This window comes from Cellulomonas hominis (genome assembly GCF_901521055.1).
Lineage (GTDB): Bacteria > Actinomycetota > Actinomycetes > Actinomycetales > Cellulomonadaceae > Cellulomonas > Cellulomonas endometrii.
Genome location: NZ_CABEGA010000023.1, coordinates 1 through 57671, shown reverse-complemented (window position 1 = coordinate 57671; position 57671 = coordinate 1). Strand labels below are relative to the sequence as shown.

Genomic DNA, 57671 nt, shown 5'->3' with positions numbered 1-57671 from the left:
CGTCGGCGCTGGACGTCCCCGGCGGCGCCTGGCTCGCCGTCGGGCTGGTCGCCCCCGTGACGGACCTGCGGCTCACCGAGCTGCGGTACCAGCCGCTGGACGGCGGGTTCCTGCTGGAGCTCGACCACGACGCCCACACCACGGTCGCGGGGGCGTGGCGCAGCCCCACGGTGGTGCTGCGTCCCGCCGCCGACCCGTGGCGGGCGCTCGCGGACCACCGGGCCGACCTGGTCGCCGCGGGCGCGCCGGAGGGCCCGGTGGAGCCCCGGGCCGCCTGGTGGTCGGAGCCGGTCTTCTGCGGGTGGGGCGCCCAGTGCGCCCGCGCGCCGCTGCCCGGGGAGCCCGCCGCCCACCCCTACTACCTGCAGGACCTCGGGCCCGCCGTCGTGCCGCCCGGCCTGCCGATCGCCCCGGACCTCGCCCGGCAGGACGTGTACGACGAGCTGCTCGACCACCTCGCCGCCCACGACGTCGTGCCCGGGACGGTCGTGATCGACGACAAGTGGCAGGCGGCGTACGGCACAGGCGAGGTCGACACCGGGCGCTGGCCGGACCTGCGCGCGTGGGTCGCCGCCCGGCACGCGGCGGGGCAGCGCGTGCTGCTGTGGTGGAAGGCCTGGGACCCGGAGGGGCTGCCCGTCGACGAGTGCCTGGTCGACGCGGGTGGGCGCCCGGTGGCGGTCGACCCCGCCCGCCCGGCGTACCGGGAGCGGGTGCGCCGCACGGTCGCGCACCTGCTGGGGCCGGACGGCATCGACGCGGACGGGTTCAAGGTGGACTTCACGCAGCGGTCACCCGCCGGGCACGCCGTGCGTCGGCACGGTGCGACGGAGGTCGAGGGCCCGTGGGGCGTCGCGGCGCTGCACGCGCTGCTGCACGACCTGTACCGCGCCGCGAAGGCCGCCAAGCCGGACGCGCTGGTGGTGACGCACACCCCGCACCCGGCGTTCGCGGACGTGTGCGACATGGTCCGGCTGAACGACGTGCTGGAGCGGGACACCGACGCGGCCGTCGTCCCGCTCGCCGACCAGATGCGGGTCCGCCGGTCGATCGCCCGCGCCGCGCTGCCCGGCCACCTGGTCGACACCGACCAGTGGCCGATGCTCGACGTCGCGCAGTGGCGGGACTACGTCGCCGCGCAGGCCGAGGGCGGGGTGCCGGCGCTGTACTACGCCGAGCGCGTCGACCGGTCGGGGGAGCCGCTGACGCCCGCCGACCTCGCGCTGGTGGCGGACGGGTGGCGGGCGTACCGGGCGGCGCTCGCGTCGGGCGCCCTGCCCGGTGCCGCGGGGGCCGGGCGGTGACCGACGCCGAGGTCGTCGTCGTCGGTGCGACCTCCGCGGGCGTCTGCGCGGCCGTCGCGGCGGCGGAGGCGGGGGTGTCGGTCGTGCTGCTCGAGCCCGGGCAGCACGTCGGCGGCATGACGTCCGGCGGGCTCGGCTACACGGACGTCGGCGACGTCCGCGTCCTCGGCGGCATGGCGGCCCGGTTCCGTGCGGACGTCGCTGCGCACTACGGGGTCGCGGTCGGGACGTGGGCCGGCCCGGAGCCGCACGTCGCGGAGGCCGTCTTCCGGCGCTGGCTCGACCACCCGCGGATCCGGGTGGAGCACGGCGCGGCGGTGCGGTCCGCCGAGGTCGTGGACGGCGCGATCCGGTCCGTCACGACCGCCGACGGGCGGCGCTGGTCCGGCGGGGTCTTCGTCGACGGGACCTACGAGGGGGACCTGCTGGCGCTCGCGGGCGTCCCGTTCGCGGTCGGGCGCGAGGACCGGTCGCTGCACGGCGAGTCGCTGGCCGGCCGCCGGGAGCCCGTCCCGGGCCGGCACGCGTTCCCGGGCTGGGTGTCGCCGTTCGCGGACGACCCGACGGGGGAGGTCCCGGGCGCGGTGCTCCCGCAGGTCCGGGACCGGCCGCTCGCGCCGGTCGGCTCGGGGGACGGCGGCGTCATGTCCTACGGGTACCGCCTGTGCCTGACCACCGCGCCGGACCGGGTCCCGGTCGAGCGGCGCGCCGGGTACGACGACGCGTACTGGGAGCTGGGGCGGCGCCTGTTCCGCCACTGGGAGCGGGAGGGGCGGGTGCCGGAGGCCGGGCGGCTGCTCGGGCTCGAGCCGAACCTGCCGGGCGGCAAGGCCGACGGGAACTCCCTGGGGCCGTTCTCGCTGAGCGTGCTGGACGGCTCCGCGTGGGAGTACCCGACCGCGAGCCCGGACCGGCGCGAGGAGATCCGGCTGCACCACCTGCACCACGCGCAGGACTTCCTCTGGTTCCTCACCCACGACCCCGCGGTCCCGGCCCCGGTGCGCCGGGAGCTCGCGCGCTGGGGGCTGCCCGCCGACGAGTTCGCCGACACCGGGCACCTGCCGCACCAGCTCTACGTCCGCGAGGCCCGCCGCATGGTCGGGGAGGTCGTGCTGACCGAGCACGACCTGCGGCGCCCCGCGCGGTGGCACGACGTGGTCGCGATGGGCTCGTACCACCTGGACGTGCGGGAGGTGCAGCGGACGTGGCGCTGGGTGCACGAGCACCCGCGGCCCGTCGGCATGGTCGTGACGGAGGGGTACCTCTCGGTGCCGGTGCCGCCGTACCCGGTCCCGTACCGGGCGCTGGTCCCACGGTGGGAGGACTGCCGCAACCTGCTGGTGCCCGTGTGCGTGTCGGCGTCGCACGTGGCGTTCTCGTCCGTCCGGATGGAGCCGCAGTACCAGATGCTCGGGCACGCGGCGGGGCTCGCGGCCGCGCACGCCGTCGCGTCGGGGCGGGACGTGCAGGCGGTGGACGTCGCGGCCCTGCAGGACGCGCTCCGCGCCCAGGGGCAGGTGCTGGCCGTCTGAGCCGGGTCGCCGGCGGGGCGCGGCGGCGGCTCGGGCGGGCCGCTCAGAGCAGCCCGAGCTCCCGCGCGCGGGCGACCGCGTCCGCGCGCCGGCGCACCCCCAGCTTGCGGTAGGCGGTCCGCACCTGGGTCTTCACCGTGTTGTGCGAGACCTGGAGCCGCGCGGCGACCTCGGCGAGCTCCGTGCCGTCGGCCAGGTGCCGGAGCACCACGAGCTCCCGCTCGCTGAGGCCGACGCCGCCCGGGTCGTCGGGCACGGGGGCCGGCAGGTCCGCGAGCCCGTCGAGGAACGGGCCGAGCACCGGGTCCCCTGCGGCGAGCCGGACGAGCTCCGCACGCTCGGCCGGGCTCACCAGCGCCCACCCCGTGCGGGAGCCGCCGCCGCCGCCGATCGCCGCGGCCTCGTGCAGCGCCCGCGCGGCGACGGCGCCGCGCGGGCTCGTGAGGCTCCCGTCCCCGCTGTCGGCGGGCACCGCGGCCGGCACCGGCACCGAGGCGGCCGCGAGCAGGAACCGCCGCGCGGCCCGCAGGCGCGGCCCCTCGTCGGGCAGGTCCGGTCCCGCGAGCAGGGCCCGCGCCTCGTCGCGGCGCCCCGTCGACAGCAGGAGCCGCCCCCGCGCCACCCGGGCGGCGGGGTGCGTCACGGGCACCGACTCGACGAGCGCCAGCCCGCGTTCGGCCTGCCCGCCGCTCAGCGCGAGCACGGCGCGCGCGGCGGCGAGCCGGGCACGCCACGCGGCGGTCACCGGCGCCCGGCGGCCGCGCCGCAGCGCCTGCACCAGCACCTCCTCGCCCGGCACGGGGCGCCCGGCGAGCAGGTCCAGCGCGGCCTGGGCCTCGGCGAAGGCGGGCCAGAACTCGTTCGTCCGGAGCTCGCCGGCCAGCCCGTCCAGCACCTCCCGCGCGTCCTCGAGCCGGCCCTCCTCGATCGCCAGGTGCACGCGCGCGAGGTCGAGGGTGGAGCGCCGGTACGCCGTCTCGTGCGTCGGCGGCGGCTCCAGGCGCCCGGCCACCGCGGCGACGTCGCGGGCGGCGGCGAGGTCGCCCTGCGCCGCGAGGAACCCGGCCCGCAGGCTGTAGGTGCTGAAGACGCCCAGGGCCCCGGACTCCTCGTGCGCGAGCGCGCCCTCGACGACCTCCAGCCCGCGCTCGACGTCGCCCGCCGCGACGAGCGCCACGCCGAGCTGGCGGTGCAGCAGCCCCCGCAGGCCGTCGACGACCGGGTCGGCGCCGGGCGGCACGGCCGCGAGGTGGTCGAGGGCCGCCAGCGCGGCGGTCCGGGCCCGCGCCCCGCGCCCGAGCAGGCGCATCGCGACGCTCTCGCCCGCGCGCAGCACCACGCGCTCGGCGGTGGTGGCGCGCGGCAGGTGGTAGACGGCGGCGGCCGCCGCGACGGCGAACCACTCCAGCGCCCGCACGCGGTGCTCCGCCCGGGTGTTGTGCAGCAGCGCCAGCAGCAGCGCGAGCTGCGGGCGCCGGGCGACCGCCTGCCGGGGCAGGGACTCCAGCACGCGGATGGTCTCGACCGCGTCGCGCGCCTGACCGGAGCCCCAGATGCGCACGACCGTCGCCGTCACGAGGTCCAGGTCACCCGTCGCCGCCGCCGCGTGCAGGGCCGGGTAGAACCGCCGGGCCGCCAGCCCCCAGGCCACGACCGCGCGGAGCAGCCCGGGGACCGCCTCCGGCTCCGCCCGCTCGAGGTCCGCGCGCAGGGCCGCCCGCACCACCGGGGTGAGCGTGAGCACCGGCTCCGCGCCGTCGTCGCCGCTGCGGTCCTGCCACGTCGCGAGCCCGTCCGCCTCCAGGCGCGCGAGCAGGTCGCCCGCGGGGGCGCCGGTCAGCACGGCGGCCAGCGCGGGGGTGACGGACTCCGTGACCGCGACGCGGCGGGCGGCGGCGAGGTAGCCGCCGTCGTCGTCCGGGGCGTCGAGGCCGAGGACGACTCCCTGGGCCGCGACCGCCACCAGCCGGTCGCGCGGCGCGGTCGCCAGGTCGAGCGTCCCCCGGGTCCCCGCGATGGCCAGCGCGCGGACCGCGAGGGCCATCCCGTCGGTGGCGGCGCGGACCGGGGCCGCGGCGGCACCGTCCTGCCCGGCGCGCGCGAGCACCGCCGCGACCTCGTCGTGGTCCAGGCGCAGGTCCGCCGGCCGCACCTCGGCGACGTCGAGGCCCAGGCCCGCGGCCGCGAGCAGCCGGTCCGGGTCCCGCCGCGTGGCGACGGCGACGCGCAGCCGGTCGACGCGCGTCAGGACGTGCACCAGCTCCTCGTCCGTGGCGGTGGACGACACCGTCTCGTAGCCGTCGACGACCACGTGCACCGGCGCGCCCAGCGTGAGCAGCGCGTCCACGACGGCCGCCCGGGCCTCGTCCGCGCGGGCGCCGGTGAGCAGGCCGGCGTCGGCCAGCGCCTCCAGGACCCGCGGCCACAGCCCGTCGCCGGAGGGCGCCGTGCGGGCGTCGAGCCAGACGACCGCGCGGTCGGCCGGCAGCGCCTCGCGCGCCCACGACGCGAGCAGGAGGGTCTTGCCGGAGCCCGCGGCGCCGTGGACCACCTGGAGCGCGGCGTCCGGGTCCAGCCGCGCAGCCGCCGCCGTCCGCGGCACGTACCAGGACGGCACCCGGGGCACACCGGGACGGGCGGGCGGCGCGGCCCCCGCGCCGGCGTCGGTCACGGTCGTGGTGGGCCCGGTCACGCGGCCGGCCCCGTCACGGCTCCCGGGCGGACGAGCACCGCGGCCGAGCCCGCGGCGAGCGCGAGCGCCGCCGGCACCACGGGGTGCCAGCCGTACGAGGCGGCCGCGAGCGCCGGCCCGACGACGAAGGTCAGGGCGTTGACCGCGTTCACCAGCCCGGCGACCTCGCCCTGCTCCGCGGCGCCGACGGCCGTGGAGGCGGCGGCGGTGCACCCGGCGGCCGCCGCCCCGACGCCGACGCCGAACACGAGCGCGACGGCCAGCAGCACGGGCCGGGGGACCGGGACCGCGTACACCGCCACCGCCGCGACCACGACGGCGCCGCCCCACCGGACCAGCCGCCACGGACGCCAGCGGAGCCGCGGCACCAGCAGCCCCTGGGCGACCAGCGAGCCCAGCCCGGCGGCGAGCAGCAGCGCCCCGGTGAGCGCGGTGGCGGGTCCGGCGGCCAGGTCGTAGCGGTCCTGCGCGAGGAACCCGACGCTGCCCTGGACGAGGGCCATCGCGAGGAACACGCCGGCGGACGCCAGGACCGCCGCGCGGACGCCGGCCCGGCGCAGGGTCGCGAATGCGGGCAGGACGGGCGCGCGGTCCGCCGGCCCGTCGGGGTCCGCCGGCGCGTCGACGTCCGGGGGGCCGGCGTCCTCCGCCGGGCGTGCGTCCCGGCGCCCGGCGGTCAGCGCGACGACGCCCGCGACGGCCAGCACCGCGGCCGCGGCGAGCACCGGCAGGCCGGCCGCGACGGCACCCAGCGCCGCGGCGAGCCCGGCGCCGGCCATCGTGGCCACGCTGCGCACGGCACCGGCCCGTGCGATCCACGCCACCCGGTCGCCCTCGGAGCGGGACACCGCGACGAGCTGCACCTGGACCGCCGGGCCGACCGCGGCGACGGCCGTGCCCAAGACCACGCCGCGCGCCAGCAGCAAAGCCACCCAGGCGGGCCCGGGGTCGAGGACGTCGGCGGCCGCCAGCGTCGCCGCGACGCCCGCCGTGCCGAGCAGGGCCCCGAGCACGCCCACCAGGACGACGCGGCGGGACCCGCGCACGCCGGCGCGCCGGCCCCACGCCGGGCTGGTGAGCACGACGACCGCAGCCGACGCGGACGTCACCGCACCCGCCTGCCAGTCGGGCAGGCCGAGGGACCGGGAGGCCGCCGGGATCACCGCGGCCGTGGCCGCCTGCGCGACGACGACGGCGAGGAGCGCGAGCAGGCCGGCCCGCGCGAGCGGGGAGGCGGGGAGGAGGGGGAGGCGGTCGTCACGGGCCGGCGTGCCCGGGGCGGCGGAGCCGCCCGGAGCAGTGTCCTCCCGTGTCGCGGCGCCCGGCGTCGGGCCGTCCTGGCTCAGCGGCACGCGCACGAGGATATCCGCACCTTTCGTCGATCTGACCGGCCGGAACGGGGCATACCGCCAGGAAGGACGGCACTCCGGCGCGCCACGGTGCGGCGCCCGCGAGTGATATCGTGCCTGATATCACTCAGGAGGTGCGGAATGGCTCAGCTGCTCGTGCGGAACCTGCCGGACGGCGTCAAGGAGCGGCTGCGCGCCCTGGCGGAGCGTCACCACCGGTCGGTCGAGGCGGAGGCCCGCGCGATCCTGGCGGCCGCCGTGTACACCGACCCGGTCCTGGCGTGGCTCGACGACAGCGCGGACCTGCGCGAGGAGCACGGCGGTGTCGACCTGCCCGAGGCGGAGCGAACCGCGGCCCGCCCGGTGGATCCGCTGTGATCGTCGTCGACACCAACGTCTGGTCCGAGCCGCTCCGGCCCCAGCCGGACCCGCGGGTGCTGGCGTGGATGCGCGCGCACGCCGTCGAGCTGCACATGCCGGCGCTCGTGGTCCACGAGCTGCGGTTCGGCCTGGAGCTGCTGCCGCCCGGGCAGCGCCGCGACCGGCTCGCCGCCCAGATCGACGCCACCGTCGACGGCTTGGGGGACCGGGTGCTCGCCTACGACGGCGATGTCGCGGCCGCCCATGCGCTCCTGCGCGCGCGGGCGCGGGCCGCCGGGCGCGAACCGTCTGCGCAGGACGGGCAGATCGCCGCGCACGCCGCCCACGCAGGCGCCGCGCTCGCGACGCGCAACACCAGCGACTTCGCCGACCTCGGTGTGGTGCTCGTCGACCCGTGGCAGTACGACGCACGGTGACCGACGACTCCGTCGTGCGGTCGTGAAGCGGTCGACCGTCTGACCTGCCGGAACGGGGCATACCGCCAGAAACCGCCCGTGAGCAGCACTTCTCTTGTCGGCACGCGCCTGGAATCGTTACCATAAGGTCATGCCCCCCACCGTCAGCGAGGTCGCGTCCGGGGTGTTCCGCGTCGTCGACACCTGCCACGTCTACGTCGTGCGGGCGCCGCAGCCCGCGGCCGACGGCACGCGCACCGCCGTGGCCATCGACTTCGGCTCCGGTGCCGTGCTCGACCACCTGGACGAGATGGGCGTCGACCGGATCACGGACATCCTCATGACGCACCACCACCGCGACCAGGGCCAGGGGCTGCCCCGGGCGGTTGCGGCGGGCATCGCGATCCACGTGCCGCCGGTCGAGCGGGACCTGTTCGACCGGGTCGACGAGATGTGGCGCACCCGGCAGGTCGTCAACGACTACAACCTCCGCCAGGACCGGTTCTCCCTGCTGGAGCCGGTGCCCGTCGCCGACGTCGTGCCGGAGTACCGGACCCGCAGCTACGGCGGGGTCGACGTCCAGGTCGTGCCCACCCCCGGGCACACCACCGGCTCCGTGTCGTACGTGGTCGAGGCCGCCGGCCGGCGCGTCGCGTTCACCGGCGACCTGGTCTACGCGCCCGGGAAGGTGTGGTCGCTCGCCGCGACCCAGTGGTCGTACACCGAGAACGAGGGGCCCGCGATGACGGTCCTGTCGTGCTACCTGCTGATGGACGAGCACCTGGACCTGCTGCTGCCGTCGCACGGCGCCCCGATGGAGGACCCGCAGCACGCCCTGGGCCTGCTCGCCCAGCGCATGCGCGGCTACGTCGACTCGCGCCGCCCCCAGCCGTGGGACCTGCGCACGCGCCTCGTCGAGCCGTTCCAGCGGATCACCGAGCACTTCCTGCTCAACCTGTCGAGCAACGCCTGCTCCTACGTCCTGGTCTCCCGGGACGGCGCCGCGCTGCTCATCGACTACGGCTACGACATGACGACGGGCCTCGCGTCCGGCGGTGACCGCGCGTCCCGGCGCCCGTGGCTCGCGTCCCTGCCGGCGCTGCGCCGCGAGCACGGCGTCACGGACGTCGAGGTCGTGCTGCCCACGCACTACCACGACGACCACGTGGCCGGCATGAACCTGCTGCGCGACGTCGAGGGCACCGAGATCTGGGCGCCGGAGAACGTGGCGCCGATCCTCGCCGACCCGCTCCGCCACGACCTGCCGTGCCAGTGGTACGACCCGATCCCCGTGGACCGGGTCCTGCCGCTCGGCGAGTCGTTCACGTGGCACGAGTACGAGATCACCGTGCACCCGCTGCCCGGCCACACCCTGTACGCCGCGGCGTTCGAGGTCGAGGTCGACGGCGTGCGGGTGCTCGTCACCGGTGACCAGCAGGACGGCATGGGCATCCCCGGCAACCGGCGCGAGGTCCTCAACTACCAGTACCGGAACCTGTTCCGGATCACCGACTACCGGGACAGCGCCGCGCTGTACCGCCGGGTCGCGCCGGGCGTCATGGTGACGGGGCACTGGGAGCCGCGGTGGGTCGACGACGCCTACCTGGACCTGCTCACCCAGGAGGGCGAGGAGCTCGTCGAGATCCACCACGACCTGCTGCCGCTGGACGAGCTGGACCTGGGCGCCGACAGCCAGATGGCGCGCATCACGCCCTACCTCTCCCGGCTCCCCGCCGACGAGCCCGCACGCTTCACGGTGACGGTCCGCAACCCGACCCGCGAGGACCGCAAGGCGACGGTCCGGCCGGTGCTGCCGCTAGGCTGGCGCGCGCACCCCGACGAGGTCGTCGTCGCGCTCCCGCCCTCCGGGCAGGCCGAGCTGGACCTCGAGGTGGTGCCCACGGGCCCGGGGGCGCGTCGCAGGCGGCTGGCGGTCGACGTCAGCATCGGCGACCTGCACCTCGGGCAGCACGCCGAGGCGCTCGTGGACGTCGTCGAGGTCTAGTCAGGGAGCACGCATGGAGGCCGTCGCGCCGGGGACGCGTGCCGTGATGACCACCGCGGGGCGCCGGGCCACCATCAAGGACGTCGCCGAGGCGGCGGACGTCTCCCGGTCGACGGCGTCGCGCGCGCTGACCGGCCGCGGGTACGTCGCCCCCGCCGTCCGGGAGCGGGTCCGCCGGGCCGCCCAGACGCTCGGCTACGTGCCCGACGCGATGGCGCGGAACCTGCGCCAGCAGGTGAGCCGGTCGATCGGCGTGCTCGTGTCCGACCTGCGCAACTCCTTCTACGCGGACCTCGCGAGCGGCATCAGCCAGCAGTCGCGCCGTCGCGGCTACGCCATGATGCTCGCCGACGACAACGGCTCCGTCGAGGCCGAGCTCGAGGCCGCCGAGACGTTCGTCGCCCTGCGGGTGGCGGGCGTGATCCTCACGCCGCTGTCCACCGAGGTCACCGAGTACCTGGGCCGGCACCGGATCCCCGTGATCGAGGTCGACCGCCAGTTCGCCGAGGGCACGCACGACGCGGTGGTCGTCGACAACAAGACCGCCGCCGAGCGGGTCACGGCCTCGCTGCTCGCGGCCGGCCACCGGCGGATCTCGCTGCTCATCGACGAGATGGACTGGACGACCGGCCGGGACCGCCTGGCCGGCTACCGGGCCGCGTTCCACGCCGCCGGCGTGCCCCTCGACGACGCCCTGGTGGTCCGCGGCGGCTGGGACGTCGGCGCCGCCCTCGGCGTCGCGCGGGAGCTGCTCGGGTCGCCGGACCGGCCGACCGCGGTGTTCGCCGCGAACAACGTCCTCGCGGAGGGCGTGTGGCGCGCCGCTCAGGCGCTCGGCCTGAGCGTGCCCGAGGACCTCAGCCTCGTGTCGTTCGACGACGCGCCGTGGATGACGATGGTCCGCCCGGGCGTCACCGCCGTGGCGCAGGACGCGGTCGCGCTCGGCGAGGCCGCCGTCGCGCAGATGTTCGAGCGGATCCAGAACCCGGACTCCCCGGTGCGGACGGTCATGCTCTCCGCCGCGGTCGCCCAGCGCGGCTCGACGGCACCCCCTGCCACGCCCTGACCCCACCGGGCGCCCCGACCCCTTCGCCCTCCCGTGAAGTGGAGCGTCCGGACGGGACGCGCCGCGCGTGTCGGGCCGAACGCTCCACTCGACGCCCCGGGTCGGTGCGGCCGTCGACCTGGACTCGATCCCACGTGACCCCGGCTCGGCCCGTGCGCCCCGACGCCCGCCCTCGCCGCGGGGACGTCCCGGGTGCGCCGGGGGCCGGCTGCCGCGCTTGACGCTCGATCCGGCCGACTCGTATGCTCGTTCTGGAATCGATCCCAGGCTCCCGGACGGCACCGACGCCGCCCGCCACGCGCCCGGGATCCACGACACGCACCCCCGGCGCGCGTCGTCAGGGGTCGGGAGGACGTGCATGACGACGGACGCATCGGGCGTCGAGCGTGGCGGCGCGTCCCACGCCGCCACGGAGGTCACCGGCACCGGCGGGACCCCGGTCCTCGCCCTCGACATCGGCGGGACCAAGCTGGCCGTCGCCGTGGTCACCGCGGACGGTGCCGTGCAAGGCCTGCGCATCCGGCCGACCCGCCGCGAGGAGGGACCCGACGCGGTGATCCGCCGGCTGTTCGCCATGGGTCACGAGGCGGTCGCCGAGGCGGGGCTCGGACCGGTCGGTGCGGTGGGGATCGCCTGCGGCGGCCCGCTCGACGCCCCGTCCGGCCTGCTCCAGTCGCCGCCGCACCTGCCCGGCTGGGTCGACATCCCGATCGGCCCGCTGGCCGCCGCGGAGTTCGGCGTCCCGTTCGCCCTGGAGAACGACGCCACCGCCGCCGCGGTCGCGGAGCACCGGTACGGCGCGGGCCGCGGGCTGCAGAACCTCGTCTACCTGACCATCTCCACCGGTGTCGGGGGCGGCGTCATCCTCGACGGCCGCCTGCACCGGGGGACCGCGGGGAACGGCGGTGAGCTCGGCCACGTCACGGTCCGCCGGGGCGGCCGGCTGTGCTCCTGCGGGCGGCGCGGCTGCATCGAGGCGTACGCGTCCGGGACGTCCATCGCCGAGCGCGCCGTCGCGGCCCTCGCGGAGGACCCGCGCTCCACCCTGGCCACGCTGCCCGCCGTGACGGCCGCCGACGTGAGCGCCGCCGCGGCCGCCGGTGACCCGCTCGCCGTCCGGGTGTGGGCGGAGACGACGGACCTGCTGGGTTGCGCGGTCGCCGACCTGGTGAACGTGCTGGAGCCGGAGCTCGTCGTGCTGGGGGGCGGCGTGACCAGGTCCGGTGCCCTGCTGCTCGACCCGGTCCGCGACCTCGTCGCCCGGGAGGCGATGCCCCCGGCCGCGCGCGCCGCCACCATCCGGCTCGCGGCGCTCGGCGACGTGGTCTGCGTCGTCGGCGCGGGGGCCATCGCGCTCGACGTCCTGCCCCCGGCACGCCGTGCGGCCGGGCACGAGGCACACCACGCCGACCCCGCCGACCACGCAGCCGCGCCGCTGTCCGTGCCGGCCGCCCAGCCCACCCCGACGGAGGCCGCCCGTGTCTGACGACTGGCTGCACGCGCACCTGGCCGCCCACTCCGCCGTCGCGGAGGCGATGGTCGGCCTCGAGGAGCAGATCCGCGCCGCGGGCGCCCTCGTCCGCGACACGTTCGCGGCCGGGGGGACGCTCTACACGTTCGGGAACGGCGGCAGCGCCGCGGACGCGCAGCACCTGACCGGCGAGCTGGTCGGCCACTACAAGCGGGACCGCCGGCCCCTGCCCGCGGTCACCCTGAGCACCGACCCGACGTCGATGACCTGCATCGCCAACGACTACTCCTACGACGACGTGTTCGCACGGCAGGTGGAGGCCCTCGCGCGCCCCGGGGACCTGGTCGTCGCGTTCACCACCAGCGGCCGCTCGCCGAACGTCGTGAGCGCCCTGCAGATCGCCCGGAAGAACGGCGCGACGACCCTGCTGCTGGCCGGCGGCGACGGCGGTCCGGCGCGCGACCACGCCGACCACCTGCTGCTGGTGCCGTCGGCCGCCACGCCCCGGATCCAGGAGATGCACACGCTGGTGCTGCACGTGATCAGCGAGATGGTGGACGCCTGGGCGGCCGACGAGGTGCCGACCGCCTGACGGGGCGCCCCGCACCCCACCGCACCGACCGCACGACCGAGAGGCTGACCAGGGTGGACGACGGCGTCCTGCTGCGACCGACGGGCTCGCTCTGGCCGGGCGGCGGTGACGGCCCCGTGGTGGGCACCGTCCCGCACCTGATCGAGGTGGTCCGCCCGGACGGGACGGTGGAGGTCGCGACCCCGTCGCCGGCAGGCCCACGCGCGTTCACCGGGGACGCGGGCCCGTTCCGCACGGTCGCGACCTGGGCCCCGCCCACGACGACCGGCCGCATCGACGTGCGCCTGGACGTGGAGCATCGCGGCGAGGAGCCCACCGAGGCCTCGATCCGGGTGCGGGCGCTGCTGCCGGCCGCCGCCGAGGCGCCGTGGTGGCTGGTGCCCGGCGCGTTCTACGGCGAGAACCGCCCCGTCGGCTACGACCGGGTGTTCCCGCGGTTCGAGGTGGGGGCGGACGACCCGGCCGGCATGGTGAGCGACCACTGGGAGCTCCGCGCCGACCGGGCCGCGACGCCGGCGGTCCTGGCGTGGGCCGGGCCGGGCGGCGTCGCGCTGGTCGGCCCGGAGACGACCCCCGTCGGCATGACCGGCCTCGGCCTGGCGCACGACGCGGCGACCGGGGTCGGCAGCGTGCACCTCACCTTCCCGTTCCGCGAGGGCCCGGTGTCGTACATGGGGTCGGAGACGCCCGTCCCGCCGGAGACGACCACGCACCTGTGGCGCCCGGGGGAGCGGGTGTCGCTGCGGTTCGCCGTGTACGCGATGGGCCCGGACCGGCACGCCTACGCCCCGATCCTGCGCGAGGAGCACGAGCGGATCCGCGCCGGCTCGCCGCTGACACCCTGGGTGGGCATCGCCGAGGCGGCGAACCTCGCCGCCGAGGGCCTGCACCGCTGGCACTACACCGAGCCCGGCGTGCTGCTCGAGACGGTCGGCTTCGACCGCGAGGTCAGCGGCCGCGACGGCCTGTCCGTCGACCGGCAGGCGATGCACGTCGGCTGGGTCAGCGGCGTCCCGTGGGCGTTCGCCCTGCTCGCGCACGCCCGCCGCCGCGGGAAGCCCGCCGCCGGGGCTGCCGCCGCGGACGTCATCGACTTCATCTGCGACCACCTGTCGCCGTCCGGGACGTTCTGGGGCGTCTGGTACCGGGACCACGGCTGGTCGCAGAGCTGGTCGCACACGCCCGACCTGCTGCACTCCCGGACCCTCGGGGAGGCCGCCCTGTTCCTCGCGCGGTCCCTGGAGCTGGGGGCCGACGTCCGCGCGGCGCACCCCGGCTGGGCCACGGCGCTGCGGTCGAACCTGGACGCCGTCGTCCGCCGCCAGCGCGCCGACGGCAACCTCGGGTCCGGCCACCACGCGCGCACCGGGGAGGTGCTGTCCTGGGACGGCGCCGCCGGGCTGGCGTGGGTCGCGGCGCTGGCGGAGGCCGGCCGCTGGGACGGGCCCGACGGGGCGGACGGCGCGTACCTCGCGGCCGCCGTGCGGGCGGGAGAGCACTACGCGCAGTTCGTCGACCGGGAGTTCATCCACGGCGCCCCGGAGGACGTCGACCTCGCGCCCACGTCCGAGGACGGCTACGTCGCCGTCATGTCCTACGTCGCGCTGCACCGCCGCACCGGCGACCCGCGCTGGCTGGACCTCGCGCGCCGCGCCGCGGACTGGATGCTGACGTTCCGGTACGCGTACAACACGCGGTTCCCCGCGGGCACGGTGCTGGACCTGTACCGGTTCGCGACCCGCGGCGCCGACAACGCCTCGCCGTCGAACCAGCACCTGCACGCCTACGGGCTCGTGTGCACGCAGGAGCTTGCGGAGCTGTCCGCCGCCACCGGCGACCCGTACTACGCCGAGCGCGCCGCCGAGACCCTCGCGTGCTTCCGGCAGTTCATCGCCCGGTTCGACGGCGACTTCAACGCCTACCGGGGGATGGCCAGCGAGCGGTACTACCAGACCGCGTGCTTCCAGCCGAAGGGCATGCTGCTGACCCTGTCGCACGCCTGGACCGTCGGGGTGCTGCTGCTGGGCTGCGAGCAGGCGCTCGGCTGGCCGAGCCTCCTGGCCGACCCGGTCTGACGGGCTGCGGGGTACGACGAAGGGGCCGGGTCGCGGTGACGACCCGGCCCCGTCTCGTGCGTGGGGGCGTCAGCCCTTGCGGCCCTGCGTGGCGACGCCCTCGATGAAGTACCGCTGCCCGAAGGCGAACAGCGCGAGCATCGGCAGCGTCACGAGCAGGGAGGCGACCATGACGAACTGGTAGTCGCCCTGCCCGCCGGCCGTCGGGCTGTACTTGGTCATCGCGTAGGCGATGCCGAGCGGGGCGGTGAACTCGTCGGGGCTGCCGGCGTTCAGGTAGATCAGCGCGGCCTGCAGGTTGTTCCAGGAGGCCTGGAACTCGAACAGCAGCACGATGATGAACGACGGCAGGGACAGCGGGAACACGATCCGCCAGTACATCCGCCAGTAGTTCGCGCCGTCGATGCGGGCGGCCTCGAACAGCTCCCGCGGCAGGCCGAGGTAGAACTGCCGCTGCAGGAAGATGTAGAACGCCGACCCGAACAGGTTCGCGCCGAACAGCGGGACCCAGGTGCCGAGGAACCCGAGCTCCTTCCAGATCAGGTAGATCGGGATCATCGTGACCGCGCCCGGCAGCATCATGGTCGCGAGCACGAGGCCGAACAGCAGGCCGCGCCCGGGGAACCGGAAGTGCGCGAAGCCCCACGCGACCAGCGAGCTGGACACCGCGACGGTGACCGCCGCGAGGATCGCGATGCCGATGCTGTTGATCATCCAGTTGCCGAGCGGCAGCTCGTCCCACACCTGGACGTAGTTCTGCCAGTGGAACGTCTCCGGCCACAGCGAGTTGTCGAAGACCTGCCCGCGGCCCTTGAGGCTCGCCGCGAGCAGCCACGCGAACGGGTAGAGGAACACGAACGTCATCAGGACGAGCAGCCCGATGACGACGCCGCGGCGGACGCGCCGCCCGGTGCGACCGCCGGCGGCCGCGTCCTCGACCGGGGGCCGGTTCGGGTCGATCGGGCGGTCGCCCTGGCCCGTGATGTCCTCGGGGAGCCCCGGGACCTGCCGGACGGACGTGGTGGTGGTGCCGGTCGTGGCCATCAGTCCCGCCCTCCCTCGTAGTAGACGAACCGGTTGCCGAACTTCATCTGGATGGCGGTGATCGCCATGATGATGAGGAACAGCAGCCAGGCCATGGCGGCCGCGAACCCGAAGTTGAACTGCCGGAAGGCCTGCTGGAAGAGGTAGATCGCGTAGAACAGCGACGCCTCGGGGGACGCGTTCGACTGGTCGCGCCAGAACAGCAGGTACGCCTGGTCGAACACCTGGAACGCGGCGATCGACAGCACGATCACGTTGAAGAAGATCGCGCTGGAGATCATCGGCAGCGTGATGTTGCGGAACCGCTGCCATACGCCGGCGCCGTCGAGCTCGGCGACCTCGTAGAGCTCACGGGGCACGTTCTTCAGCGCCGCGAGGAAGATCACCATCGTGCCGCTGACGCCCCACAGGGTCATCAGGACGATCGACGGCTTGATCCAGCTCGGGTCGACGAGCCACTGCGGGCCCTCGATGCCGAAGATGCGCAGGAACTGGTTGATCGCGCCGGTGTTGCCGTTGAGCAGCAGGAAGAACACCGCGGCGGTCGCGACGGCCGGCGTCATCTTCGGCAGGTAGTAGATGGTGCGGAAGAACCCGGCGCCGCGGCCGGCCTGGTTCAGCAGGGACGCGAGCCCCAGCGCGACCATGATCTCGAGCGGCACGGCGAGCACGGCGTAGAACAGCGTGTTCCCGAGCGCCGTCGCGACCCGGGGGTCGCTGAACAGCTGCGCGTAGTTCTCCACGCCTGCCGGCCGGGCCGTGTTGGTGGCCAGGTTGTAGTGGCTGAAGGAGATCACCAGGCTGTAGATCATCGCGCCGGCCGTGAAGACCAGGAACCCGATGATCCAGGGCGAGATGAACAGGTACCCCGCGAGCGCCTCGCGCTTGTTGTAGGGCACCTTGGCGCGCCGCTTGCGCGGTGAGCGGGTCTGGCGAGCGACGGCCGGAGCGGCGTCGGCTCTCAGCTGCGTCATCGAGGCCTCCAGTCGACCGAGGACGCCGGTCGGTGTGGCCTGCCCCGGCCCTGCCGCTCGGCATGTGGCAACGATGCCACATGCGGCGACTATAGGTGCCGGACCCGACCGCCGCAAGGACCGGGCGGTGCCCGCGGTCTGCTCCACGGGCTGCTTACCTGCGCACTGTGGCACGAACCCCCACGGTCCACGACCCGAGACGGCGTGGTCCCGGTCACGCGAGCGGTAGGCCGTCCCCGCAGGTCACGCCGGGACCCGCGCGCGTCGCAGGCCCGGTCAGAGCAGCGCGGCGAGGTCCGTCAGCGCCTCGGACGTCCCGGCGTCCACCGTGAGGGTCGCGAGCGGGTCCCCGCGGGTCGCCCCGCGGTTGAGGATCACCACCGGCTTGCTGTTCGACGCGGCGTGCCGGACGAACCGCAGCCCCGACTGCACGGTCAGCGAGGAGCCCGCCACCAGCAGGGCGTCCGCCTCGTCCACCAGCGCGTACGCCGCCGCGACCCGCTCGGCCGGCACCGTCTCCCCGAAGTACACGATGTCCGGCTTCAGCATCCCGCCGCACGGGCCGTCGCCGCCGTCCGGGTCCGGCTGCCAGCAGTCCGCCACCCGGAAGTCCGCGGTCTGCTCGATCACGGCGTCCGCGTCCGGCGCGATCTCCACGTCCCCGACCGCCCCGACCCGCTCCGCGAACCCCGGGTTCAGCGCCTCTAGCCGGTCCGCGAGCTCCGCGCGCGTCACCACGCGGTGGCAGCGCAGGCACACCACCCGGTCGTACCGCCCGTGCAGGTCGATCACCCGGCGCGACCCCGCCTGCTCGTGCAGCAGGTCCACGTTCTGCGTGATGAGGCCGACCACGACGCCGTGCGCCTCCATCGACGCCAGCGCGCGGTGCCCCGCGTTCGGGAACGTCCGGTGCACGTACCGCCAGCCCACGTGGTTCCGCGCCCAGTAGTGCCGGCGGAACGCCTCGTCCCCGACGAACTGCTGGTACGTCATCGGGTTCCGGGGCGGCGAGTCCGGGCTCCGGTAGTCCGGGATCCCCGAGTCCGTCGACAGCCCCGCGCCGGTCAGCACCGTCAGGCGGCTGCCCCGCAGCAGCGCCGCGGCGTCGGCGACCGTCCCCGGGTGCGGGCGGACGGCGAAGTGGTCGGGCACGGGCAGGCGGGGGGACGTCACCGCACCACGGTACGTCCGCCGATGCGAGAGTTCCGCCCGGCATCCGGTAGTCTCTCTGCGCCGAGGTAGCGTGTCCGAGCGGCCTAAGGAGCACGCCTCGAAAGCGTGTGTGGGTGAAAGTCCACCGTGGGTTCAAATCCCACCGCTACCGCGTGTGAGGGCCCAGCCCTCCGTGTGTCGAAGCCCCCGCCGGGTGTCCTGGCGGGGGCTTCGTCGTGAGCCGGTCCCTCTCCTTGACCCGACCCGCCGCCGGGTGAAGGCTGGGTGGACAGCAGTCAGGGGGCTCGACTGTGGAGAACAAGCACGCCGAGAGCCGGTCCGAGCCGTGGTACCGGCGGGTCAACAAGGCGGTGCTCGCGGCGGGGGCGCTCGCGGCGGCGCTGGCAGCGATCGCGGGTGCGTGGCAGCTGCTGGATCCGCGTGAACCCCCGGACGAGCAGGACGTCGCAGACATCCGCGGGCTGACCTACTCCGGGACGCAGACCCTGGACTCGTTCGTCGCGGACCACGAGCCCGTCGTCACCGCGACCCCGGCCGCCGACGCGTCGGCCCGGACGCCTCTGGTCGTCACCGTCGACGTGACACCGCCGCCCGATGTGATCGCACCGGACGACGACCCCGAGCCGGCTGAGCCGCCGGAGCCGACCGACGACACGGGTCAGGACGGTTCCGCGCCCGCGGAGGAGAGCAGCGCGCCGGCGACCGTCGGCCCCGAGACCGTCGGCCCCGAGACCGTCGTGCCGACGGAGCCGTCGCCCGAGGGTCCGGGGGCGCCGGACCTGCTCGACGAGAGCCCCGCCCTGAGCGGGTACGCGCTCGATCCGGAGATGTACGAGTTCGTCCTGCCCGACTACGGCCGCGAGGACCACCTGGCCGTCCCCGCCACCCAGGCCGACCCGGAGGTCCCCGGCGCGCAGGACGGGGAGCCGCTCACCGTGGACGAGGTGCGGGACCTGATGGTCCAGGCCGTCGAGTCCGCCGTGGTGGTGCCGGTGGGCGACGAGCTCACCCTCGAGGGGCACGTCTTCACCGCGGAGCTGAGGATCGCCGGGCGCCGGGGCGAGACGGCGCACCTGATCTGGCGGTTGTCCGGTCCCGACGTCCCTCCCGCGTGGCGGCGCGCGCCCGTGGGCTACGCGATCACGTCCGACTCCGACGACGACCAGACGGCGGTCGACGTGTGGGTGCCGGCCCTGAAGGACGGGGGCGAGCACCGGGTCGACGTCTTCCTCGTCAGCGGGGACTACGCGACCCGGCACGACAGGGTCTCGGCGGACGTGCCCCCGGTCCCGGCCGCCCCCTAGCCGGATCTGGAGCGAGGGGTCGGCCGCGTCGGCGGGCCGGTGCGGCGTGTGTGCAGTGCACGCACAACCCCCGCCTGGCGCCCCGGCACCCCCTCCAGCGCCGCCCTTCCCGCGCGCCCCCCGCGCGATCCGCGAGGACCCCTCCCTGCCGGGCACCGGCTGCTCCTAGCGTCGGCGCATCCCGTCCGGGCCCCCCGGACGCGTCAGCCGCCGACGGTCGGGCTGCTCGCGTGAGCGCTCACCGCCATCCCCTGGAGGAAGACGTGAGATCTCGTACTGCTGCCCTGGCCTGTGCCGCCGCCCTGACGCTCGCGGTGGGTGCGTGCGCCCCCGCCCAGTCCGGAGGGTCGGCCGCCACGGACGACGCCGACTCCGGCACCCTGCGCGTCTGGCTGTTCTCCGAGGTCACGCAGGACCCGAAGGAGGCCGTGGTCGACGAGGCCGTCGCCGAGTTCGAGTCCGCGCACGAGGGCGTCGAGGTGGACGTCGAGTACATCCCCGTGGACGCCCGGTCGGAGCGGTTCACCGGCGCGTTCAACGACCCGTCGTCCGCCCCGGACGTCGCGGAGATCGGCAACACCGACCTCGCGGGCTTCGTCGACGCGGGTGGTCTGCTGGACGTGACGGACGCGATCGCCGACTGGGACGAGGGCGCGGACATCGACCCGGCGGTCCTGGAGACCACCGAGATCGACGGCGCCTCGTACGCCGTGCCGTGGTACATCGGCGTGCGCGCCCTGTACTACCGCACGGACGTGTTCGCGGAGCTCGGGCTGCAGCCGCCGGCGTCGCTGGCCGAGCTCGAGGAGACGGCCCGCGCCGTCCGCGCCGCGCGGCCGGAGCTCGTGGGCATCGCGACCGGCGGCGCCGCCCAGTTCGCCTTCCTCCCGTACATCTGGGCGCACGGCGGTCAGATCGCCGAGCAGGACGCCGACGGCGCCTGGACCGGCACGCTGGACTCCGCGGAGGCCCGCGAGGGCATCGCGGCGTACACCCGCCTGCTGCAGGACGACATCTGCCCCGCGCAGACGTGCGCCGAGTGGGGCGGCAACGCCTCGGTCCAGGAGTTCGTCGCCGGCAACGCGGCGATGACCATCGGCGGCGACTTCAACCGGCGCGCGGTCGACGAGTCGGCGGTCGGCGACCTGTACGGCGTCGTCCCGCTGCCGGGCGTCGAGGAGGGCTCCATCGCCCCGGCGTTCGGGGGCGGCAACCACCTCGCCGTCCTGTCGTCCACGGAGCGCCGGACGCTGGCCACCGAGTTCGTGCAGCTGCTCGCGGGCAAGAAGTACCAGCAGCAGATGTTCGACGCGATGGGGAACATCCCGGTGTTCACCGACGTGCAGGCGGACGTCGCCGAGCAGGTCCCCGCGATCGAGCCGTTCGTCGAGACGCTCGCTGCGGGCACCGAGTTCGTGCCGGTGACGCCCGCGTGGAGCACCGTCGACGCGCAGGCGGTGCTGCCCACGATGGTGCAGAGCGTCGCGACCGGCGCCGCGGACGTCGACACGGCGACCGCCGAAGCGACCGCGGCCCTGGACGCCGCGTTCGGCGCGCAGTGACGGCGACCCACGCCCCGCTGCCCGGCACGGGCGGGTCCACCCTGCCCGTGCCGGGCGGCACGCCCCGCCGCGGGCAGCCGCTCGCCCGGCGCGGCAGGGGGACCAGCTGGGCGCGCCGGTGGGAGCCGCGGTTCTACCTGATCCCGGCCGGCGTCGTCCTCGCCGGCCTGCTGGCCTACCCGCTCTACCAGCTCGTCGTCGTCTCGCTCTACGACTACCGCCAGGCGAACGTGTCCGGGAGCGCCCCGCTGCGGTTCATCGGGCTCGACAACTACGCCCGGCTGCTCGGCGACGACGCGTTCTGGACGGTGCTGGGCAACACGGTGGTGTTCGCGGCGGCGTGCGTCGCGGCGACCCTCGCGGTCGGCGGGGCGCTCGCCCTGCTCGCCACGCGGCTGCGGCCCTGGTCCCGCACGGTGCTGTTCCTCGCGTCGCTCGGAGCGTGGGCCACGCCGGCGATGACCGGGTCCGCGGTGTGGCTGTTCCTGTTCGACCCGACGCTCGGCTTCGTCAACCAGACGCTCACCGCGATCGGGCTGGACGGGTTCGCCGGGCACTCGTGGACGTACGACAAGTGGTCGGCGTTCGCGCTCGTGGGCGCGGAGATCGTCTGGTGCTCGTTCCCGTTCGTGATGGTGACGCTGTACGCCGGGATCATCGGCGTGCCGACCGAGATCCAGGAGGCCGCCCGCCTGGACGGTGCGTCGACGTGGCGGGTCGCCGTCAGCATCGTCGCGCCGATCCTGCGGCCCGTGCTGGCGATCATCACCATCCAGTCGATCATCTGGGACTTCAAGGTGTTCACGCAGATCTACGTCATGACGGGCGGCGGCGGCATCGCCGGCCAGAACCTGGTGCTCAACGTGTACTCGTACCAGCAGGCGTTCGCGGCCTCCCAGTACGGGCTCGGCTCCGCGGTCGGCGTCATCACCACGATGCTGCTGATGGTCGTGACGCTCGCCTACCTGCGGGCCCTGCGCCGGTCCGGGGAGGAGCTGTGAGCGCCCCCGCCACGACCCCCGTCGCCCGCCGGCGTCGGCCCCGGGTCGGCGCCGACGTGCTGGCGGTCGTGGTCGCCGCGGTCGTCGCGTTCCCCCTGTACTGGATGCTGCTCTCGGCGCTGAAGCCCACGACGGAGCTGATGTCCGGCGACGCGCTGCCGTACACGCTGCACCCGACGCTCGACGCGTTCACGCGGGTGCTGTCGGTCGAGAACGTGGGCCGGTACCTGCTCAACTCGGTGCTCGTGGCCGCGGTGGCCGTGCCGGGCGCGATGTTCTGCGCCTTCTTCGCGGCCGTCGCGCTGACCCGCTACCGGTTCCGGCTGCGCACCACGCTGCTGGTCACGGTGCTCGTCGCGCAGATGGTGCCCGTCGAGGCCCTCACCATCCCGCTGTTCTTCCTGTTCCGGTCGTTCGGGATGGTCGTGCCGGAGCTGGGCCTGAACCACCTCGGGTCGCTGATGCTCGTGCACATCTGCTTCTCGACGCCGTTCGCGATCTGGATGCTGCGGGGGTTCGTCGCCGCGGTCCCGGAGGAGGTCGAGGAGGCGGCACGGCTGGACGGCGCGTCCGGGCTGCGGTTCGTGCGGTCGATCCTGTTCCCGCTGGTGGCGCCCGGGCTCGTCGCGGTCAGCATCTTCGGGTTCATCTCGACGTGGAACGACTTCCTGTACCCGCGCACGTTCATCATCTCCGCGCAGGAGAACCAGACGCTGCCGCTGGCGATCCTCAACTTCTTCAAGCCCGACCAGAACGACTGGGGCGCGATCATGGCGGGGTCGGTCATCATGACGCTGCCCGTGCTGGTCTTCTTCGTGTTCGTGCAACGGCACCTGGTCTCCGGGCTGGCCGGGGCCGTGAAGGGGTGAGCGTGGACGCGTCCCAGACCCGGAACGAGTCGCTGTCGGTGCGCCGCAGCCTGCAGCTGCTGGAGCAGGTCCGCCAGCTGGCGACTGCCGAGCGGGGGGTGCCGGTGGCCGTCCTGGCCGAGCAGGTCGGGGTGCACCGGTCGACCGCCGCCCGGCTGCTCGCGCCCCTGGTCGAGGAGGAGCTGCTCGCCCGCGACGGGTCCGGCCGGTACCGCCTCGGCCCGGGCGCGCTGCGGCTCGGCCAGTCCTACGTGGACGAGCTCGACGTCGCCGGCCTGGCCGCCCCGTACCTGCGGGACCTGGCCGCGCGCACCGGCGCGACGTCGGTCCTCGGCCTCCCCGCGGGCGGGGCCGTCCGGATCGCGGCGTGCGCGGGCGACGGCGGACGGCTCCCGGTCGGCGCCGGCCTCGGGACGCTGCTCCCGACGTACTGCACGGCGCTCGGCAAGGCGGTGCTGTCCGTCGCGCCCGCCTCCTGGATCGACCAGGCGATCGCGACCGGGCTCCGGAGCTTCACGGACCGGACGATCACCGACCCGACCGAGCTGCGCGGGGAGCTCGACCGCACCCGCCGCCGCGGGTTCGCCCTGAACGACCGCGAGCACGACCAGCACGTCCGGGCGGTCGCCTCGCCCGTGCTCAACCACGTGGGCTCGGTGGTCGCCGCCGTCTGCACGTCGACGGACCACACCCGCATGCCGCCGGCCGCGATCCGCACCCACGCCCGGGCCACCGCCGAGGTCGCCCGCACCCTGTCTCGCGCGATGGGCTGGACCCGCGCGCCGCAACCCCTCCGAGAGGTCTGACGTGACTGCTCCCACCCAGCTCGGCCTCGTGCCCGCGCCGCGCGACGTCGTGCTCACCGGCGCCGACGCCGTCCTCCCCGCGGCGTTCGCCGTGCACCTCGACCCCGAGGTCGCCGACGCGCGTGCCGTGCTCCTGGACGTCCTGTCCGTCCGCCTCGGCTGTGCGGTGAGCGTCGTCGAGGACCCCGCGGCGCCCGCCGCCGTACGGCTCGTGCACCGCCCGGGGATGCCCGAGGAGGACTACCGGCTGACGGTCGACGGCACCCGGGAGCCCGTCGTCCTGGTCGAGGCCGGCGGCGCCGCGGGTGCCCGGCACGCCGTCCGCACGCTGCAGCAGCTGGCGGGCCCGGCCGCGTTCCGGGCCGTGCCCACGGGGCGGCCGGGGCTGCCGGGCGGCGTGCTGCTGCCCGGGGTGCTCGTCGACGACGGCCCGCGGTTCGGCCACCGCGCGGTGCTGCTCGACGTCGCCCGGCACTTCATGCCCAAGGACGGCGTGCTGCGGTTCATCGACCTCGCGTCCGCCCACAAGCTCAACGTGCTGCACCTGCACCTGACCGACGACCAGGGGTGGCGCATGGAGGTCCGCGCGTTCCCCCGGCTGACGGAGGTCGGCGCGTGGCGCACGGAGTCGCAGGTCGGGTCGTCGCGGTCGCCGCTGCGCGACGGCACCCCGCACGGCGGGTACTACACGCAGGACGACCTGCGCGAGATCGTCGCGTACGCGCGGACGCGGGGCGTCGTCGTCGTGCCGGAGATCGACGTGCCGGGCCACTCGCAGGCGGCGATGGCGGCCTACCCGCACCTCGCACCGCACCTCCCGCCGCAGCAGGTCTGGACCCGGTGGGGCCTCAACCCGCACGCGCTGGGCGTCTCGGACGACGTGCTCGCGTTCTTCCGGACCGTCCTGGACGAGGTCATGGAGATCTTCGACGCCCCGATGATCTGCCTCGGCGGCGACGAGGTGCCGACCCAGGAGTGGGCCACCGACCCCGACACGGTGGCGCGGGCCACCGAGCTGGGCCTGGACAGCGTCGAGGAGCTCGTGCCGTGGTTCGTGGCGCAGCTCGCCGAGCACCTGCGCGCCCGCGGGCGGCGGACCACGGTCTGGGACGAGGTCGGGGGCGCGCGCGTCCCCACGGACGTGGTCGTGAACTCGTGGCGCGGCTACCGCGGCGGCATCGACGCCCTCCGCGACGGGCACGACGTCGTGGTCTGCCCGGAGCACGAGGTCTACCTCGACCACCGCGCCGCGGCCGGCCTCGACGAGCCGGTGCCGGTGGGCACCGTGCACACGGTCGAGGACGTCTACCGGTTCGAGCCGCTCACCGACCAGGTCGCGGAGGCGGCCGGCGAGCCCGGCGCCGGGACCGTGCTCGGGGCGCAGGCGCACATCTGGACCGAGCAGCTCGACAGCCCGCGCCGCGTGGACTACGCCACCTACCCCCGACTGACGGCGTTCGCGGAGGTCGTGTGGTCCCCGCGCGAGAGCCGCGACTGGGAGGACTTCGAGCGGCGGCTGCGGGACGCGCACCTCCCGCGCCTGGACGCCGCCGGGGTGGAGTACCGGCCGCTGGACGGGCCGCACCCGTGGCAGCGCCGGCCCGCCGTGCCCGGCTGGCCGCTGCGGTTCGACGAGCTCGGCCGGCTGGTGCACGCCGTCGACGGCGCCCGGTGAGCGCGACCGTCACCGGCGCGCCCCGGGTCCCGCGTCCCGGCGACGCCCTGCTGCTGCGCGGCGGGACGGTCGCGGACGGCACCGGAGCCCCAGAGCGGGCCGCCGACGTGCTCGTGGCGGGTGGCCGCGTGGTCCGCGTCGCGCCCGGGGTGAGCCCGGCCGGGGCGACGGTCGTCGACGTCAGCGGCATGGTCGTCATGCCGGGGTTCGTCGACGCGCACGTGCACGCCGACGCCGTCGCGCTCGACCGCGACGTGCAGGACGCGCTCGCGCACCAGGGCGTCACCACCGTCGTCGTCGGGCAGGACGGGCTGTCGTACGCCCCGTCGCACGCCGCGGGCGCCGACGGCCCGGACGCCGCGGCGTTCGTCCGCCGGTACTTCGCCGCCGTGGACGGCGACCACCCCACGTTCACCACCGGCTCGGTCGAGGACCTGCTCGCGACCTACGACGGCGCCACCACCGCCGACGTGGCGTACCTCGTGCCGCACGGCACCCTGCGGTACGCGGTCATGGGCCCGGACCCGCGCCCGGCCCGGCCGGACGAGATCGGCGCGATGGCGGACCTGCTGGCCGCGGGCCTGGACGCCGGCGCCCGCGGGATGTCCACCGGGCTGGAGTACGCACCGGCGTGCTGGGCGCAGCCCGACGAGCTGCTCTCCCTGTGCGCGGTGCTCGCGAGCCGCGGCCTGCCGCACGTCTCGCACATGCGGGGCTACGAGGACCGCGTGCCCGTCGCGCTGGCCGAGCTGCTCGACCTGGCCCGCCGCACCGGGGTCGCGACGCACGTGTCGCACCTGCACGGCCCGGCCGACGTGGTCGTGCCCCTGCTGGACGCGGCGCTGGCCGACGGGTTCGACCTGACCTTCGACAGCTACCCGTACCTGCGCGGCGCCTCCGTGCTCGCGCTCGTGGCCCTGCCCACCTGGTTGCCGCTCGCCGACCCCGACCGGGCCGCCGCCCTCCTGGAGGACGCCGAGGTGCGGGCGCGGCTGCTCGCGGAGGACCTGCCGGCCCGGGCCGACGTCTGGCCGCGGGTGACCCTGGCGTCCGTCCCGCACCCCGACTACCGCTGGGCGGAGGGGCGGCGGCTGGTCGAGGTCGCCCACGAGCTCGGCGAGTCGCCCGACCGCACGGCGCTGCGGCTGCTCGTCGCCACCGGCCTGCGCGTCGGGTGCGTGTTCGAGCAGCCACCCACCAACTCGGCGGAGTCGGTGCGCGCGCTGCTGCGCCACCCCGCGCAGTGCGCCGGCTCCGACGGCATCTACGTCGGCGGGCACCCGCACCCGCGGGGGTGGGGGACGTTCGCCCGGTTCCTCGGCACGCACGTCCGCGAGCTCGGCGACTGGGACTGGGGCACCGCCGCCCGGCACCTCGCGGGGACCGCCGCCGCCCGGTTCGGGCTCACGGACCGCGGTGTGCTCCGACCCGGCGCCCGGGCGGACGTCGTCGTGCTCGACCCGCGCACCGTGGCCGACACCGCCACCTACGCCGAGCCGCGCTCCGTCGCCCGGGGCGTGCGCGACGTGCTCGTCGCCGGGGACCCGGTCCTGTGGCAGGGTGCCCGGACCGACCGCCTCCCGGGCCGCGGGGTCCGCTGAGAGGCGTCACCACCGACCACCGACCACCGGGGCCACCGCCCCGTCAGCCGGGACCGCCGGCACGACCGCCGGGACCGCCGGCACGAACCAAGGAAGGCACCACCATGACCCGCACCGCCGTCAGCACCGACGCCGCCCCCCGCCCCGCCGGGGCGTACTCCCAGGCCGTCCGCCTGGGCGACCTCATCTGGACCGCCGGGTTCGGCCCGCAGGACCCGGCCACCGGCGCCGTGGCCGACTCCGTCGCGGAGCAGACCCGGCAGGTGCTACGCAACGTCCGCGCCACCCTGGAGGCGGCGGGCTTCACGATGGACGACGTCGTGAAGACCACGGTGCACCTGGCGGACCTCGCCGACTTCGCCGAGTTCAACACCGCGTACGCGGAGTTCTTCACCGCGCCGGAGCCGGCGCGCACCACCGTGGGCTCGCAGCTCGCGGGGATCAAGGTCGAGATCGACGTCGTGGCGGGCCGCGCCTCCTGACCCGCGCGGCGGACCGTGCTCGAGCGGACCGTGCCGGTGCGCACCGGCACGGTCCGCTCCCGCCTCAGAACAGGGTCGTCAGCAGGTCGCTCACCCGCAGGTCCGCGTCCAGGACGGGCACGACGCGCCACTTGTCGAACGCCGTGCAGGGGTGCGACACCCCCAGCTCCAGCAGGTCCCCGACGGCGAGCGGCGTCCTCGGGTCGTCCACCGGCTCCAGGTAGGCGTGCTGGTCGTTGGTCCGGGTGAACGCCCACCCGTGCACCGGCTCCGGCTCGGCGCCCGCGCGGTGCACCCGCAGCGGGACGGGCAGGCCCTCGTCGACCGGGACGTCGCGCTTGCCGGCGCCGACGATCACGAGCCCGGGCTCCGGGCAGGACGTCACCTGCGCCCACACGCGCAGGGCGGGGCGCAGCGTCCCGGGCACCCGGGTGAACGGCGTGCGGCGGGCGTAGACGCCGTGGTCGTGGGTCACCGTCGACCCGCTGCGCAGCAGCACCCGCGCGGGCAGCCCGCCCAGCACCGGCCGCCCGCCCAGGACCTCGGCCACCACGTCGAAGTACGCCGACCCGCCGACCGACACCGTCACCTCGTCCGCCTCGACCAGGCCGGTCTCCGCGAGCAGCGCCGCCACGTCCCGCAGCTGCTCCAGGAAGGACCGCACCTCCGCGACGCCGGGCAGCCCGCCCTCGTACGCGGTGACGCCGAGCAGCCGGACCCCCGCCGCCGCGCGGACGGCCCCCGCCAGGTCCAGCGCCGCCTGGACGTCCCGCACGCCGGTCCGCCCGCCGGCGTGACCGAGCTCGACGAGCACCGGCACCGGCGCGTCCTCGTCCGCGACGGCCACCAGAGCGTCGAGCCCGGCGCGCGAGTCGACCTGCAGCACGACCTCCCCGTCGTCCGCGGCACCCTCGCGGGCCACCCAGCGCAGCACGCTGCCGTCCAGCACCTGGTTCGCGACCAGCAGGCGCCGCACCCCGGCCGCGCGGGCGGCGAGCGCCTGGTTCCCCGTCGCGACCGTCATCCCCCACGCGCCCGCCGCGAGCTGCCGGGCGAACAGGGCCGGAGCCATGGACGTCTTCCCGTGCGGGGCCAGGTCCAGCCCGTGCTCGGCGGCGAACGCCGCCATGGTCGCGACGTTGTGGTCCACCGCGGGCCCGTCCACCGTGAGCGCCGGCCAGGTGAGGGAGCCGTCCAGCAGGTGCGGCCGCCGCGCCAGCCAGTCGCTCGCGGCGACCGGCTCGGGCTGCCACAGCCCCTTGACCCAGGGGCCGACGACGGCGGGCCGGTGCGCGGCGTCCGAGGTGAGGAGATCCACGTGCCGACCGTAGGGCGGGTCGCGGCCGGCGCGGAGGCGCGGGGGGCAGGTGTGTGCAGGCCGCACGGGGTCGTGCCGCGCAGCGTGCCGGCCCCGCACCGAGATGACAGGGCGCGCCTTGTGCCGACCGACCGGGCGCAGGCCCGTCCTGCCATCTCGGCGCTCTCAAGAGGACCCTGGGCCCCCGCGCCTCACGCGAGATGCTCGCGCACGTCGTCCGGGGTCAGCGCCGAGGGGCGCCGCCCCGGTCACCGCCCCACGTCCGCCTCCGCGTCGAGCCACCCCAGCTTGTCCGGGTTCGCTATCGAGTACACCCGCGTCACCTGTCCGCCCGCGACGGTGACGCTCGCGACCCCGACGAGCCGCCCGTCCTGCTCCATCCGCACGCCGGGCTGCCCGTTGACCCAGGTCGCGACGGCGCGCAGCGCGCCCGCCGTCTTCGCCATCCCGCCCACGAGGTACCGCGCCAGCCGCTCCGCCCCGACGACCGGCCGCCGCGCCGCCCCGCGGACCTTGCCGCCGCCGTCCGAGACCGCGATCACGTCCGGCGCGAGGACGTCGACGAGCCCGTGCAGGTCCCCGGTGTTGAGCGCGGCGACCAGGCGTGCCACGGCCTGCTCGTGCTCGGAGCCGACGACGTGCACGCGGGGCCTCCGGGCGGAGACGTGCCCCTTCGCGCGGTGGGCGATCTGCCTCACCGCGGCCGGGGTCTTCCCGACGGCGTCCGCGATCTCGTCGTACGGGACATCGAAGACCTCGCGCAGCACGAAGACGACGCGCTCGTCGGGGCGGAGCGTCTCCAGCACGGTGAGCATCGCGATGGACACGCTCTCGGCGAGCTCGGCGTCGTCCGCCACGTCGGGGCTGGTCAGCAGGGGCTCGGGGAGCCACTCGCCGACGTACTCCTCCCGGCGTCGCGCCACCGTGCGCAGGTGGTTGAGCGCCTGCCGAGTGACGACGCGGACGAGGTAGGCGCGCGGCTCGCGGACCTGCGACCGGTCGACCGCCGCCCACCGGAGCCACGACTCCTGCAGCACGTCCTCGGCGTCACCGGCTGAGCCGAGCATTTCGTAGGCCACGGTGAACAGCAGCCTGCGGTGGACGACGAACGGGTCGTCGGTGGTGCGCGCGACGTCGGGCACGGGCCGAACCTACCGGGCGCCCGGGTCCGCGGACCGTGCGGGGAGCGGCGGGAGCCCGCAGGTGGCGGCGAACTCCTCGGAGTGGATGCCGAGCGCGAGGTTCATGCGCGCCGACATGTTCATGAACCCCACCCGCGCGGCGAGCTCGACCAGCGCGGCCGGCCCGATGTCCGCCATCAGCGCGTCCGAGAGCTCGTCGGTCACCGCGGGCGGCGTGAGGCTCGCCGCCTCGGCGTACTCCATGACGCGACGCTCCCGCGCGGTGAACACGGACGACTCCCGCCAGCGCGGGACGTCACGCACGTTCGCCTCGTCGAGCCCGTGGTTGTGCGCGAGGAAGTACTGGAGATCGAGGCAGAAGCTGCACCCGACCGTGGCGGCCGTGGCCATCGCGGCGTAGGACGCGAGGTCCGGGTCGAGCTCGCGCCAGCCCTCGACCCGGCGCCCGACGCGCATCGAGTCCTTCATGACGCGCTGGTGGTGCCAGAGGACGCCCAGCGAGTCCGGCACGCGGCCCGTCATCCTGCGTGCCGCGTGCTTCACGAGCGCTCCGAACGCGCCGGTGACCTCGGCTGGGGGGATCCGCGTCTCGGTGGTCATGTCCACTCCTTCGGGGTTGGGTCCGGTGCTCCGACATGAAGACACCGACCGGCGCCTGCGTGTGACAGCACGACCCGTCCGGCAGGCCGCGGACGCCCGCGCGCCCCTGGCGCCGAGATGACAGCGCGCGCCTGTGCCGGCCTGCCCGGGCGCAGGCCCGTTCTGCCATCTCGGCGGGCTCGCGGGTAGCCCCGCGGCGCGTGGGGCGCGTGCGGCGCCTCAGGCGAGCAGCTCGCGCACCTCGTCCGGGGTCAGCGCCGTCCCGAACAGGTCCCCGTCGTCGATCACGGCGTCCACCAGCGCGGACTTCCGGGCCTGGAGCGCCACGACCTTCTCCTCGATCGTGCCCGCCGCGATCAGGCGGTACACCATGACGTTCCTGTGCTGGCCGATGCGGTGCGCCCGGTCGATCGCCTGCTGCTCGGCGGCGGGGTTCCACCACGGGTCGAGCAGGAAGACGTAGTCGGCCTCGGTGAGGTTCAGCCCGGTGCCGCCGGCCTTGAGGCTGAGCAGGAACACCGGCGCGTCCCCGGTGCGGAACCCGTCGATCACGTCGGACCGCCGGGTGGTGGAGCCGTCGAGGTACGCGAAGTCCGTCCCGGCGGCCGTCAGCCGGTCGGCGACGAGCGCCAGGTAGGACGTGAACTGGCTGAACACCAGGGCGCGGTGGCCCTCGGCGACCACGTCCTCGAGCTGCTCGAGCAGGGCGTCGATCTTCGCCGACGGGACCCCGGTGGCGGACGGGTCGATCAGCGTGGCGTCGAGCGCGAGCATGCGCAGCAGCGTCAGGGAGCGGTAGACGATGAACCGCTGCCGGTCCAGGTCGTCGACGAGCCCGAGGACCTTCTGCCGCTCCAGCTGCAGGTAGCGGTCGTACAGCGCTCGGTGCGTCGGGCCGAGCTCCACGGTGAGCACCTGCTCCTGCTTCTCCGGCAGGTCGGCGGCGACCAGGTCCTTCGTGCGGCGCAGCATGAACGGCCGGATCCGCCGCCGGAGCCGGTCGAGCCGCTGCGAGCGGATCCGCTCCAGGTCGGCCGGCACCTCCCCGGCGCCCTCGCCGCCGGAGATCCCCTGGTGCACGCCCTCGATCGGCCGGACGTACTGGTCGCCGAACCGGCGCGCGGACGGCAGCAGCCCCGGCGTGGTGAGCGACAGCAGGGCGTGCAGCTCGGTGAGCGAGTTCTCGACCGGGGTGCCGGTGACCGCCACCGTGAACGGCACGGCGAGGTCGCGCGCGGCCTCGTGCACCCGCGCGGCCGGGTTCTTCACCTGCTGCGCCTCGTCGAGCAGCAGCCCCGCCCAGGCGACGTCCCGGTAGGCGGCGGCGTCGAGCCGCAGCAGCGCGTAGCTGGTGACGACGACGTCGGCCCCCGCGGCGACCTCCGCGACCGTGCTGGCGCTCGCGGCCTCGGTCGCGGCGACCCGCCGGACGGTGAGCCCGGGCGTGAACCGCGCGGCCTCGGTGACCCAGTTCGGCACGACCGAGGTGGGCGCGACCACGAGGAACGGCCGCGGCGGCTCGTCGGCCGGCCGGGTCTCGACGGCGTGCTGCACCAGCGCGAGGCACTGCACCGTCTTGCCGAGCCCCATGTCGTCGGCCAGCACGCCGCCGAGCCGGTGCCGCCACAGGAACGCGAGCCAGGCGAACCCCTCGACCTGGTACGGCCGCAGCTCGGCCCGCAGGCCCCGGGGCAGCGGCGTCGCGCGCGGGGCGTCGGCCTCGTCGAGCAGCGCGCGCCACGGCTCGGCGGTCTCGACCTCGTCGGCGAGCTCCTCGAGCTCCCGCCACAGCGTCGTCTGGTGCCGGCTGATCCGCAGGCCCGTCTCCCACTCGGCGAGGTCCTGCGCCTCGGCGATGAGCGCGGCGAGCGGCTCGAGCGCCGGGTGGTCGAGCGAGAGGTACGTCCGGTCCACGAGCAGCAGCTTGGTGCGGCCCTTGGCCAGCGCGGAGAACAGCGGCACGAACGGGACGGTGCGCCCCTCGACGGTCACGGTGACGCCCAGGTCGAACCAGTCGTTCTGGTCGGTGGGCTGCGTGGTGATGGTCAGCACCGGGGCGCCGCGCAGCTCGCGGTAGTCGGGGTCCTCCCCGACGGCGTCCACGCGCACGCCGCGGCGCCGGGCGATCCGGGGCAGCGACGTCGCGACGAACTCCGCCGCGTCGACGTCCCGCAGGGTCACCGGCACGGGCAGGTCCTCGCCGTCCGCCCACCACGCCGCCGGGACGACGCCCCGCGGCAGCAGCCTGCGCGGGTCCGGGGCAGGCCCCGACCGCGCGTGGGCGTCCCACCTCCAGCTGAGGTCCACCACGTCCTGCGCGCCGTACCGGACAGTCAGCACGAGCGTCGGCGGTGCGGGCGGCGGCAGCGTCACGGTGCCGTCGGAGCTGCCGACCTCCAGGCCCGCGCGCAGGGCCGGCAGGTGCTCGCGGAGGAACTCCTCCGACCGGTCCGCCGGCACGACCACGCCGTCCCGCAGGGCGTCGGCGACGCTCCGGCCGCCCGGGGCCCCGAGCAGGGCGAGCTGCCGGGGGTCGAGCGGCGCGTCCGTCGGGGCGAGCACCAGGGTCCGCGGGTGCGCGAGGTCGACGACGTACACGCCGTGGGCCCCGATGGCGTGCGCGTCGTGCACCGGCACGGGCTCGTCGTCCACGGTGAGTCGCGCGCTGACCCGGATGCCCTCGCCGGCGCGGGTGGCGTCGAGGCTCAGCCGTGCGAGCGAGGCCACCCGCACGCTCGCCCCGGCACCGGACCCGACGAACGGGATGCCGAGCGACCGCGCCTGCGCCAGCAGCTCCCACAGCACGGGGTTCACGAACTCGTCCAGGTAGATCCACGCGGGGTCGCTGCCGGGCAGCGCCGGGCCGGCGGCGCGGTGCAGGGCCCCGACCTGGCAGAACCACCGGTGCTGCTCGGGGTCCAGGTCGAGCCGCGCCTGCATGTGCGGCAGCGTCGACCACGTGACGTTGCCGCGCGTCCAGCCCCGGTCGGACCGCACGACCGGCCGGATGCCGAGGCGGTGCTCGCCGTTGCCCGGCGGCCCGTCCGCGCGGCCCTTCGCACCGGGCGGCGCGACCGTGCGGGACGTCGGCCCGTTCCACCGGTCGCGGGTGTGCGGGGTCAGCTCCCGCAGCTCGAACTGGAGGGCCGACCGCCGTGAACGCGGGGCCTCGCGCGCGGTGCCGCCCCACGCCAGGAGCCCGTCCAGGACGTCGCGCCACGCGTCGCCCGACCCGCCGGCAGGCGTCGCGGCGGGGTCGTGGGGTGGCACGCCGAGATCCTGTCACAGGGGTCCGACGGTCCCGTCACGCCCCGGGGTCTGGCCCCGTGATGCGGGGGTGCGGTGAGATGGGTGCGGTGCGGCAGCGCTGCCGCACCGCACCGATCCGGAGGACCCGCGATGGCGACGATCGTCTCGACCCTGTTCATCTCGCTCGACGGCGTCGCGGAGATCGACCCCGCCTGGCACTTCCCGTACTTCGACGAGCACATGGGCGCCGCGGTCGGCGAGGACTACGAGGGCACCGACGTGCTGCTGATCGGGCGCGTCACGTTCGACAGCTTCGTGGGCGCGTGGCCGGAGCGGGAGGCGGCGGGCGGCGAGGACGCCGCGTTCGCGGCGGAGCTCGGCGACACGCGCAAGGTCGTGGTCACCCGCGGGTCGCAGGAGCTGGGCTGGCGGAACGCCGAGCGGCTCGAGGGCGACCTGGTCGACGCCGTGACGGCGCTCAAGGCCCAGCCGGGGGTCGGCAAGGTCCTGGTCCCGGGGTCGCTGTCGGTGGTGCGGCAGCTGCTCGCCGCGGGCCTGCTCGACGAGCTGCGGCTGCTCGTGCACCCGGTGGCAGCGCGGCACGGTCAGCGGCTGTTCGACGAGGGCGAGTCGGTCTACCCGCTGCGGCTGCTGCGCTCGGACGTGTACCCGACCGGCGTCGTCCGCCTGGTCTACGCGCCGTCGGAGCTGCCGGCCTGACCCGCCGCGCTCAGGACGCCGCGAGCGCGGCCGTCGCCGCGTCCACGGCCGCCTTGGCGTCCTGCACCGGCGTCGTCCCGCGGAGCACGATGTCGATGTCGTCCGTGGTGACGTCGACGGCGGGCACCGCCGCCGCCGCGTCGAGCGCCGCCCGCAGCGAATCCTGCGCCGCCGGGCTGCCCGTGCCGGTAGCCAGAGCCTGCTGCCCGGCGGCCGCCGACGCGTCCAGCTCCGCCCGTGCCTGCTCGTACAGGGTCACCGCCTCGGCGACCTCGGCGTAGTAGTCGGCGGTCGCGATGGCGCCGATGGCGTCGTTCACCGCCGTGACGAGCCCGGACCCGGTCTCCGCGCGCTCCGCCGCCTCCGCCGCGCGCTCCTCGGCCGAGCCCTCCGTGGGCGTGGACGCGTCGAAGGACACGGCGGCGTCGTGCGCGTCGGCGAGCGCGGCGAGCAGCTCGGGGTCGGCGTCGTCCGCCCGGGTCTCGAGCCACTCGTCGGACATGTCGGTGATCTGCCCGAGGTCGGTCCGGGTCTGCTCCAGCGCCGCGCTCGCGGAGTCGAGCCGGGCCAGCGCCGCCGGGTCCTCCCGCTGCTGGCCGAGGAGGACGGCGGCCGCCACCCCGAGGGCGACGAGGGCGACGACGACGACGGCGGCGATCGCGCGGCGGCTCCGGGCGGTGCTCGGTGCGGGGGCGGGTGCGGTGGCGGGCGGCGTGGTGGTCATGGCGGGAACCCTGTCGATCCGGTCGGTGGTGCGGCAGCGGGTTCATCGTCTCAGGCGCGGCGAGGGCCCCGGGGGACGTCCGACCCGTGCGCCCTCTCGGTCAGGTGCCTCGGGCCCGCTGCGTGCTTCCTGAACGCCGCCTGTGGATGCGAGGATGTGCCCATGACCTGCGCCGACGTCCCCGCCCGGCGGCCCGCGTGCTGAGCCGGACGGTCGACGTGGTGGTCGAGCTCCTGCTGCGCGTCGTCTCGGCCGTCGCGCGCGCCGTCGTCCCGGGCCGGGACGTGCTCGCCGACGTCGCGGCCGGCTGGTCGTGGTCCGCGGCGATGTGGGCGGCGGTCGCGCTGGCGGCCGTGGCGCTGGCCGTCGGCGTGTGGACCGCGTTCTGGGACGACTGACGCGGGTCAGGCCGGGTGGGCCGGGTACCGGCGCCCGCGCGCCCAGCGCTCCCACGGACCGACCTCGACCGCCGAGACCCGGCGCGCGTGTCACACGTGCGGCCTAGCCTGGGCAGATGCCCGAGGGTCACACCGTCCACCGCATCGCCCGCCAGTTCGCCCGTGACTTCGTCGGGCACCGCGTCGCCGTGTCGTCGCCGCAGGGCCGGTTCGCCGCCGGTGCCGCGCTGCTCGACGGCCGGGAGCTCCTCACGTCGGCGGCCGTCGGCAAGCAGCTGTTCCTCGGCTTCGAGGGCGGCCACGTGCTGCGGGTGCACCTGGGGCTGTACGGGGCGTGGGACTTCTTCGGCGTCGTCTCCCCGCTGGTCGACGGCACGGGGGCGGTCGCGAGCCTCGGGGCACCCCGGGTCCGCCGCTCGGTGCGGATGGGCGAGGGGGAGCGCGAGGGCGACGAGGGCGCGGAGGTCGAGGACTTCCCGCCCGCCCCGGTCGGCCAGGTGCGGGTGCGGCTCGCCACGGAGGCCACCGTCGCGGACCTGCGGGGGCCCACGGCGTGCGAGGTGCTCGACCCCGCCGCGACGGCGGCGGCGCTGGCGAAGCTGGGCCCGGACCCCTCGGTGGAGGACGACGTGCGCGCGCGCATGGCCGACCCGCACGCGGTGGCGGCGGCGACCGGTGCGGTGCTCGACGCAGGCGCCGGAGCCGGTGGGCGCTCGGTGGCCGATGCCATGGCCCCGGGTGCCGGCACCGCGGCGGACGTCATGGTGCAGCGGCTGACGGCCCGCGGCACCCCGGTCGGCCAGCTGCTGATGGACCAGGCGGTCGTCGCCGGGATCGGGAACATCTACCGCGCGGAGCTGCTGTACCGCGCCCGCCTCGACCCGCACGTCCCCGGCAAGAAGGTCCCGGCCGAGACCGCCCGGGCCCTGTGGGACGACTGGTCGGCGCTCCTGGCGGACGGCATCCGTACCGGGGTGATGATCACGCGCGAGGACCTGGACGAGGCCGGCCGGGCGGAGGCGCTGCGCGACCCGGAGGTGCGTCACTGGGTGTACGGGCGGGCCGGTGAGCCGTGCCGGACGTGCGGCAACCCCGTCGCGGTCGAGGAGATGGCCGGGCGCAAGCTCTACTGGTGCCCGACCTGCCAGCGCTGACCCCGGCGACCCCGCAGGCCACGCGGCCCGGAGTCAGACGACCGGGCGGCGCGTCATCGGCACGTGCGGGATGCCGTCCTCGTCGTAGGTCTCCCCGGCGCGCTCGAAGCCGAACCGTGCGTACCACTGCTCCAGGTGCGCCTGCGCGTGCAGGTGGATCGTCGCGTCCGGCCGGCACAGCGTGATGCCGTGCCGGATCAGCGCGGCAGCCACGCCCCGGCCGCGCGCGGCCTCGGCCGTCGCCACCCGCCCGATCGCCGGCGCGTCCCCGTCGGCACGCAGCACCCGGATGCAGCCGAGCAGCTCGCCGTCGTCGTGCGCCCAGACCTGGAGCGTGTCCGGCAGCAGGTCCTGCCCGTCCAGGTCCGGGTAGGGGCAGTCCTGCTCGACCACGAACACGTCGACGCGGAGCCGCAGCAGCGGGTACAGCTCAGCGGCGGTGATGTCGGCGGCGGTGCGGGTCTCGATCGTCACGGGCACCGGGTCAGCGTAGGTGCCGCCCCGGGCGGCGCGGCGCCGACGTCCGGGCGGGGCCGCTACTCCAGGTCGAAGTCCGCCACGAGCTTCGGGTCCGGGCGCCGCTCGCCCACCGGCACCTCGGCGGCGAGCACGTTGCCGCGGGTGGCCAGGGGGCACGCCCAGGCGGGGTCGTACGCGCAGGACGGGTTGTAGGCGAAGTTCAGGTCGAGGACGAGGCCGCCGTCGGGCGCCCGCCCGAGGTCCGCGCCCTTCACCGTGTCGAGCAGGTACCGCCCGCCGCCGTAGGTCTCGCGCCCGGCCGTGCGGTCCTTCACCGGGACGAAGATGCCGCCGCCGTAGGTGCGCAGCGCCCACACCGACAGCACGCCGAGCTCGTCCAGCTCCACGCGGCCGACCCGGTCGAAGGGCACGACGCCGTCGGTCCCGGTCGCGACCTCGAGGCGCTGCGCGGAGGTCGCGCGCACCCGCACCTCGAACCGGAACGCCGGGTCGTACGGGGCGACGTCGAGCCCGGTGAACACCGCCTTGGCCGCCGGTCGCAGCGGGGACGCGGCGTGGTCGGCGAACAGCTCGTCGCGGCGGGCGACCCACTCGGCGTGCGCGGCGGCGGGGTCGTCCTGGGCGATGCGGCGCACGTCGGCGTAGGTCTGGGCGGTCCGGCGCCGCCAGTCGGCGACGGCCAGCGCGTCGAGCGCGAGACCGAGCTGCGTCACCATGCCCTCACCGTCTCACGGCCCGACCGCGCCCGCGGTCCGGCCCACGCCCGCGGTCCGCCCCACGCCCACGGTCCAGCCGGCGCAGCGCGCGGACCTCCCGCACGGCTGTCGCGGCGCACACCACGCCGACCACCAGCGCCCACGGCCGCCCGCGCAGGGCGATCACCGCGCAGACCACGGTCAGCGCGAGGGCACCGACCACGACGGCGAGGCTCGACCACCGGACGCTGCGCAGCACGTCCCCGACGGTACCGCCGGACGCGCGGGCCGGGCGGGCGACGTGAAAGGCTCGGCCGCATGGACTTGAGGATCTTCACCGAACCGCAGCAGGGCGCCACCTACGACGACATCCTCGCCGTCGCGCGCGCCACCGAGGACCTGGGCTTCGACGCCTTCTTCCGCTCCGACCACTACCTGACGATGGGCGGGGACGGCCTGCCCGGCCCGACCGACGCGTGGACGACCCTCGCGGGCCTGGCGCGCGAGACCAGCCGGGTCCGCCTCGGCACGCTGGTCACGTCGGCGACGTTCCGGCACCCGGGCGTGCTGGCCATCCAGGTCGCGCAGGTGGACCAGATGTCCGGCGGCCGGGTGGAGCTCGGCCTGGGCGCCGGCTGGTTCGCGCAGGAGCACGCCGCGTACGGCATCCCGTTCCCGGAGAAGCGGTTCGGCCCGCTGACCGAGCAGCTCGAGATCGTCACCGGCCTGTGGGGGACCCCGGTCGGGGAGCGGTTCTCCTACGCGGGTGAGCACTACACGCTGACCGACAGCCCGGCGCTGCCGAAGCCCGTGCAGACCTCGCCGCTCGACCCGTCGCGGGCGGGCGTGCCGGTGATCGTCGGCGGCCTGGGCCCGAAGCGGACGCCGGCGCTGGCCGCGCGGTTCGCGTCGGAGTTCAACCTGTCGTTCCCGCCCCTGGACCAGGTCGGCGAGAAGCTCGAGACGGTCCGGGAGGCCTGCCGGGCGATCGGCCGCGACCCGGAGTCGCTGACGATGTCGGTGGCGCTGGTGCTGGCGGCCGGCCGGGACGACGCCGAGGTGGACCGCCGCGCCGCCGCGATCGGCCGCGACCCGGTGGAGCTCCGTGAGGTCGGGATCGCCGGGACCACCACCGCGATCGTCGACCGCCTGGGCTCGCTGGCCGAGCTCGGCGTGAGCCGGGTCTACCTGCAGGTGCTGGACCTGCAGGACCTGGACCACCTGGAGCTGGTGGCCTCCGAGGTCATGCCGCAGGTGCGCTGACCCCGGCGCCCTCGGTGGTGGCCCGCGACGCCGGACGACCCGTCCGGATCAGGTCGCGGGCCACCACCCCGGCCAGCACGACCAGCAGCACGTTCCGCACCGCGAGCACGACGGTCGGCACGGGCTGCTGCAGGGTGATCCCGTCGTAGGCGATCGGGAACACCACCTGCGTGAGCACCGCAATCACGAGCACGAGCACGGCGGGCGTCTGCCAGGACCGCAGCCCGCGTGCGCCGGGGCGGGCGAGGCCGACGACCACCGGTCCCGCCAGCCACCCGATGAACTGCGGCGACCCGACCTTGTTGGCGAGGATCAGCGTCACGGCGACCAGCAGCGCGCCCCGCGCGAGGAACCCCGCGGTGTCCAGCCCGTCGCCCGCCCGCCGGCGCACCCACCAGAGCAGGGCCGTCACGGCGGCCAGCGCCAGGGGCAGCACCAGCCCGAGGGCACCGGCCACCGCCGCGGTGCCGGGCCCGGCGATCTCCCAGGTGGTGATCTCCTGGTTGAGCACCACCCGCACCGACGCGCTGCCGAGCCCCGCGAGCACCCACGGGGTCGCCGCGACGGACTCCACCTGCAGCCCCCGCTCGCCCTGCTCGGTGAGGAAGCTCGTCAGGTGCGCCAGCCCGCCGCCCGCCGCGACGGCTCCGGCCACCACGACGCACACGGCGGCCGCGGGCAGCACCAGGTCCCGCCACGGACGGCGCAGCACGAGCACGAGCGGCAGCAGCAGCGCCCCGGGCGCGACCTTCACCCACGCGCCGGCGGTCAGCAGCGCGGAGGCGACGGCCGGGTGCCGGAGCGCGACGGCGAGCGCCACCACGACGACGGGCGCGACCACCGCGTCCAGCCGCCCGACGGCCACCGGGCCGAGCATCAGCACGAACGCGATCCACCACCAGGCGCCGAGGGCGGGGTCGTGCCGGGGCGGGTCGACGACCCCGCGCACCGCCTCCGCGCCACGCGCCGGCGACCGGGGTGCGTACCGCAGCAGCACCCCGACGGCGACCGCGTCCAGCACGGTGACCAGCACCGACCACCCGAGGGCGTACGTGCGGGTGCCGACCGCGTCCACCAGGGCGGGCGCGAGCATGGGCAGCACCGCACCGGCGGGGTACACCCAGTCGCCGTCCAGCACCGGCCACACGCCCTCGTGCAGGCCCTGCCACATCCACCAGCGGTACAGGTCGAGGTCCCAGAACGCCTTCGCGGGGATCAGCACGACGCCGACGTACGCGATCCACCCGTGCACGAGCAGGAACGCCGTCCACAGCGCGGTGCGGGAGCGCAGCAGGCGGTCGATGGCGGCACCTCCGGGGCGTCGGGCGCGGGTGGACGGGCGGCCACACCCTACGCGGGCGACCCAGTAGCCTGCCCAGCGGTGCCCGGACCCCCCGGGCGAGCGAGGAGAGGGACCGCGTGAGCGTGATCGGGTGGCGGGTGCACGGCGACGGCAGGCGCGTGGCGCCGGGGGCGGTCGTGGCCCCGGACGAGCGGCTGTCCTGGCCCCGGACCATCGGGATCGGGATGCAGCACGTCGTGGCGATGTTCGGCGCGACGTTCCTGGTGCCGCTGCTGACCGGCTTCTCCCCGGCGACGACGCTGCTGTTCTCGGCCATCGGGACGGTGACGTTCCTGCTGGTCACGGGGAACCGGCTGCCGTCCTACCTGGGGTCGAGCTTCGCGTTCATCGGCCCGATCGTCGCGGCGACTGCGTCGGGCGGGCAGTCGGCGGCGGTCGGCGGGATCCTCGTCACCGGCCTGCTGCTCGCCGCGATCGGCCTGGTGGTGCACCTGGCCGGGTCCCGGTGGATCGACCTGGTGATGCCGCCGGTGGTCACGGGCACCGTGGTCGCGCTCATCGGCTTCAACCTGGCGCCCACGGCCTGGGGCACCTGCGACGAGACCGGGGCGTGCAGCGGGTTCCGGGCCGCGCCGGTGACCGCGCTGGCGACGCTGGGGGCCATCGTGCTCGCGGCGGTGCTGTTCCGCGGCATCCTCGGGCGGCTGTCGATCCTCGTGGGCGTCGTGATCGGGTACGTCGTGGCGACGCTGCGCGGGGAGGTCGACTTCTCGGCGGTGGGCGACGCGGCGTGGTTCGGGCTGCCCGAGCTCGTCACCCCGACGTTCGAGCCGCGGCTGCTCGGCCTGTTCCTGCCCGTGGTGTTCGTGCTGATCGCCGAGAACGTCGGGCACGTGAAGTCCGTCGCCGCGATGACGGGCCGCGACCTGGACCCGCTGACCGGCCGCGCGCTGCTCGCCGACGGCCTGGCCACCACGTTCGCGGGCCTCGGCGGCGGCTCCGGCACCACCACGTACGCGGAGAACATCGGCGTCATGGCGGCGACCAAGGTGTACTCGACGGCGGCGTACTGGGTGGCCGCGGCCACCGCTCTGGTGCTCAGCCTGTCGCCGAAGTTCGGCGAGCTCATCAACACGATCCCGGCGGGCGTGCTCGGCGGGGCCACGACGGTGCTGTACGGGATGATCGGCGTGCTCGGCGCCCGGATCTGGGTGCAGAACCGCGTCGACTTCTCCGACCCGGTGAACCTCACGACCGCCGCCGTCGCGCTCGTGGTCGGCATCGCCAACTACACGTGGACCGCGGGCGACCTCACGTTCACCGGCATCGCGCTCGGCACGGCCGCCGCGATCGGGGTCTACCACCTGATGCGCGCGGTGGCGCGGTGGCGCGGGACCAGCCAGGAGCCGGCGTCCCCGGCGTCGGTCCCGGGCGGGGCCGAGCTGGAGCGCTGAGCCGGACGCCGGCCGGGGGCCTCAGCCCTCGGCCGGTGCCTCGGTGGGCGGCGGCGGCACGGGCTGCGCGACGGCGGTGACCTGGTCGAGGGCGATGCAGCCCTCCGGCACGGCGAACGGCTGGTCGACCACGAGCACGACGTCGGCGGCCGCGACCAGGGCGCTGTACGAGGAGCCGACGACCACGTCGACCGTCGCGTCGGCCCGGGTGTCGAGCACCAGCTGCGGGGTGTCGAACTGCGCGGCGAGCGTGTAGGCCGCCGCGACGCCCTGCGTGCCGAACTGGATCAGCGCGGTGCCGCTGTACGGCTGGTACCCGCGGTCCGCCGCGTTGGCCTGGCCGGCGATGGTGAAGCCGCGGGCCGCGAGCGCGTCGGCGGTGTCCCCGGCGAGGCCCACCCGGTTGGTCGCGTTCAGCACGGTCGCGGACACCTGGCCGTACGGCACGGGCGTGGCGCCCTCCGGCGGGCAGGGCGAGTCCTCCGCGGCCAGGCCGGTCGGCTCGGGCGAGGAGAAGTCGCGCGCGAGCAGCGGCAGCGACACGTTGCCGGTGTACACCGCGGCGGCGCCCAGCCCGGCGACCGCCAGGCCGGTGAGCAGGACGCCGAACACGACGGCCTGGCGCTCGCGGGTGTGCCGGCGGCGTCGCTGACGGGCGGCGTCGGGGGTGCGGTCAGCGCTCATCGGACTCGATCACCAGGACGCGCGCGTGCAGCACGGGTCGCTGCTGCAGGGCCGCGCGCACCGCCCGGTGCAGGCCGTCCTCCAGGTAGAGGACGCCGCGCCACTGCACGACGTGCGCGAACAGGTCGCCGTAGAACGTGGAGTCCTCCGACAGGAGGTTGTCCAGGTTCAGCGTGCGCTTGGTGGTGACCAGCTCGTCCAGGCGCACCTGGCGCGGCGGGACGTCCGCCCACTGCTTGGGCGTGACGAGGCCGTGGTCGGGATAGGGCCTGCCCTCGCCCACCGACTTGAAGATCACGCTCGCGAGTGTAGGTGAGAGCGACGCGCCCCGGGTGCACCGGCTCGCGGGGCGGGACGTGCCCGTGCCACCCGGGTGAATCTGCCCGTGGGGGTCGCGCCCGGGGGTCTCGTGGCCGATGAGACCGGGTACGGGGGCGCACGGGGGAGTGCGAGCGAGCAGCACCGACGGGAGGTGGGCGATGCCGGCCGACGCACGTCGTCGTGCCCGGGCACGGATGCGCCTCATCGTGGGCGTCGTCGTGCCCGCGGGCCTGCTGCTGTCCTTCGCCGCGGCCGCCCTGGACGCGCACCAGCAGCGCGAGCGCGCCGACGCGTCCGCCCGCGGCGCGCTCGCCGTCACCGCGGAGGCCCTCCTGGCGCGCGTGGAGGTGCAGGTCCGGCTGGCGTGCACGTCCGCGTCGATGCTCACCCCCACGGAGACCACGTCGTGGGCCGACGGGGCGGCGGCCTGGGAGTCCCACCTGCGCGTGCTCGGCGGTCCCGCGACGGAGGCCGGCTCGACCGGCGCGGTCGCGTGGCTGCCCGCGCCGTCGTCCCCGGCGGACCGCGCCGGGGTGGTCACCGTCGCGCCCACGGCCGCCGGCGCGACCGGTGCGGCGACCGGTGCGGCGACGGGTGCGGCGACCGGCGCCGTCCGCGTGGAGCGGGTCGTGCGGTTCGGGGAGGCGTCGCTGGTCGACGACCTGCTGGCCGGCCGGGGGGACGTCGACGCGATCCGCGCGGTGGCCTCGGCGCTGACCCGCGCCCGGGACACCGGCCAGCCCGCGCTGTCCGCGCCCTACCCGGTCGACCTGACCGCCGCGATGGACCCCTCCGACCTGGGGAAGGCGGCGCGCGCCGGGGACCCCGTCGGTTCCGAGGCGGCCGTCGCGGTGCCGGTCTACGACGGGCCGGTCGCCCCGACGAGCCCCGCGGAGCGGCAGCGCCGTCTGCTCGGCTGGACGCTCACCACGCTGCGGGTCGGCCCCATGCTCGACCACGTCACCACGCGCCCGCGGGACGCGACGCTCGTGCTGGACGACGGCACCCCGCTGGGCGTGCTGTCGCGGGAGCCGGCCGCCGTGGCCGACGTCCTGCGGCCGGTCGGGATGACGCAGGAGCTCGACGTCCCGGTGGCGGGCCGGACCTGGACCCTGGTCGCCACCCAGCAGGACGTCCCGGCGGCGCTGTCCTGGTTCCCGCTGGCCGCGGGCGCGGTGCTGACGGCCCTCGTCGTCGGGATGGTCGCCTCGCGCGCCGCCGCGGAGGGGCGGGCCGTGGCGCTGGCCGCCGAACGCACCCGCGCGCTGGCCGCCCGGACGCGCGACCTCGAGTCGATCACCCGGAACACCCCGGACGCGCTGGCGCGGGTGGATGCCGACGCCCGGCTCCGGTTCGCGAACCGGGCGATGCGCGAGGCGGCGGGACTGGGGGAGGACGACCTGGGCCGGCCCGTCGGGGAGCTCGCCGGCCGGTCGCCCGTGATGGACGCCGCCCGGGCGCTCGCGCACCACACCCTGGCGTTCGCGACCGAGCCCGGGGTGGACGCCGAGCGGGACCCCCGCTCGCTCATCAGCATGTCCGTGGAGTCGCGCGGGCACTGGTACGAGGTCCGGGTGGTCCCGGAGACCGGACAGGACGGCTCGGTCGACTCCGTGCTGGTGGTCGCGCGCGACGTGACGCGGTTCCGCGAGGCGAAGGAGCGGCTGACGCACGCCGCGACGCACGACCCGCTCACCGGGCTGGCGAACCGCGACGTGGCCCGGGAGCGCGCGGTGGCGGCGCTGACGACCTCGCGGGTGGGCACGGCGCTCCTGCTGCTCGACCTCGACCGGTTCAAGCTGGTCAACGACTCCTACGGCCACGTGGTCGGCGACCAGCTGCTGCAGAGCGCGGCGATGCGCGTGGCGGCGGACCTGCCCGAGCGGGCGACGGCCGCGCGGCTGGGCGGCGACGAGTTCGTGGTGCTGCTGCCCGACGCGACCCCCGCGGTCGCCGAGGCGGCGGCCCTGCGGCTGGTCGCGGCGTTCGACCGGCCGTTCGCGCTGCACGACGAGGAGTTCGCCGTCGGGTGCAGCGTCGGCGTGGTGCACGCCGAGCCGGGCGCGATGCCGTGGGACGAGCTGCTGCGCTGCGCGGACGTCGCGATGTACCGGGCGAAGGCGGCGGGCGGCGGCTGCCACCACTGGTACGAGGAGCACGGGGCGGACCGCGCCCGCCAGCGCCTGACCATGGCCGCGGACCTGCGGCGCGCCACCCGCGAGGGCGAGCTGTCGCTGGTCTACCAGGCGGAGGTCGACCTGGTCACCGGCCGGGTCGAGGGCGTCGAGGCGCTCATGCGCTGGACCAGCCGGACCCGCGGACCGGTGTCGCCCGCCGAGTTCATCCCCGTGGCCGAGGAGACCGGCCTGATCGGCGACCTCGGCGCGTGGGCGCTGGACCAGGCGCTGCGCGAGGTCGCGGGGCACAACCGCGGCACCGGCAGCGACCTGCGCGTGTGGGTCAACGTGTCCCCGCGGCAGTTCGCGGGCAGCAACGACCGGCCCGACCTGGTGACGCTGGTGGTGGACACCCTCGCCGCGCACGACGCGCCGCCGAGCTGGCTGGGCATCGAGGTCACCGAGAGCGCGCTGGCGGACGACGCCCGGGCCGTCCCCATGCTCCGCGCCCTGCGGGAGCTCGGCGTCGGGGTCGCCATCGACGACTTCGGCACCGGCTACTCGTCGCTGTCGCGGCTGCACGACTACCCGGTGACCCTGCTGAAGATCGACCAGTCGTTCGTGCGCGAGCTCGGGGGCTCCGGCCCGGCGGGGCCGCGCGCGGCGGGCGTCGTCGAGGCGGTCGTCGCGCTGGGCCGGTCGCTGGGCGCCGACGTCATCGCCGAGGGCGTGGAGGACGAGCCCCGGTACACCGCGCTGCGCTCCCTGGGCTGCGACCTCGCGCAGGGCTACCTGTTCGGGCGGCCCTGCACGTTCGCCGAGGCCGTCCGCCCGGTGGAGGTGCCGGGCGCGGCGCTGCCGGGGATGGTCGGCGCCCGCCCGCCCGGGCTCGGCTGAGGCACCGGCTGCAGCAGCAGCATCCACGTCGCGCACGCCGCCGCGAGCAGCGGCACCGCCAGGCCGATCCCCGTCGCGGGCACGACCACGCCGGAGTCGTTCAGGGCGAACCCGATGCCCAGCGTCACCGCGAGCGCGATGAGGCCCTTGAGCAGCATCGGGGCGTCCGTCGCGAGCCGGCGCACCGGCGCACCGGCGGACAGCCACGCGTACGGACCGCCGTCGGGGGCGCTGACCGCCGACCGCGCGGGGCGGCCGACGAGCAGCACGACGAGCAGCAGACCGCCGATGGCCAGCAGCGTCTGCTCGCTGCCGAACAGGATCCGCAGGTTCGCCTCGCCCTTGCGGAGCAGGACGGTCCACAGGCCGCCGTCCAGCACCGTGTCGATGAACCGGCCGAGGTGCGAGCGCTGGTCCGGCGGCCGCATCCAGTCGAGCAGCGCGATGCCGATCACGGTGACCGCGCCCGCCGCGACCACCGCGAGCACCCGCCGCCAGCTCAGCCGGACGCCCGCCGTGAGCAGCGCGAGGATGGCGAAGCCCGGCACGAGCGCGGGCGGGCCGCCGAAGTCCGCGCCGATGCCCGGCATGCCGTCGACCACCGTGGCGACCAGCCCCATGCCGGCGACCACCGCGACCGCGAGGCCCCGGCGCCCGGCACGGAGCAGCGGGTCGGCGAACGCCACGGCGGCGAGGATCATCGCGGTGGCGAACAGGGCGAACGCGGGGTTGCCGAACCCGTAGAACCGGCCGGCGACCAGCGATCCGGGCCCCATCATCGAGTCGAGCGCCAGCCGCGCACCGGTCGCCACGTCGACCGCCAGCACCACGGCGGTCACGGTGCCGACGACGCCGAGGGGGGCGAGCAGCCGGTCGCGCCACCACGGGACGAGCAGGGTGAGGGCGCCGATCAGCGTCACGAACAGCGCCACCGCGCCGGTCAGGGCCCAGGCCGGGGAGCCCGCGCGCCACCACGGCAGCAGGTTCGCCAGGAACGTCGACACGGGCACCGCGGCGACGGCCACGGCGGCCACCCGGATGGCGTGCAGCACGCGGCGCGGGTGCTCGGGGCCGCGGCGGCGCCCCGGCCGGAGGCGGTCCAGCACGCGCAGCCACCACAGCCGGACCCGGCCGTTGAGGCCGACCATGACGACCAGGTACAGCACGAGGTTGAGCCCGACCCACAGCACGTAGAACCCGCCGACCAGCGGCTTGGCGGCCTGCGCGTGCAGGTTCTGGTCGATCAGGTACGCCACCCGCTCGCCCGCCATGGCGTCGTCCGGGGCGAACCGGACCGACGAGCCGACCAGGGCCCCCGGCGGCGCGAGGTCGCGGATGCCGAGCGCGTCGAGCACCGTCGGCGTGATGTCCGTGGCCTGCAGGTAGCCGTCCTGCCGGGTCGACGGCGAGCCGATCATCCCGCCCGCGTAGGTGTCGCCGTCCACCGTCGGGCCGAGCGCCGCCGCGAGCTGCAGCTGCGCGCGCCGGCTCGAGTCGGCGACGGAGAACACCAGCACCGTCGCGTCGGGGGACTCCTCGCGCACCGCGTCCAGCACCGCGCCGACCCGGGCGTCGATCGCCTGGACCTGCTCCGCGCGCGTCGGCTCGATGACGACGTCGGTGCCGGACAGGTCGGGCACCTCCTGCTCGCCGGAGTCCGGGGCGGTGCCGTCCGCGTCCGACCGGCCGCGCGTCTGGTAGCCCGGGTCGCGGACCGTGCCGGCGTCGACGACCACGAGGGCCGACTGCCCGACGGCGGTCGCGACGGCGGACTCCAGGGCCCGGCCGTCCGCCGGCGCCCGGACGTGCGTGCCGACCGGGGTGCCGTCCGCGTCGGCGAGCGCGATGGCCGCGCCGGGGCCGATCCCCGTCACCGGCAGGCCGGCCTCGGCGACGGTGTCCCCGAGCAGCCCGAGCCGGGAGTCGTACGGGGAGGCGGCCGTCGCGTCGAGGTAGTCCTGCCACCCCGGGACGGTGCCGTTCGCGAGCGGGTCGCGGAGCGTGCGGCACGTCCCGTCCGGCACCCGCACGTCGTCCGACCGGCCGCCCGCGGACACCGCCAGCCAGCCGGCGCTCGGGCACGTGTACGACCAGCGGCTGCGGACCACCGTCGTGCCCACCGCGGCCTCGCGGGACAGCTCCCACAGCTCCGGGGTGGTGAGCGACCCGAGGTCGTCCCAGCGCAGCCCGGTCACACCGACCAGCACCACCGGCCCGGCCGCGTCCTCCGCGGCGGTCCGGTCCGCCGCGGCGGCACCCGACGCACCGGCGACCCAGCCCAGTGCGACCGTCAGCAGCGCGGCGAGCGCCGCGACCACGAGGCGGGACCCGGCCGCCGGGCGGGCGACCGCGCGGGCGGTCACGGGCGGGCGGTCGGCGGGCGTGGACGAGGGCACCGGGCCAGCGTACGGGCGCACTACTCTCGGACGGGTCGCGCGGAGCGGCTCTGCGACGCACGTGCACGCGCGCCGCACAGGGCGCTCACGCGGCCGTCACGTGCACCGACGCGCCGGCGCCGGCGCAGCCCCGTCCCACCGCCCGACGACCCTGGAGGTCCGATGCCCGGCCGCCCCCGCTACGCCTACCTCGGCCCCGCGGGCACCTTCACGGAGGTCGCGCTGCGGCAGGTCGCGAGCCCGGAGGACGCGGACTACCTGCCGCAGGCGGACGTGGTGTCCGCGATCGAGGCCGTCCGCACCGGGGAGGCCGACCACGCGGTCGTGGCCATCGAGAGCACGATGGAGGGCGGGGTCACCGCGACTCTCGACGCGCTCGCGGTCGGCAGCCCCCTGGTTCTGCAGCGCGAGGTGCTCGTGCCCGTCGGGTTCACGCTGGTCGGGCGCCCGGGCGTGGCGCTCGCGGACGTGCGGGCCGTGGCCGCCCACCCGCACGCCTGGGTGCAGTGCCGCCGCTGGCTCGCCGCCCACCTGCCCGGGGCGACGCACGTCCCGGCCACGTCGAACACCGCCCCCGCGGCGCTGCTCGCCCAGGCGGCACCGGGCGGCTCCGACGCGCTGGGCTCCGACGCGCTGGGCTCCGACGCCCTGGGCTTCGACGCCGCGCTCGTCCCCCCGGCCGCCGTCGCGCACTACGGGCTCCAGGTGCTCGCCGAGGGCGTGGCGGACAACCCGCACGCCGTGACCCGGTTCGTCGTCATCGGCCGCCCGGGGGACATCCCCGCCCCGACCGGCGCGGACAAGACCACGCTCGTCGTGCACCTGCCGAGCAACGAGGCCGGCGCGCTGCTCACGATGCTCGAGCAGTTCGCCGCCCGCGGCGTGAACCTGTCCCGCATCGAGTCCCGCCCGATCGGCGACTCGCTCGGCCGGTACTCGTTCTCGATGGACGCCGAGGGGCACATCACCGAGGAGCGGATGGGCGAGGCGTTCATGGGCCTGCACCGGGTGTGCCCCCACGTGCGGTACCTCGGCTCCTACCCCCGCGCGGACGGGCAGCCCGCGGACGTGCACATCGGCACCGCGGACGCGGACTTCCGCGCCGCGCGGGACTGGCTGCGCGGGGTGCGCAGCGGCGACAGCGTCTGAGCCTCAGGCCCGCGCGACCGCTCAGGCCTGCGCGCGACCGCTCAGGCCTGCGCGACCCGGACGACCAGCGCGCCCGGGTCCACCCGCGCGGAGATCTCCGTGGCCCTGCCCAGCACGTCCCCGTCGACCTGCACGAACTCGCCGCCGCCCACCGTGACGTGGACCTCCCGGGCCCGGGCGTGGTCGATGCGGCCGATCTTCGCGGGCATCTGGCTGCGGACGCCGACGCCCTGCAGCACGACCTCGCCGAGCAGCTGCGCCCATCCCGCCACGCCGCCGCGGGTGTCGATCGCGGCGACGTCGAGCCAGCCGTCGTCGAGCAGGGCGTCGGGCAGCAGCGTGATGCCCCCGGGCAGGCGCCCGCAGTTGCCGATGAGCAGGCTCCGGACGCGCGCCGGCGCCTCGGGGGCGTCGTCCAGGCGGACGACGGTGCGCAGGCGCCGGCCGTGCAGGTGCTTGATGCCGGCGACGAAGTACGCGACCCAGCCGACCCGCGCCTTGAGGTCGTCGTCGGCGTCCGCGACCATCGCCGCGTCGAAGCCGATGCCCGCGATCACCAGGAAGATGTGGTCGCGGGGCACGTCGGTGTCGGCGGGCAGGTCGTCGGCGGCCTCGGCGATGTCGTCCTGCACGTCGGACTCGAAGGCGAGCACCTTGATCCAGCCGACGTCGATGGTGCGGTCGGTGCCGTCGAGCGCGATCTGCAGCGCGGCCAGCGGGTCGCCGAGCGGGATGTCGAGGTTCCGCGCGAGCAGGTTGCCGGTGCCGACGGGGATGAGCCCCATCGGCACGCCGGTGCCGACGAGCGCCTCGGCGACGGCGCGCACGGTGCCGTCGCCGCCGAGCGCCACGACGACGTCGGCGCCGCGGGCGACCGCCTCACGGGCCTGCCCGATGCCCGGGTCCTCGAGCGTCGTCTCCAGCCACAGCGGCTCGGGCAGGTACTGCTCCGCGCACGCGCGGCGGACGGTGGCGCGCAGGTCCGGCACGTCCGGCTTGGAGGGGTTGGCCACGAAGGCGACGAGCGGGCCGCGCGGCGACGGTCCCGCGGTGCCGGCGCCCTCGCCGGCCGACGCGGCGGGCACGGGGTCCGTCCCGCGTCGTGCGGGGAGCCCGCGCCGCTGCGCGGCCAGGCCGCGCCACGCCTGGACGGCGACCACGAGAGCGATGACCGACAGCACGGCCGCGACGACGGCGAGCCATCCCTCCCAGGTCATGCGAGGAATCTACGGGTGAACACCGGCACCGGCACAGGTGGCCGGCGGGTCGTGCCGCGCGGCGCGGTCGGTAGGCTCGCCGTGTGATCGATCTGAAGCTGCTGCGGCAGGACCCCGACGTCGTCCGAGCGAGCCAGGTGGCGCGCGGCGACGACCCGGGCCTGGTGGACCAGGTGCTCGACGCGGACGCCCGGCGGCGTGCGGCCCTGACGGACTTCGAGACGCTGCGTGCGGAGCAGAAGTCCCTGGGCAAGAAGGTCGCCTCCGCGCAGGGCGACGAGAAGCAGGACCTGCTCGCGCAGGGCAAGCGGCTCGCGGAGCAGGTGAAGGCCCTGCAGGCCGACGCGGACGCCGCGGAGGCGCTGGCCACCGAGCTCGCGCGGCGGATCGGCAACGTCGTCGAGGAGGGCGTGCCGGCCGGCGGCGAGGACGACTACGTCGTGCTCCGCCACGAGGGCACCCCCCGCGACTTCGCCGCCGAGCTCGGCCCGGACTTCCGCGTCCGGGACCACCTGGAGCTCGGCGAGGGCCTGCAGGCGATCGACACCGAGCGCGGCGCGAAGGTCTCCGGTGCGCGCTTCTACTACCTGACGGGCGTCGGCGCCCGCCTGGAGCTGGCGCTGCTGAACGCGGCGGTCGACCTCGCGCTCCGCGCGGGCTTCACGCCGGTCATCACGCCGACGCTGGTCAAGCCGGAGGTGATGGCGGGCACCGGGTTCCTCGGCGCGCACGCCGACGAGGTCTACCGGCTGGAGGCCGACGACCTGTACCTGGTCGGCACCAGCGAGGTCGCGCTCGCCGGCTACCACTCGGGGGAGATCCTCGACCTGTCGGCCGGCCCCAAGCGGTACGCCGGCTGGTCGGCCTGCTACCGGCGCGAGGCCGGGTCGTACGGCAAGGACACCCGCGGCATCATCCGCGTGCACCAGTTCCACAAGGTCGAGGCGTTCTCCTACACGACGGTCGAGGACGCCGCGGACGAGCACCGCCGCATCCTGGCCTGGGAGGAGGAGATGCTCGCCCTGGCCGAGCTGCCGTACCGGGTGATCGACACCGCGGCGGGCGACCTCGGGTCCAGCGCGGCGCGCAAGTTCGACTGCGAGGCGTGGCTCCCGAGCCAGGAGCGGTACCTGGAGCTGACGTCGACGTCGAACTGCACGACGTTCCAGGCCCGCCGCCTCGGCGTGCGGGAGCGCACCCCCGAGGGCGAGGTCCGGCCGGTCGCGACGCTGAACGGCACCCTGGCGACGACCCGGTGGATCGTCGCGATCCTGGAGAACCACCAGCAGGCCGACGGCTCCGTCCGGGTCCCGGAGGGCCTGCGCCCGTACCTCGGCGGCCTCGAGGTGCTGGAGCCGCAGCGGCCGGCGGGGGGCGCGTCGCGATGAGCCACCCGCGGACCGTGGCCGGCACGCTCGTCGCCCTCGACGTCGACGGCACGCTCATGACGTACGACGGCGTGATCTCCGACGACGTGCGCGCGTGCGTGGCGTCGCTGCGGGATGCCGGCGCCCACGTCGTGCTGGCCACCGGCCGGGCGGTCCGCAGCACCGTGCCCGTCATGGTGGAGCTGGGCCTCGAGGACGGCTGGGCGGTCTGCTCCAACGGAGCCGTGACGGCGCGGGTGCACCCGTCGTTCACCGAGGGCTACGAGGTCACGAGCATGACGACCTTCGACCCCGAGCCGGCCCTGCGGGTGCTGCAGCTCGAGCTCCCCGACGCGCTGTTCGCGGTCGAGGACCTCGGGCGGGGGTTCCGGGTGTCGCGGCCGTTCCCGGACGGCGAGCTCACCGGTGACCAGGAGGTCGTGCCGTTCGACCGGCTGGTCGCGGAGCCCGCGACCCGCGTCGTCGTGCGTGACCCGGGCAGCACGCCCGAGGAGTTCCAGGCGCTGGTCGAGCGCGTCGGCCTGCGGCAGGTCAGCTACGCCGTCGGCTGGTCCGCGTGGCTGGACCTGACGCCGGGCGGCGTGTCCAAGGCCAGCGCCCTGGAGGAGCTGCGGCGGGAGCTGGACGTCGAGCCGTTCGCGACGGTGGCGGTCGGCGACGGGGCGAACGACATCGAGATGCTCCAGTGGGCGGCGCGCGGCGTCGCGATGGGCCACGCGGCGGACCCGGTGCGCGCGGCGGCGGACGAGGTCACCGGCACGATCGCCGACGACGGCGCCGTCGCCGTGCTGCGCAGCATCGGGCGCGAGACGGCCTGACCTGCGGGTTGCGGTAGCGCTCCCACAGGGACAGCGCTCACCGGAGGGGGTGGACCGCGCCCCGTCCCGCGGAGCACAATCCCCGCCATGGCGCACGGCATCGTCGACGTGGCCCGGGTGGCCGGGGTGTCCACCGCGACCGTGTCGCGCGCTCTGCGCGGTCTGCCGAACGTCACCGAGGCCACGCGCGAGCGGGTGCGCCGCGCCGCCGACGAGCTCGGCTACGTCCCGTCGCCGTCCGCGGCGTCGCTGGCCTCCGGGCGCACCCGCACGATCGGGCTCATCACGCCGTGGGTGGCGCACTGGTTCTTCGCGAACGTGATCGAGGGCGCCGAGCGGGCCCTGCGGGTGGAGGACTTCGACGCGCTGCTCTACACGTTCGAGGTGTCCCGCGACCACCGGCGGATGCGCGTGGACCCCGACGTGCTGCGCCGCCGCGTCGACGGGGTGCTCGTGGTGGGCCTGCCCCTGGAGGCCGAGGAGGTCGAGGCGCTCGAGAACCTGGACTACCCGCTGGTGTTCGTGGGCGCCGGCGCACCGGGGCGGGTGACCGTCGGGCTCGACGACGTCGCGACCGCGCGGCGGGCGGTCGCGCACCTGGCGGACCTCGGGCACCGGGTGATCGCGCACCTGAGCGGCGAGCCGGACGACACCCTCCCGTGGTCGCCGGCCGTGCAGCGGGCGGTGGGATGGCGCGCCGAGGTGCGGGCCCGCGGGCTCGACGACACCGGCCTGGAGGTGCACGGCCACTTCGACGTCGCGGGCGGGCGGGCGTCGATGCACGCGCTGCTGGACCGGCGGCCGGACGTCACGGCGGTGTTCGCGGCGTCGGACGAGATGGCCATGGGCGCCCTGCTGGCGCTGCGCGACCGGGGGCTGCGCACGCCGCTCGACGTGTCCGTCGTCGGGGTCGACGGGCACGAGATGGGGGAGCACCTGGGCCTGACGACGATGGCCCAGAACGCCCACGACCAGGGGGTGACGGCGGCCTCGATGCTGCTCGAGATGATCACCGGCGCACCCGTGCCGCAGGAGGTCGTGTTCCCGACGGTGCTGGTCGACCGGGGGTCCACGGCCGCACCACGTGACCAAATCGTGACAACTCGTTAGCCGAAAGCGGTTGTGCAGCGGCTATGTAAACGCTTGCATAGGACCGACGCACCGAGGCGTTCCCGCCTCGGAGGAAGAGCACCACGACGAGGTGGAGGCAGCATGACCAGGATTCGTCGACGCGGCACGGGTGCCGTGGTCGCAGGCGGGCTCGGGCTGGCGCTCGTCCTGACCGCATGTTCCGGCGGTGGGGACGACACCGGTGACGAGGGCACCGACAGCGGGGGCGACGCGGGCGCGAGCACCGAGATCGACTGCGCGCCGTACGAGGAGTTCGGTGACCTCGAGGGCACGACGGTGTCGATCTACACGTCGATCGTCGAGCCGGAGCAGCAGACGCAGGTCGACTCGTACGTGCCGTTCGAGGAGTGCACCGGCGTCACGGTGGAGTACGAGGGCTCGCGCGAGTTCGAGGCGCAGCTGCTCGTCCGCATCCAGGCCGGCAACGCCCCGGACATCGCCTACCTCCCGCAGCCGGGCCTGCTGAAGACGATCGTCCAGGACTTCCCGGACGCCATCGTCCCCGCGCCCGAGGCCACGTCCGCGAACGTGGACGAGTTCTTCACCGAGGGCTGGAAGGAGTACGGCTCGGTCGACGGGACGTTCTACGCGGCCCCGCTCGGCGCGAACGCGAAGTCGTTCGTCTGGTACTCCCCGGCCATGTTCGAGGACGCCGGCTACGAGGTGCCCGAGACCTGGGACGACATGATCGACCTGTCCCAGCAGATCGTGGACGACGGCGCGATGCCGTGGTGCGCGGGTGTCGAGTCCGGTGACGCCACCGGCTGGCCGGGCACGGACTTCATCGAGGACGTCGTGCTCCGCACGGCCGGCCCCGAGGTCTACGACCAGTGGGTCTCGCACGAGATCCCGTTCAACGACCCGCAGATCGTCGAGGCGTTCGACACCGCCGGCGAGATCCTCAAGAACGACGAGTTCGTGAACGCGGGCCTCGGCGGCGTCGACTCCATCGCGACCACGCCGTGGACGGACGCGGGCTTCCCGATCCTCGACGGCACCTGCTGGATGCACCGCGCGGCGAACTTCTACGCCACGCAGTGGCCGGAGGGCACCGAGGTCGCGCCGGACGGCGACGTCTACGCGTTCTACCTGCCGACCAACCAGACGGACATCAAGCCGGTCCTGGGTGGCGCCGAGTTCGTGGCGGCGTTCGACGACCGTCCCGAGGTGCAGGCGTTCCAGACCTACCTGTCCAGCGCCGACTGGGCCAACACCAAGGCCAAGACGACCCCGATGGGCGGCTGGGTCAGCGCGAACAACGGCCTCGACCCGGAGAACCTCGCCACCGACTTCGACAAGCTGTCGGCCGAGATCCTCTCCGACCCCGAGTCGGTCATCCGGTTCGACGCGTCCGACCTGATGCCGGGCGAGGTGGGTGCCGGCACGTTCTGGACCGGCATCGTCAACTGGCTCACCGGGTCCTCCACCCAGGAGGTCACGGACCAGATCGAGGCCTCCTGGCCGGCTGCGTCCTGACCCCGGGAAGGGTCTCGACCAGGTACTGACCGACGGACGGCCTGCCCGGCCGGACGGGGACCTCCCCGTCCGGCCGGGCGGTCCGGCGTGGCTCGGAGGGGCACATGGACTGGCTGACGAATGCCGACACGGTGGCGGAGAAGTTCGCGCTCATGGGCGTGGCGATCCTGCTGTTCGTCGTCGTGATGGGGGCGATCCTCCTTCTGGTCGACCGACCGAAGAAGATCCCCCGCTGGGTGGTGGCCGCGGCGTTCGCCGGGCCCGCCCTGCTCCTGCTGGCGTGGGGCCTCGTGAGGCCCGCGCTGCTGACCGTCTGGTACTCGTTCTTCGACAAGCGCGGGAACGAGTTCATCGGGGTCGACAACTACCAGCGCGCGCTGACCGAGGGGCAGTTCCAGAACGTCCTCGCGAACACCGCGATCTGGGTCATCCTCGTGCCCATCGCGGCGACGCTGATCGGGCTCGTGTACGCGGTGCTGGTCGACCGGACCCGGTTCGAGAAGCTGGCGAAGGCGCTGGTCTTCGTGCCGATGGCCATCTCGATGGTGGGCGCGTCGATCATCTGGAAGTTCGTGTACGAGTTCAAGCCCGACCAGCCCGGGGTCAAGCAGACCGGTCTGCTGAACCAGGTGCTGGTCTGGATCGGCCTGGAGCCGCAGCAGTTCCTCATCAACGCGCCGATGAACACGGTGTTCCTCATCGTCGTGATGGTCTGGATCCAGACCGGGTTCGCGATGACGGTGCTGTCCGCCGCGATCAAGGCGATCCCGGACGACATCATCGAGGCCGCTCGGCTCGACGGCCTGCACGGGATGAAGATGTTCCGCTTCATCACGGTGCCGTCCATCCGGCCGGCCCTCGTGGTCGTCCTGACGACCATCGCCATCGGCACGCTGAAGGTCTTCGACATCGTGCGCACCATGACCGGCGGGCAGTTCGACACGCAGGTCATCGCGAACGAGTTCTACACGCAGGCCTTCCGGCAGAACAACCAGGGCCTCAGCTCGGCGCTCGCGGTGATCCTGTTCATCCTCGTGATCCCGATCGTCGTCTACAACGTGCGGCAGCTGCGCAAGTCGGAGGAGATCCGGTGACTACCACTCCGCTGCCCCCCACGGGGGCCATCCCGCAGGCCGTCGACGAGACCGCGGACGCCGGCGGGCAGGGCGGCCGCGGCCGCCGGCTCAGCCGTGTCGAGAAGCGGGCCATCGCCACCAAGGGCAAGCTCTCGTCGCCCTGGGCGTCGCTGATCGCCATCGTCATCGCGATCCTCTGGACGATCCCGTCGGTCGGGCTCCTCGTCACGTCGTTCCGGCCCGAGCTCGACATCCGCCGCTCCGGCTGGTGGACGGTGTTCACCGGCGACGCGGAGTTCACGCTCGACAACTACGACCAGGCGCTGTTCGGGTCGGGAGCGGACCTGGCGACGTACTTCGTCAACTCGTTCGTCATCACGATCCCCGCGGTGGTCATCCCGATCACCATCGCGCTGCTCGCGGCGTACGCGTTCGCGTGGATCGACTTCCGCGGCCGGGAGATCCTGTTCGTGGCGGTGTTCGCGCTGCAGATCGTCCCGCTGCAGGTGGCGCTCGTGCCGCTGCTGCGCGACTACGTGAGCGCCGGCGTCGCGGGCTCGTTCTGGACCGTCTGGCTGTCCCACTCGATCTTCGGGCTGCCGCTGGCGATCTTCCTGCTGCACAACTTCATGAAGGAGATCCCGACCTCCCTGGTGGAGGCGGCCCGCGTCGACGGCGCGGGGCACGTCAAGATCTTCTTCCAGGTGCTGCTGCCGCTGCTCGTCCCGGCGATCGCGGCGTTCGGCATCTTCCAGTTCCTGTGGGTGTGGAACGACCTGCTGGTCGGCCTGACGTTCGCCGGCCCGGGGTCCCGGCCGCTGACGGTCGCGGTCGCCGAGATGGCGGGCAGCCGCGGCGGCGACTGGCACGTGCTGACCGCCGGGGCGTTCATCTCGATGGTGGTGCCGCTGGTCGTGTTCATCTCGCTCCAGCGGTACTTCGTCCGCGGCCTCCTGGCGGGCTCCGTCAAGGGCTGACGGGCCGCACCCCGGCCGGACGACGGGCGCCATCTTCGGGCTGCCCCGGCCCGCCACGATCATCAGGTCGGACTGGCGCGGCGAGGCGCGGAACACCTCCATGCCGAACCGGGAGATGTCGAACCGGCTGCCGCCCGTCGCCATCATCTCGATCGCGCAGCAGGCCAGGCC

At 75.4% G+C, this 57671-nt stretch carries 48 protein-coding genes, 1 tRNA gene and 1 pseudogene (1 of these 50 running past the window's edge); 31 read left to right on the top strand and 19 right to left on the bottom strand.

Annotation, left to right across the window (positions count from 1 at the left end; translation table 11 throughout):
• Both KJP73_RS06755 and KJP73_RS06750 read left to right on the top strand, forming a co-directional pair.
• Positions 1–1304, top strand: the 3' portion of a protein-coding gene (locus tag KJP73_RS06755) for a hypothetical protein (RefSeq protein ID WP_213282023.1). The gene continues 595 nt to the left of window position 1, outside the view; only the last 1304 of its 1899 coding nucleotides appear in the window; its start codon lies off the left edge, out of view; it ends in the stop codon at positions 1302–1304.
• Positions 1301–2836: an FAD-dependent oxidoreductase gene (locus KJP73_RS06750; protein ID WP_213282022.1), complete on the top strand. Its 1536-nt coding sequence runs from the start codon at positions 1301–1303 to the stop codon at positions 2834–2836. Before KJP73_RS06755 ends, KJP73_RS06750 begins: the two co-directional genes overlap by 4 nt.
• Before the next feature lie 43 nt (positions 2837–2879).
• Here the strand turns inward: KJP73_RS06750 and KJP73_RS06745 are convergent, their stop codons facing one another.
• On the bottom strand, positions 2880–5528 hold the full coding sequence (locus KJP73_RS06745; RefSeq protein WP_213282021.1) for a helix-turn-helix transcriptional regulator: 2649 nt from the start codon (positions 5526–5528) through the stop codon (positions 2880–2882).
• Positions 5525–6880 carry an MFS transporter gene (locus KJP73_RS06740; protein ID WP_213282020.1) on the bottom strand — a complete coding sequence of 452 codons (1356 nt, stop codon included), beginning with the start codon at positions 6878–6880 and terminating at the stop codon, positions 5525–5527. Before KJP73_RS06740 ends, KJP73_RS06745 begins: the two co-directional genes overlap by 4 nt.
• Before the next feature lie 138 nt (positions 6881–7018).
• Here KJP73_RS06740 and KJP73_RS06735 point away from each other — a divergent pair, with 138 nt between their 5' ends.
• From KJP73_RS06735 to KJP73_RS06705, 7 genes are all read left to right on the top strand, one after another.
• Complete coding sequence (locus KJP73_RS06735) at positions 7019–7255, top strand: FitA-like ribbon-helix-helix domain-containing protein (protein WP_213282019.1); 237 nt, start codon at positions 7019–7021, stop codon at positions 7253–7255.
• On the top strand, positions 7252–7674 hold the full coding sequence (locus KJP73_RS06730; protein WP_213282018.1) for a PIN domain-containing protein: 423 nt from the start codon (positions 7252–7254) through the stop codon (positions 7672–7674). The genes KJP73_RS06735 and KJP73_RS06730 overlap by 4 nt, the downstream gene beginning before the upstream one ends.
• 130 nt (positions 7675–7804) lie before the next feature.
• On the top strand, positions 7805–9658 hold the full coding sequence (locus KJP73_RS06725; RefSeq protein ID WP_213282017.1) for an MBL fold metallo-hydrolase: 1854 nt from the start codon (positions 7805–7807) through the stop codon (positions 9656–9658).
• Between the two features lie 13 nt (positions 9659–9671).
• Entirely contained in the window at positions 9672–10724 is a 1053-nt protein-coding gene (locus KJP73_RS06720) for a LacI family DNA-binding transcriptional regulator (protein ID WP_249669169.1), read from the top strand.
• Between the two features lie 358 nt (positions 10725–11082).
• Complete coding sequence (locus KJP73_RS06715; RefSeq protein WP_213282016.1) at positions 11083–12210, top strand: ROK family protein; 1128 nt, start codon at positions 11083–11085, stop codon at positions 12208–12210.
• The gene (locus tag KJP73_RS06710; RefSeq protein WP_249669168.1) at positions 12203–12787 is read left to right on the top strand and encodes a D-sedoheptulose-7-phosphate isomerase; all 585 of its coding nucleotides are present in this window, start codon (positions 12203–12205) and stop codon (positions 12785–12787) included. The genes KJP73_RS06715 and KJP73_RS06710 overlap by 8 nt, the downstream gene beginning before the upstream one ends.
• A 53-nt stretch (positions 12788–12840) precedes the next feature.
• Positions 12841–14862 (top strand): hypothetical protein, encoded by a 2022-nt coding sequence (locus tag KJP73_RS06705; RefSeq protein WP_213282015.1) that lies wholly within the window; start codon positions 12841–12843, stop codon positions 14860–14862.
• A gap of 69 nt (positions 14863–14931) precedes the next feature.
• On the opposite strand, the gene KJP73_RS06700 is transcribed toward KJP73_RS06705, so the two are convergent.
• The 3 genes from KJP73_RS06700 to KJP73_RS06690 all read right to left on the bottom strand — a co-directional run bounded on the left by KJP73_RS06700 (position 14932) and on the right by KJP73_RS06690 (position 18053).
• Complete coding sequence (locus KJP73_RS06700; RefSeq protein ID WP_249669167.1) at positions 14932–15906, bottom strand: carbohydrate ABC transporter permease; 975 nt, start codon at positions 15904–15906, stop codon at positions 14932–14934.
• Complete coding sequence (locus tag KJP73_RS06695) at positions 15906–16880, bottom strand: carbohydrate ABC transporter permease (RefSeq protein ID WP_213282014.1); 975 nt, start codon at positions 16878–16880, stop codon at positions 15906–15908. Before KJP73_RS06695 ends, KJP73_RS06700 begins: the two co-directional genes overlap by 1 nt.
• A gap of 276 nt (positions 16881–17156) precedes the next feature.
• On the bottom strand, positions 17157–18053 hold the full coding sequence (locus tag KJP73_RS06690; protein ID WP_433995154.1) for a Sir2 family NAD-dependent protein deacetylase: 897 nt from the start codon (positions 18051–18053) through the stop codon (positions 17157–17159).
• 64 nt (positions 18054–18117) lie between these two features.
• Here KJP73_RS06690 and KJP73_RS06685 point away from each other — a divergent pair.
• The 9 genes from KJP73_RS06685 (at position 18118) to KJP73_RS06645 (ending at position 27353) form a co-directional block, all read left to right on the top strand.
• Positions 18118–18204: transfer RNA gene (locus KJP73_RS06685), tRNA-Ser, on the top strand.
• Between the two features lie 139 nt (positions 18205–18343).
• Positions 18344–19357, top strand: coding sequence for a hypothetical protein (locus tag KJP73_RS06680; protein ID WP_213282013.1), 1014 nt, complete (start codon positions 18344–18346; stop codon positions 19355–19357).
• A 263-nt stretch (positions 19358–19620) separates the two neighbouring features.
• On the top strand, positions 19621–20919 hold the full coding sequence (locus KJP73_RS06675) for an extracellular solute-binding protein (protein ID WP_249669164.1): 1299 nt from the start codon (positions 19621–19623) through the stop codon (positions 20917–20919).
• Positions 20916–21920, top strand: a complete 1005-nt coding sequence (locus KJP73_RS06670; protein WP_249669163.1) for a carbohydrate ABC transporter permease — start codon at positions 20916–20918, stop codon at positions 21918–21920. The genes KJP73_RS06675 and KJP73_RS06670 overlap by 4 nt, the downstream gene beginning before the upstream one ends.
• Positions 21917–22789 (top strand): carbohydrate ABC transporter permease, encoded by an 873-nt coding sequence (locus KJP73_RS06665; protein WP_249669162.1) that lies wholly within the window; start codon positions 21917–21919, stop codon positions 22787–22789. Before KJP73_RS06670 ends, KJP73_RS06665 begins: the two co-directional genes overlap by 4 nt.
• Positions 22790–22791: 2 nt before the next feature.
• Complete coding sequence (locus KJP73_RS06660; protein ID WP_213282012.1) at positions 22792–23595, top strand: IclR family transcriptional regulator; 804 nt, start codon at positions 22792–22794, stop codon at positions 23593–23595.
• A gap of 1 nt (position 23596) precedes the next feature.
• The gene (locus tag KJP73_RS06655; protein ID WP_213282011.1) at positions 23597–25270 is read left to right on the top strand and encodes a beta-N-acetylhexosaminidase; all 1674 of its coding nucleotides are present in this window, start codon (positions 23597–23599) and stop codon (positions 25268–25270) included.
• Positions 25267–26871, top strand: a complete 1605-nt coding sequence (locus tag KJP73_RS06650; RefSeq protein ID WP_213282010.1) for an N-acyl-D-amino-acid deacylase family protein — start codon at positions 25267–25269, stop codon at positions 26869–26871. The genes KJP73_RS06655 and KJP73_RS06650 overlap by 4 nt, the downstream gene beginning before the upstream one ends.
• A 104-nt stretch (positions 26872–26975) precedes the next feature.
• On the top strand, positions 26976–27353 hold the full coding sequence (locus KJP73_RS06645; RefSeq protein ID WP_213282009.1) for a RidA family protein: 378 nt from the start codon (positions 26976–26978) through the stop codon (positions 27351–27353).
• Positions 27354–27417: 64 nt separating this feature from the next.
• On the opposite strand, the gene KJP73_RS06640 is transcribed toward KJP73_RS06645, so the two are convergent.
• The 4 genes from KJP73_RS06640 to KJP73_RS06625 form a co-directional block, all read right to left on the bottom strand.
• Positions 27418–28671, bottom strand: coding sequence for an alanine racemase (locus tag KJP73_RS06640; RefSeq protein ID WP_249669161.1), 1254 nt, complete (start codon positions 28669–28671; stop codon positions 27418–27420).
• Positions 28672–28919: 248 nt separating this feature from the next.
• Positions 28920–29813: an RNA polymerase sigma-70 factor gene (locus tag KJP73_RS06635; RefSeq protein ID WP_213282008.1), complete on the bottom strand. Its 894-nt coding sequence runs from the start codon at positions 29811–29813 to the stop codon at positions 28920–28922.
• A gap of 9 nt (positions 29814–29822) precedes the next feature.
• Entirely contained in the window at positions 29823–30413 is a 591-nt protein-coding gene (locus tag KJP73_RS06630; RefSeq protein ID WP_213282007.1) for a carboxymuconolactone decarboxylase family protein, read from the bottom strand.
• Positions 30414–30632: 219 nt separating this feature from the next.
• Positions 30633–33683 carry a DEAD/DEAH box helicase gene (locus tag KJP73_RS06625; protein ID WP_213282006.1) on the bottom strand — a complete coding sequence of 1017 codons (3051 nt, stop codon included), beginning with the start codon at positions 33681–33683 and terminating at the stop codon, positions 30633–30635.
• A 129-nt stretch (positions 33684–33812) separates the two neighbouring features.
• Between KJP73_RS06625 and KJP73_RS06620 the strand changes: the two genes are divergently transcribed.
• The gene (locus KJP73_RS06620) at positions 33813–34382 is read left to right on the top strand and encodes a dihydrofolate reductase family protein (protein ID WP_213282005.1); all 570 of its coding nucleotides are present in this window, start codon (positions 33813–33815) and stop codon (positions 34380–34382) included.
• Positions 34383–34392: 10 nt separating this feature from the next.
• Here the strand turns inward: KJP73_RS06620 and KJP73_RS06615 are convergent, their stop codons facing one another.
• On the bottom strand, positions 34393–35106 hold the full coding sequence (locus tag KJP73_RS06615; RefSeq protein WP_213282004.1) for a hypothetical protein: 714 nt from the start codon (positions 35104–35106) through the stop codon (positions 34393–34395).
• 197 nt (positions 35107–35303) lie between these two features.
• On the opposite strand from KJP73_RS06615, the gene KJP73_RS06610 reads away from it, so the two are divergent.
• Together KJP73_RS06610 and KJP73_RS06605 are read left to right on the top strand one after the other, a co-directional pair.
• The gene (locus KJP73_RS06610; protein ID WP_213282003.1) at positions 35304–35504 is read left to right on the top strand and encodes a hypothetical protein; all 201 of its coding nucleotides are present in this window, start codon (positions 35304–35306) and stop codon (positions 35502–35504) included.
• 116 nt (positions 35505–35620) lie between these two features.
• Entirely contained in the window at positions 35621–36658 is a 1038-nt protein-coding gene (locus KJP73_RS06605; protein ID WP_213282002.1) for an Fpg/Nei family DNA glycosylase, read from the top strand.
• Positions 36659–36691: 33 nt separating this feature from the next.
• On the opposite strand, the gene KJP73_RS06600 is transcribed toward KJP73_RS06605, so the two are convergent.
• From KJP73_RS06600 to KJP73_RS06590, 3 genes are read right to left on the bottom strand one after another with little or no spacing between them, the layout of a single operon-like run.
• Positions 36692–37138 (bottom strand): GNAT family N-acetyltransferase, encoded by a 447-nt coding sequence (locus tag KJP73_RS06600; protein WP_213282001.1) that lies wholly within the window; start codon positions 37136–37138, stop codon positions 36692–36694.
• Positions 37139–37194: 56 nt separating this feature from the next.
• Complete coding sequence (locus KJP73_RS06595; RefSeq protein WP_213282000.1) at positions 37195–37854, bottom strand: DUF1684 domain-containing protein; 660 nt, start codon at positions 37852–37854, stop codon at positions 37195–37197.
• Between the two features lie 4 nt (positions 37855–37858).
• On the bottom strand, positions 37859–38092 hold the full coding sequence (locus tag KJP73_RS06590) for a hypothetical protein (RefSeq protein ID WP_213281999.1): 234 nt from the start codon (positions 38090–38092) through the stop codon (positions 37859–37861).
• 59 nt (positions 38093–38151) lie between these two features.
• Here KJP73_RS06590 and KJP73_RS06585 point away from each other — a divergent pair, with 59 nt between their 5' ends.
• Positions 38152–39096 carry an LLM class F420-dependent oxidoreductase gene (locus tag KJP73_RS06585; protein ID WP_213281998.1) on the top strand — a complete coding sequence of 315 codons (945 nt, stop codon included), beginning with the start codon at positions 38152–38154 and terminating at the stop codon, positions 39094–39096.
• On the opposite strand, the gene KJP73_RS06580 is transcribed toward KJP73_RS06585, so the two are convergent.
• Positions 39077–40348, bottom strand: coding sequence for a glycosyltransferase 87 family protein (locus tag KJP73_RS06580; protein ID WP_213281997.1), 1272 nt, complete (start codon positions 40346–40348; stop codon positions 39077–39079). The two genes, KJP73_RS06585 and KJP73_RS06580, sit on opposite strands and share 20 nt — an antisense overlap.
• A gap of 167 nt (positions 40349–40515) precedes the next feature.
• Here KJP73_RS06580 and KJP73_RS06575 point away from each other — a divergent pair, with 167 nt between their 5' ends.
• Positions 40516–41853, top strand: a complete 1338-nt coding sequence (locus tag KJP73_RS06575; RefSeq protein ID WP_213281996.1) for a uracil-xanthine permease family protein — start codon at positions 40516–40518, stop codon at positions 41851–41853.
• A gap of 21 nt (positions 41854–41874) precedes the next feature.
• Here KJP73_RS06575 and KJP73_RS06570 read toward each other — a convergent pair whose 3' ends face one another.
• Both KJP73_RS06570 and KJP73_RS06565 read right to left on the bottom strand, forming a co-directional pair.
• A complete protein-coding gene (locus KJP73_RS06570; protein ID WP_213281995.1) occupies positions 41875–42537 on the bottom strand; it encodes a LytR C-terminal domain-containing protein in 663 nt (220 codons plus the stop codon).
• Entirely contained in the window at positions 42527–42835 is a 309-nt protein-coding gene (locus KJP73_RS06565; RefSeq protein ID WP_147794834.1) for a type II toxin-antitoxin system VapB family antitoxin, read from the bottom strand. Before KJP73_RS06565 ends, KJP73_RS06570 begins: the two co-directional genes overlap by 11 nt.
• A 181-nt stretch (positions 42836–43016) precedes the next feature.
• On the opposite strand from KJP73_RS06565, the gene KJP73_RS06560 reads away from it, so the two are divergent.
• On the top strand, positions 43017–45872 hold the full coding sequence (locus tag KJP73_RS06560; RefSeq protein WP_213281994.1) for a bifunctional diguanylate cyclase/phosphodiesterase: 2856 nt from the start codon (positions 43017–43019) through the stop codon (positions 45870–45872).
• On the opposite strand, the gene KJP73_RS06555 is transcribed toward KJP73_RS06560, so the two are convergent.
• Positions 45764–48268: a hypothetical protein gene (locus tag KJP73_RS06555; protein ID WP_213281993.1), complete on the bottom strand. Its 2505-nt coding sequence runs from the start codon at positions 48266–48268 to the stop codon at positions 45764–45766. The genes KJP73_RS06560 and KJP73_RS06555 overlap by 109 nt on opposite strands.
• 162 nt (positions 48269–48430) lie before the next feature.
• Between KJP73_RS06555 and pheA the strand changes: the two genes are divergently transcribed.
• Complete coding sequence (gene pheA / locus KJP73_RS06550; protein WP_213281992.1) at positions 48431–49417, top strand: prephenate dehydratase; 987 nt, start codon at positions 48431–48433, stop codon at positions 49415–49417.
• Between the two features lie 41 nt (positions 49418–49458).
• Here the strand turns inward: pheA and KJP73_RS06545 are convergent, their stop codons facing one another.
• The gene (locus tag KJP73_RS06545; RefSeq protein ID WP_213281991.1) at positions 49459–50634 is read right to left on the bottom strand and encodes a diacylglycerol/lipid kinase family protein; all 1176 of its coding nucleotides are present in this window, start codon (positions 50632–50634) and stop codon (positions 49459–49461) included.
• Between the two features lie 83 nt (positions 50635–50717).
• On the opposite strand from KJP73_RS06545, the gene serS reads away from it, so the two are divergent.
• From serS to KJP73_RS06515, 6 genes are all read left to right on the top strand, one after another.
• Positions 50718–52022: a serine--tRNA ligase gene (serS, locus tag KJP73_RS06540; RefSeq protein ID WP_213281990.1), complete on the top strand. Its 1305-nt coding sequence runs from the start codon at positions 50718–50720 to the stop codon at positions 52020–52022.
• Positions 52019–52840 carry an HAD family hydrolase gene (locus KJP73_RS06535; RefSeq protein WP_213281989.1) on the top strand — a complete coding sequence of 274 codons (822 nt, stop codon included), beginning with the start codon at positions 52019–52021 and terminating at the stop codon, positions 52838–52840. Before serS ends, KJP73_RS06535 begins: the two co-directional genes overlap by 4 nt.
• An 87-nt stretch (positions 52841–52927) precedes the next feature.
• Positions 52928–53950 carry a LacI family DNA-binding transcriptional regulator gene (locus KJP73_RS06530; protein WP_213281988.1) on the top strand — a complete coding sequence of 341 codons (1023 nt, stop codon included), beginning with the start codon at positions 52928–52930 and terminating at the stop codon, positions 53948–53950.
• Positions 53951–54052: 102 nt separating this feature from the next.
• The gene (locus KJP73_RS06525; RefSeq protein WP_213281987.1) at positions 54053–55447 is read left to right on the top strand and encodes an ABC transporter substrate-binding protein; all 1395 of its coding nucleotides are present in this window, start codon (positions 54053–54055) and stop codon (positions 55445–55447) included.
• 104 nt (positions 55448–55551) lie between these two features.
• A complete protein-coding gene (locus KJP73_RS06520) occupies positions 55552–56541 on the top strand; it encodes a carbohydrate ABC transporter permease (RefSeq protein WP_213281986.1) in 990 nt (329 codons plus the stop codon).
• On the top strand, positions 56538–57500 hold the full coding sequence (locus KJP73_RS06515; protein WP_433995153.1) for a carbohydrate ABC transporter permease: 963 nt from the start codon (positions 56538–56540) through the stop codon (positions 57498–57500). The genes KJP73_RS06520 and KJP73_RS06515 overlap by 4 nt, the downstream gene beginning before the upstream one ends.
• Before the next feature lie 15 nt (positions 57501–57515).
• Here the strand turns inward: KJP73_RS06515 and KJP73_RS06510 are convergent.
• A pseudogene (locus tag KJP73_RS06510) lies at positions 57516–57671 on the bottom strand (NADH-quinone oxidoreductase subunit B); the annotation flags it as partial.

Coding starts and splice junctions, on each gene's coding strand:
- KJP73_RS06735 (WP_213282019.1), top strand. CDS start 7,019: ATGGCTCAGCTGCTCGTGCGGAACCTGCCGGACGGCGTCAAGGAGCGG.
- KJP73_RS06725 (WP_213282017.1), top strand. CDS start 7,805: ATGCCCCCCACCGTCAGCGAGGTCGCGTCCGGGGTGTTCCGCGTCGTC.
- KJP73_RS06720 (WP_249669169.1), top strand. CDS start 9,672: ATGGAGGCCGTCGCGCCGGGGACGCGTGCCGTGATGACCACCGCGGGG.
- KJP73_RS06715 (WP_213282016.1), top strand. CDS start 11,083: ATGACGACGGACGCATCGGGCGTCGAGCGTGGCGGCGCGTCCCACGCC.
- KJP73_RS06700 (WP_249669167.1), bottom strand. CDS start 15,906: ATGGCCACGACCGGCACCACCACCACGTCCGTCCGGCAGGTCCCGGGG.
- KJP73_RS06695 (WP_213282014.1), bottom strand. CDS start 16,880: ATGACGCAGCTGAGAGCCGACGCCGCTCCGGCCGTCGCTCGCCAGACC.
- KJP73_RS06645 (WP_213282009.1), top strand. CDS start 26,976: ATGACCCGCACCGCCGTCAGCACCGACGCCGCCCCCCGCCCCGCCGGG.
- KJP73_RS06630 (WP_213282007.1), bottom strand. CDS start 30,413: ATGACCACCGAGACGCGGATCCCCCCAGCCGAGGTCACCGGCGCGTTC.
- KJP73_RS06620 (WP_213282005.1), top strand. CDS start 33,813: ATGGCGACGATCGTCTCGACCCTGTTCATCTCGCTCGACGGCGTCGCG.
- KJP73_RS06615 (WP_213282004.1), bottom strand. CDS start 35,106: ATGACCACCACGCCGCCCGCCACCGCACCCGCCCCCGCACCGAGCACC.
- KJP73_RS06605 (WP_213282002.1), top strand. CDS start 35,621: ATGCCCGAGGGTCACACCGTCCACCGCATCGCCCGCCAGTTCGCCCGT.
- KJP73_RS06595 (WP_213282000.1), bottom strand. CDS start 37,854: ATGGTGACGCAGCTCGGTCTCGCGCTCGACGCGCTGGCCGTCGCCGAC.
- KJP73_RS06585 (WP_213281998.1), top strand. CDS start 38,152: ATGGACTTGAGGATCTTCACCGAACCGCAGCAGGGCGCCACCTACGAC.
- KJP73_RS06570 (WP_213281995.1), bottom strand. CDS start 42,537: ATGAGCGCTGACCGCACCCCCGACGCCGCCCGTCAGCGACGCCGCCGG.
- KJP73_RS06560 (WP_213281994.1), top strand. CDS start 43,017: ATGCCGGCCGACGCACGTCGTCGTGCCCGGGCACGGATGCGCCTCATC.
- pheA (WP_213281992.1), top strand. CDS start 48,431: ATGCCCGGCCGCCCCCGCTACGCCTACCTCGGCCCCGCGGGCACCTTC.
- KJP73_RS06545 (WP_213281991.1), bottom strand. CDS start 50,634: ATGACCTGGGAGGGATGGCTCGCCGTCGTCGCGGCCGTGCTGTCGGTC.
- KJP73_RS06535 (WP_213281989.1), top strand. CDS start 52,019: ATGAGCCACCCGCGGACCGTGGCCGGCACGCTCGTCGCCCTCGACGTC.
- KJP73_RS06530 (WP_213281988.1), top strand. CDS start 52,928: ATGGCGCACGGCATCGTCGACGTGGCCCGGGTGGCCGGGGTGTCCACC.
- KJP73_RS06525 (WP_213281987.1), top strand. CDS start 54,053: ATGACCAGGATTCGTCGACGCGGCACGGGTGCCGTGGTCGCAGGCGGG.
- KJP73_RS06520 (WP_213281986.1), top strand. CDS start 55,552: ATGGACTGGCTGACGAATGCCGACACGGTGGCGGAGAAGTTCGCGCTC.